Origin of the sequence: Flavobacterium sp., from assembly GCF_044361015.1 — a bacterium.
In the GTDB taxonomy this organism is placed as follows: Bacteria; Bacteroidota; Bacteroidia; order Flavobacteriales; family Flavobacteriaceae; genus Flavobacterium.
On sequence record NZ_JBIKJL010000007.1, the window covers coordinates 1 to 57,671 of the forward strand.

Consider the following 57,671-nt stretch of genomic DNA (forward strand, 5'->3'; position numbering starts at 1 on the left):
TTTTTTCCATTTTTGTTTTGGGAGGAATTCTGATTGGAGGTTTCACCTTTGGTTCTACAACTTTTGTTGACATGCCTTGGCAAAGTTATTATGATGCTGTCATTGTGAGCGAATTCCCTATTTGGTTAGTAGTCCTTTTAAGCATTTTAGCAATAGGCATTCCGTTTTTCTTCCTTTTAATATTAGGATTGAAATTATTGATAACAAACATGAGATCTATTGGCAATGTTGCAAAATACACTTTGTTAGCTTTGTGGTTAATTGCCGTTGGGATTTTAATTTCTTTTGGGATAAAACAAGCAACTGAAGTAGCTTATAGTGGCAAAGTTGTTCAAAAAGAAGTGTTAGCATTCAATCCATCTGATACTTTAGACATCCAATTTAAATATAATGATTACTATGCTAAAGAATTCAGAAACAATGATTTTGAAGTCACACAAGATGAAAATGGTAACGAAATCATTTATTCCAACGATATCAGCATAGAATTTATGCACACTGATGAAGCTCAGCCTTATTTACAAATAGAGCGACGTTCTGAAGGAAACTCAATGAGTGAAGCTAAAAAAAGAGCGGAAAAAATCAATTACGGATTTAAATTTGAGGGAAATAAATTAATTCTGGACAATTATTTTGTTACTGATTTTAAAAGTAAATACCGAAACCAAGAAGTAGAATTGTTTTTATATTTACCAAAAGGTACAATAGTAAGACCAGACGCTAGTTTGCAAGATTATGATGAATCCAACAATACCTTTTTCAATTTACATTATAGTGACGAAAATTATATCTATAAGGTTGAACAACAAAAAATATTTTGTTTAAATTGTCCTATTGAGGAAAATGAATATAATGATATCTCGAATGATACAATTCCAAATACTTCTTCTACTTCTGTAACAATTGACAAAAACGGAATACAAATTAAGGAAGAAGATAAAGCGGAAGAAAAGCGAGATTTCAAAGGCTTAAAAATTAATGAAGACGGAATAATCATAAAAACTAATTAATCATGATTAAATTAATCGTATACATTACAAAAATTATTGTTGCAATTTTAGTAGCATTAGTAGTAGCCTCTTGCCAATTTTCTTTCGATTTAGGCGATAGCATCAAAGGAAGCGGAAATGTAATTTCAGAAAACCGACCTGTAAATGCTGACTTTACAAGTATTGAAGTGAGTAGAGGAATCGATGTCATCGTAGCTCAAAGCAACATAAAATCAATTGAAGTTAAAGCAGATGATAATATAATTGAACACATCTCAACTGATATTAATAATTCCGTTTTAACTATTACGTTAGACAAAAGTGTAAAAAATTTAAGTTCAAAAAAAGTTTATGTTTCATTACCTAACATCGAATCCCTCAGATCAACGAGCGGTAGTTCGATAAGCAGTAAAAACATATTAGTAGTAAAATCGATAGATGTGAAATCAAGTAGTGGCAGTGAAATCAATATTGATGTTGAAGCGGAAAAAATCATCTGCGAAAGCAGTAGTGGCAGTGAAATTAGTGTAGAAGGTAAAGCTATAAAATTAGAAGCATCTTCTTCAAGCGGAAGTGAAATTGAAGCTCAAAATTTATTAGTAAATGATATTATCGCTAATTCGTCCAGTGGAAGTTCAATAGAATTACATCCAATAATAAGTTTGAGTGCTAAAGCTTCAAGTGGCAGTGATATTGTTTATTTTAACAATCCAAAGTCATTAATAAAAAAATCTTCTTCAGCTGGCTCAATAAAATCAAATTGATCCATAACAACTTTAATTTGATAGGTAAATACATATCTTAACAAACATCCCACCTTAAAATCGGGATGTTTTTTTTACATTTGTTCCATAAACAATTTCGAAAATGAAAAATACCATTATCCTACTCACTGTTATTTTATTTTCCACTGTTGCATGGAGTCAGAAAAAAGAAAAAATAAAAGCCTCTAAAATTGTCACTGTTTCACAAAAGGAAATTGGCAATTTTGACAGTTTAGAAATTCTTGACAATATTGATGTTTTTTTAGTAAAAGGAAATTCATGTGCAATTGAAATTGAAGCCGACGACAATACACATGAAATTATTGATTTCAAATTAAGTGGCAGTACTTTAAGAATTGGGCTGACTCATGATATAACAGGAGCAAAAAAAACAAGTGTCCGAGTAACGTATACTGATAGTTTTAAAATGTTAGTTGCCAAAGGCGAAGCTGACGTAACAGCACTTGCAGAAGTAAAACTAGATGATATAACTTTTAAATGTTATGATGAATCGCGTTTGTTTTTAAATGCAAACTGTAAAAATTTCACTTTAATTGCTAACGACAAATCTAAAGTTGAAATTAATTTAAAATCTGAAGATACCGTTTTAGAATTAAGTAAAAACGCCTATGTTAAGGGACTAATAAGCACGCTTAAACTAAAATGTGATATGTATCAGAAATCAATCGCAATAATTGAAGGCGATGTAGATGATTTTAAATTAAGAATGGATAACTATTCCAATTTTACAGGTAAAAATCTAACTTCTAAAACGGCTTCTTTAATTGTTGAAGCTAATTCTAAAAACAGTATTCTAGTAACAACTAAACTTGTTTTAGAAGCCTCCGGCAAATCAGAAACTCATTTTTATGGCGAAGGAAAAGTTGAATTGAAAAAATTTGATGAAGAAGCTACTTTATTCAAAAAACTATTGAAATAAGGCCAATAATTTTTTGGTTAAACAAATTAAAAAAACCACTTAAATAACAAAAAAAATCCTTTTCAATTGGAAAGGATTTTTTTTTAGTCGGGGTGGCAGGATTCGAACCTGCGGCCTCCTGCTCCCAAAGCAGGCGCGATAACCGGGCTACGCTACACCCCGAAAAGCAAATTTCAAAATCGGGATAATTTAAAATCATATTCCTTATTTGAGGTTGCAAATATAAAACAAATAAAATGTTTTACAAATCAAAACTCAAAAGAAAATTTCAATTTTTTTATTTATTAAAACTAATCAACAATTAAGAATTATTTTTCTATTAAAACTTACCTTTGTACTTCTAAATTGAAAAAAATTAAGTCATGTCAAATACGATAGAAAAAGTAAAATGTTTAATTATAGGATCTGGCCCTGCAGGATATACTGCTGCTATTTATGCCGCCAGAGCAAGTATGCAACCCGTATTATATCAAGGAACTCAACCTGGTGGTCAATTAACAACCACTAATGAAGTTGAAAATTTTCCAGGTTATCCTAATGGAGTTACCGGTCCGGAAATGATGATTCAACTTCAGGCTCAAGCCAAAAGATTCAATACCGACATTAGAGATGGTTGGGCGACAAAAATTGATTTTACTGGACCTATTCATAAAGTTTGGATAAATGACACCATAGAATTACATTGTGAAACGGTCATTATTTCGACAGGTGCATCAGCAAAATATTTAGGTTTGCCTTCAGAACAACATTATTTGAAATTAGGGGGCGGTGTTTCCGCTTGTGCCGTTTGTGATGGTTTTTTCTACCGAAATCAAGAAGTTGTGATTGTAGGTGCCGGTGATTCAGCTTGTGAAGAGGCACATTACCTTTCTAAAATGTGTAAAAAAGTAACCATGTTAGTGCGAAGTGAAAAGTTCAGAGCTTCTAAAATCATGGAAGCCAGAGTTAGAAAAACTGAAAATATAGAAATTTTATTAAATACTGAAACCATAGAAGTTAAGGGAGACGGACAAGTGGTTAGTTCAGTCTTAGTAAAAGAAAGAACAAGTGGCGTTGAAACTGAAATTCCGGCTACCGGATTCTTTGTTGCCATTGGACATGAACCTAATACCGCAATCTTTAAAGATTTTATTGCATTAGATGAAACAGGATATATCAAAAATATTCCCGGCACATCTAAAACTAATGTCCCCGGAGTTTTTGTGGCCGGTGATGCCGCTGATCATGTTTACCGACAAGCAATAACTGCAGCCGGTACAGGTTGTATGGCAGCTTTGGATGCAGAAAGATATTTAGCATCAAAAGAATAATCATAACAAATGAATAAAATTATCCCGACTTGTTCGGGATTTTTTATTTGTAAATTTTCCTTAAAGAAATAATTTATATCCTTCCATTTCACATTTCTTTAAAATCAATTCTGTTTTTTAAATATTCTGTTTTTTTAAAACGTTTTCGTTAGTAACTCCTTAAAAAAAGATTTGCATTACTAATTCTAAGTAGTTAAATTTTCCTAAATTTGTAGGGAATAAAATAATAAATAAATTATGCTGATTATTGGAATTGCAGGAGGTACCGGGAGTGGAAAAACAACTGTTGTTCATCAAATCATGAATGAACTTCCTGACACCGAGGTTGGAGTAATTTCTCAAGACTCCTATTATAAAGAAACACATAATTTAAGCTACGAAGAACGAACAAAAATTAATTTTGATCATCCCAGAGCCATCGATTTCGAATTATTGGTTAACCATTTAAAAGAACTTAAAGCGGGTAATATAATTGAACAACCAGTTTATTCTTTTGTCACGCATAATCGAACAGATGACACTATTATTACTCATCCCAGAAAAGTAATTATTGTTGAAGGTATTTTAATTCTGTCTTATCCGGAACTTCGTGATATGTTCGACATTAAAATATATGTTCATGCTGATTCTGATGAACGATTAATTCGAAGATTAAAACGTGATATTGCAGAACGAGGACGTGACATGAATGAGGTTATAAATCGCTATCAAACCACGTTAAAACCAATGCACGAACAGTTCATTGAACCAACCAAAGCCTTTGCAGATATTATAATTCCGAACGACAAATACAATACAGTTGCCATCGATGTGGTTCGAGCCGTAATTAACCAACGAATATTATAAATATGAACTTTATCCAACGCTATAAGGAAAAACACCAATGGTTCAAATATGTCGGAAACCGATATGTTTTAGTGCTGGTTTTTTTCGCTTTTTGGATGCTTTTCCTTGATAACTATTCTTATATTGAACATCGCGTTTTAAATAAAGAATTGGATGAACTTGAAACCAATAAAAAATACTACCAAGACGAAATTAAAAAAGACTGTCTTGATATAAAACGATTAAACAATCCTGATCAAATTGAAAAATATGCTCGCGAAAAGTATTACATGAAACGCGACAGCGAAGATATTTATATCATCGAATTTGAAGAGGATTTGTTAGAAGAAGAAAAAAATAAATCTCTATAAACGATGTCTAAGCATCTATTCAACGAATTTGAACCTGTTTCATCCAAACAATGGAAACAGCAAATTCAGTATGAACTCAAAGGGGCTGATTATAACGAAACTTTAGCTTGGGAAAGTCCGGAAGGTATTAAAGTAAAACCTTTTTACCACGCCGATGAAAATCAGTTAAAATTCGAATCACCAATTTCAAACGGATTTAAAATTATTCAAAACATTTATGTTTATGATATTTCAAAGTCTAATGAAAGAGCAGTAGAAACGATTAATAGAGGAGCAGAATCAATTCGGTTTACGCTTGAATCTGACACTGCTTCTTTAGAAAAACTGATGGAAAATCTTCCGAAGGAAAACATCATCTATTATTTTAATGTGTTATTTCTGTCGGCTGATTTTATCAACAAAGCCGCCTCTTTTGCCTCTCAAAACAACTACAAAATCATTGTTTTACAAGATGCTATAGGACAATTATCAAAGGACGGAAATTGGTTTGAATCTTTAGAAAAAGATTTTAACCAACTGCAATCTGCAGCAGCGTTAAATTTTCCGTTCCTGAGTTGTAAAATTGATTTATATCAAAATGCAGGAGCAAATATCATTCAACAATTGGGTTATGCCATGGCTCATGTGAATGAATATTTCAATCGAATTGAGGGAATTTCAACACCAATAACTTTTGAAGTTTCTGTTGGAACCAATTATTTTTTCGAAATAGCAAAATTACGTGCCTTGCGATTACTTTTTGATTCGTTAGCAAAAGAATATCAGTATACCTTTGATTGTCATATCATTGTCACTCCTACCAAACGCAACAAAACTTTATTCGATTATAATGTGAATATGCTTCGTACTACTACAGAATGTATGAGTGCTATTTTGGGAGGTGCCGATGGGATTTCTAATTTGGCTTATGATGCTCTTTATCACAAAGACAATGAATTCGGGGATAGAATTTCCAGAAACCAATTATTGGTTCTAAAGCATGAAAGTTATTTTAATCAAGTGCACAACCCCGCAGACGGAGCTTATTATATTGAATCTTTAACCGAGCAATTAGCTGAAAAAGCTTTGGATTTATTTAAAGATATTGAAGCAAACGGCGGTTTAATTACACAATTAATAGTAGGAACAATTCAACGGAAAATCAACGAAAGTGCTCAAAAAGAACAAGACTTATTTGATTCCGGAAAAGAAGTTTTGTTGGGAACCAATAAATATCCGAACAAAAATGATAAAATGGCAAAAGAATTAGAACTTTTTCCTTTTGTAAAAACGAACGCCCGAAAAACGTTGATAACGCCGATTATTGAAAAACGTTTAGCCGAAAAAACAGAACAAGAAAGATTATCCTTAGAAGCATAATTAGATAAATTAACATAACGGTTTCAATAGAATTTATAAAATGAAACGAAAAAATATACAACAGTTAACCTTGAAAAGTGCAGTAAAAAAAGCTTATACTAGTTCTGTTGCTCCTTTCAGCACAGCTGAACACATTGAATTAAAACCATCTTATCATAAATCTGACGTTGAAAAATTAGAACATTTAGGTTTTGCTGCCGGATTTGCTCCTAACCTAAGAGGTCCTTATGCAACGATGTATGTTCGCAGACCGTGGACCATTCGTCAATATGCCGGATTTTCTACCGCCGAAGAAAGTAATGCTTTTTACAGAAGAAATTTAGCAGCCGGTCAAAAAGGACTTTCAGTAGCGTTTGATTTAGCCACACACCGAGGATATGATTCCGATCATGAACGTGTGGTTGGTGATGTTGGAAAAGCCGGTGTCGCCATTGATTCAGTGGAAGATATGAAGATTTTGTTTGACCAAATTCCGTTAAACGAAATGTCGGTTTCCATGACAATGAACGGAGCGGTTTTACCAATTATGGCTTTTTATATTGTTGCTGCCGAAGAACAAGGTGTGGCTCCAAATTTACTTTCGGGAACGATTCAGAATGATATTTTGAAAGAGTTTATGGTGCGAAATACGTACATCTACCCACCTACTCCTTCGATGAAAATTATTGCCGATATTTTTGAATATACGAGCAAAAACATGCCAAAATTCAATTCGATTTCGATTTCCGGTTATCACATGCAGGAAGCCGGAGCCACCGCAGATATTGAATTAGCATACACATTAGCAGATGGTTTGGAATACATCAGAACTGGATTGGCAGCCGGCATGGATATTGACACTTTCGCTCCTCGCCTTTCGTTTTTCTGGGCAATTGGCATGAATCATTTTATGGAAATTGCCAAAATGCGTGCAGGTCGAATGTTATGGGCAAAATTACTCAAACAATTCAATCCGATAGATGAAAAATCATTGGCTTTGCGAACCCATTGTCAAACATCAGGTTGGAGCTTAACGGAGCAAGATCCATTTAATAATGTGGCCAGAACTTGTATTGAAGCAGCCGCAGCCGCCTTTGGAGGAACACAATCTTTACACACCAATGCATTGGATGAAGCCATTGCTTTACCAACAGATTTTTCAGCTCGAATTGCTCGAAATACACAAATCTTTTTGCAAGAAGAAACTAAAATTTGTAAAACGGTTGATCCTTGGGCAGGAAGTTATTATGTAGAAAGTTTAACTAACGAAATTGCTGAAAAAGCGTGGTCTTTAATTGAAGAAGTAGAAGAATTAGGTGGTATGACAAAAGCCATTGAAGCCGGAATTCCGAAATTGCGAATTGAAGAAGCCTCTGCCAGAAAACAAGCCAGAATTGACAGTGGTCAGGATATTATTGTGGGTGTTAATAAATATCGTTTAGAAAAAGAAGACCCATTGATGATTTTAGATGTTGATAACCAAATGGTTCGCAAGCAGCAATTGGAACGATTGGCTCAAATAAAAGCGTCTCGTGATACGGAAAAAGTAAAAGCCAGTTTGGCAAAATTGACGAAAGCTGCAAAAGCTGGAATGGAAAATTCAAAAGATTCTGATAGCCATCAGAATAAAAATTTATTATCTTTAGCCGTTGAAGCAGCTAGAAACAGAGCTACTTTAGGCGAAATCAGCGATGCTTTAGAAGAAGTTTTCAGCAGATATAAAGCACAAATCAGAACATTTAGTGGCGTGTATAGTAAAGAAATTAAAAATGATGTAAGTTTCGAAAAAGCGAAACAATTAGCCGATGCCTTTGCTAAGAAAGAAGGTCGTCGTCCCCGCATTATGATTGCGAAAATGGGGCAAGACGGTCATGATCGCGGAGCAAAAGTTGTTGCAACGGGTTACGCCGATGTTGGATTTGATGTGGATATTGGTCCGTTATTCCAAACACCTGCCGAAGCGGCCAAACAAGCCGTTGAAAACGACGTGCACATTTTAGGTGTTTCCTCTCTGGCTGCCGGACACAAAACATTGGTTCCACAAGTAATTGAAGAACTTAAAAAATACGGTCGTGAAGACATTATGGTCATAGTAGGTGGTGTGATACCTCATCAAGATTACCAATTTTTGTTTGATGCCGGAGCGGTTGCCGTTTTTGGCCCCGGAACTAAGATTAGTGAAGCGGCGATTAGTATTTTGAAGGTTTTATTGGAAGATTAATAGTTGAAATTACATAATTCAAAAACACTGACTTAGAGGTTGGTGTTTTTTTGTTTAAAAATTTCGCATTCCAAACCAATCAAAAAATTCCCTAACTTTGTAACACAACTCAAAAGCGATGACAACAATCACCATCAAAATAAACGAGCGTACAAAAGCGGGCAAAACGTTAAAGAATTTGATTGAGTTATTTTCGAAAGAAAATAAGGATATTGAAATCATTTCTGATAATGCAAGTCCGTATGATTCAGAATTTGTAAAAAAAATCAAAAAAGCTGAAACGCAAAAAGGTGTAGAAATAGATCCTAAAAATGTATGGGAAAGTTTAGGATTGAAATAAAACCGGAAGCTCAAAAGGATTTAGAAAAACACTTCAAGTCCGGTGATAAGGCTAGTATTAAAAAAATTGAAAGAATCTTAGTGGAACTTTCCGAAAATCCGTTTGAAGGAATTGGTCAACCGGAACCTTTAAAACATGAGCTCAGCGGTTATTGGTCTAGAAGAATAAATCAAAAAGACAGAATTATATATCGAGTTGATGAAGAAATTGTTACTGTAATAATTCTTTCTGCATTGGGTCATTATGGAAAAAAGTAGCGGCTTAAAAACTTAATAATTTTAAGTTTATTTCACTATTTTTATCAAAAAAACAAAATGCTCACCCTTTCCTTCACCCCATTCCCAGTTCTCGAATCCAATCGTTTGCTGTTACGAGCAGTTAAACCTGAAGATGTGAACGAAGTTTTTGAATTGAGAAGCGATCCGGAAACGATGAAATTCATTCCACGTCCGCTGCTCACTTCAACGGAAGAAGCTATGACACATATTGAAATGATTACCAAAAAAATTGCGGAAAATGAAGGAATCAATTGGGCAATCACTTTAAAAGGAAATCCAAAATTACTCGGTGTTATTGGTCATTATCGCATTCAACCTGAAAATTATCGCTCAGAAATTGGATATATGTTGTTGCCCGAATACCAAGGTCAAGGAATTGTAAGTGAAGCTATTAATATGGCTTTAGAGTATGGTTTCAATGTGCTAAATTTTCATTCAGTAGAAGCGGTAGTGGACCCGGAAAATCATGTTTCTGCAAAAGTCTTAGAGAAAAATGGATTTGTAAAAGAAGCCCATTTTTTAGAAAACGAATATTGGGACGGCAAGTTTTGGGATTCAGCGGTCTATTCGCTTTTAAAACGAGATTTTGTTAAGAAATAAGCTTTTTAACTCAATTAGTTTTAAAACATTTCTATTTTTACAGTATGTCTAAACTTCCACATTTGCAAACTACCATTTTCACTGTCATGTCTAAAATGGCGGCTGATTATCAAGCCATCAATCTCTCGCAAGGTTTTCCGAATTTCCCGATTGATGTGCGAATGACGGAAATTGTAGCTCGATTGGCCAAAACCGACATTCATCAATATGCACCGATGACTGGTTATCCGCCGTTGTTGGAAAAAATTGCTCAACTGACTTTGGATCATTATCAACGAAAAGTGAATCCGTCAACCGAAATTTTAGTCACCGCCGGAGCAACCGAAGCGATTTTTGCCTCTATTCAAGCTTTTGTGCAGCAGCAAGACGAAGTCATCATTCTGGATCCGAGTTATGATTGTTATGAAATGCCAATCATTTTGAGTAATGCAAAACCCATTCGGATTGCGTTAAAAGAAGATTATTCACCCGATTTTGAATCAATTAAGAATCATTTATCGACGAAAACTAGAATGCTGATTTTAAATAATCCACACAATCCATCGGGAAAAATTTGGACAGAAAATGATTTCATTCAGCTCGAAAAAATTATTGAAAATTATCCTGATTTATTGATTTTATCGGATGAAGTGTATGAATTTATTACGTTTGAAAACAAACACATTTCCATCAACACCAGAGAAAAACTAAAAGACCGAAGTTTGATTGTTTCCTCCTTCGGAAAAACACTTCACTTAACCGGATGGAAAATTGGCTATTTGATTGCTCCTGAAAATCTTTTGAAAGAAGTCAAAAAAGTGCATCAATATTTGGTTTTTAGCGTCAACAGTTTGGCACAAGCTTCCATCAACGAATACCTTGCGATTTTTGATGTTTCAGAAGTAGCGTCATTGTACCGACAAAAAAGAGATTTCTTTCAAAACATTTTAAAAGAAACCACTTTTGAATTATTACCCTGTGAAGGAACTTATTTTCAAGTTGCTTCTTACAAAGGCATTTCAACTGAATCTGATTTGGATTTCACTAAACGATTAGTAACTGAATTTGGTGTTTCAACCATTCCACTATCCATTTTTTATGGTGATAATACCGATTTAAAACGCATTCGCTTTTGTTTTGCCAAAGATGATGAAACACTCACAAAAGCAGCAGAACGATTGCATAAATTAAAATAAAAACGTTACATAAACTATAAATTACTTTCAGAATTATAGCTATTTTATATCTTTACAAAAACCAACTATTTATGAATTTTTCAGCAAAAATGTTACGTGATAATGCCCTTGAAGGCAAAGTAATTGTCGTAACCGGTGGCGGTAGCGGACTCGGAAAAGCGATGACCAAATATTTTTTGGAATTGGGAGCAAAAGTAGCGATCACCTCTAGAGATTTAGAAAAACTAAAAACCACAGCCGCCGAACTAGAAAAAGAAACCGGAAGTGTTTGTTTGCCTTTACAATGCGACGTTCGTCATTATGACCAGGTCGAAGCAATGCTGGCAGACGTTTTAAAAAATTTCGGTAAAGTTGATGTACTGCTAAACAACGCCGCAGGTAACTTCATCTCACCTACCGAAAGACTATCTGCCAATGCATTTGATACGATTATAGACATTGTACTAAAAGGTTCCAAAAATTGCACATTAGCTTTTGGTAAGCATTGGATTGACCGCAAACAAGAAAGTTCTGTTATCTTAAATATTGTTACAACGTATGCTTGGACCGGTTCTGCTTATGTAGTGCCAAGTGCCACAGCAAAAGCAGGTGTTTTAGCAATGACTAGAAGTCTAGCGGTTGAATGGGCAAAATACGGCATTCGAAGTAACGCAATTGCACCCGGACCTTTTCCAACCAAAGGGGCATGGGATAGATTATTGCCGGGTGATCTAGCCGAGAAATTTGATATGGCCAAAAAAGTGCCTTTGAAAAGAGTGGGGGATCACCAGGAATTAGCCAATTTAGCTGCTTATTTAGTATCTGATTTTTCTGCTTATGTAAATGGTGAAGTTATTACCATTGACGGTGGTGAATGGTTAAAAGGTGCAGGTCAATTTAATCTATTGGAAGCTATTCCTGAAGAAATGTGGGATATGTTAGAGGCTATGATTAAAGCCAAGAAAAAAGATTAATTCAACAAAAATTTATTTCTCTTTTTTCGATTTAGAAGCTAATCATTTGAAGGACAAAACAATTAACATTTGTTAACAACTTGAACTTGAAAAACCCGTAAATAATCGTAATTTTACGGCTCAAAATTTTATAAAATCAATGGGTAAAATAATTGCAATTGCTAACCAAAAAGGAGGTGTTGGAAAAACTACAACTACCGTAAACTTAGCGGCTTCTTTAGGTGTTTTAGAAAAAAAAGTATTACTGATTGATGCTGACCCTCAAGCAAACGCAAGTTCAGGATTGGGGATTGATGTTGATTCTGTTGCCATTGGTTCCTATCAAGTTTTGGAACACAGTAATACTGCTGCTGAAGCAATAATGAAATGTTCAGCACCGAATGTAGATATTATTCCGGCACACATTGATTTAGTTGCCATCGAAATAGAATTGGTTGACAAAGAAAATCGTGAGTATATGCTGAAAGAAGCATTAGCGTCTATAAAAGACCAATATGATTACATTTTAATTGACTGTGCTCCATCGTTAGGATTATTAACCCTGAACGCATTAACTGCTGCTGATAGTGTAATTATTCCTATTCAATGTGAATATTTTGCATTAGAAGGTTTAGGTAAATTATTAAATACAATCAAAAGCATTCAACGATTACACAATCCCGATTTAGATATTGAAGGATTATTATTAACTATGTTTGATTCCCGCTTGCGTTTATCAAATCAAGTGGTAGAAGAAGTACAAAAACATTTCAATGACATGGTATTTAAAACCATTATACAACGAAATGTAAAATTGAGTGAAGCTCCAAGTTTTGGGGAAAGCATCATTAATTTTGATGCAACCAGCAAGGGAGCAAACAATTATTTAAGTTTGGCAGAAGAGATTATCAAAAAAAATAGCTAGTATTTTATGACACAAGCCATCAAAAAGCAAGCATTAGGAAGAGGATTATCCGCTTTATTAAAAGATCCTGAAAACGATATTAAATCAGTTAATGATAAAAATGCCGACAAAGTTGTTGGTAATATCATCGAACTTGAATTAGAGGCAATTGAAATTAATCCGTTTCAACCACGAAGTAATTTTAATGAAGAAACACTTCAGGAACTGGCTTCCTCCATTAAAGAATTAGGCGTAATTCAACCTATTACTGTAAGAAAACTAGAATTTAATAAGTATCAATTAATTTCAGGAGAACGAAGACTTCGGGCTGCAAAAATAGCTGGTTTAAAGGTCATCCCCTCCTATATTCGAATTGCCGATGATAATGAATCATTGGTGATGGCTTTAGTTGAAAATATTCAACGTCATGATTTAGACCCTATTGAAATTGCTTTATCTTACCAGCGGTTGATTGATGAAATTCAATTAACACAAGAGCAAATGAGCGATAAAGTTGGAAAAAAACGTTCGACAATTGCAAATTATTTGCGATTATTGAAATTAGACCCAATTATCCAAACCGGAATTAGAGATGGTTTTATTTCCATGGGACATGGTCGAGCTTTGATTACAATTGAAAATGAGGATATACAATCAGATATCTATCATAAAATTATCAGTCAAAATCTTACTGTGCGTGAAACTGAAAATGTCGTAAAAAGTTATCAAGAAAGTTTAAAACCAAAATCAGGAAAGACATTAAAAGCTATTCCACTTTTTTCTGTTTCAGAATTGGATAAAAAGGAAATCGGTACCACGTTAGGCACAAAGGTTGATATAAAAATTGATGCGAAAGGAAAAGGAAAAATCACCATTCCATTCAAATCTGAAGCTGATTTTCAACGCATTATAGCTTTAATAAAAGGATAGTGCATAGCTTAAGAATCATATTTTTTGCTTTTTCCCTTTTGGGGATAACTTTTGCTAATGCTCAAGTTCAAATTGAAGAATTTGGTCAAACTCAAGACACGGTAAAATACAAACCAATTGACCCTTTGGCACCTTCAAAAGCTGCCTTTTATTCTGCTATACTACCGGGTTTAGGACAAGCATACAATAAAAAATACTGGAAAATCCCCATTGTTTATGGTGGATTAGCTGTTGGTTATTATTTTTATAATGATAATAATAACTTTTATAATGAATTCAGAGATATTTATAAAAGACGTTTAGAAGGTTACACAGACGATAAATATTACGGCATTTACTCTGATAATGTATTGATTAATGCTCAGCGTACCTATCAAAGAAATCGTGATATTTCACTTATGGTTATGATTGGTATTTATGTATTAAACATTATAGATGCAAATGTTGATGCTCATTTAATCCAATTTAATGTCAACGAGAATCTATCCTTAAGACCTGAAATTAATATAAATGACATCACTAGTAAACAAAATTTAGGGTTAGTATTAAACTATAAATTCTAATGAAAATAGCACTGTTAGGTTATGGAAAAATGGGAAAAGTTATTGAACGAATAGCTTTAGAACGCGGACATGAAATTGTATTGCGAAAATCGAGTTCCGATTCGTTTGAAGGATTAGAATTGGCAGATGTCGCAATTGATTTCAGTATTCCAAATGCAGCCGTTTCAAATATTTCCTATTGCATCGAACAAGGAATTCCTGTAGTTTCAGGCACTACGGGTTGGTTAGAAAATTATCATACGATGGTTCAGCTTTGTCATTCGAAAAAAGCAGCATTTATTTATGGTTCTAATTTTAGTTTAGGAGTTAACTTGTTTTTCGAATTAAATGATTATTTGGCTAAAATGATGGCTAAATTCAATCAATATAATGTTTCGATGGAAGAAATTCACCATACTCAAAAACTTGACAAACCAAGTGGAACTGCCATTTCGTTAGCTAATTCAATTATAAATCATACCGATAAAAATAGTTGGAGTATTGAAAACCCATTAAAAGATGATTTATTTATTGATGTTAAAAGAGTGGATAATGTTCCGGGAACTCACACTATTTTTTATACCTCAGCAGTAGATACTATCGAGATTAAACATACTGCTCACAATCGGGATGGTTTTGCCTTTGGTGCAATTATTGCCGCGGAATGGATTGTTGGTAAAACCGGTGTTTTTACAATGAAAGATGTTTTAGGATTAAAATAATAATTAAAAGTTAAATTGGTAACAATTTAACCTCAGATACAACTAATAGAATTCAGGCAGTTTATTAAAACAAACTTAAATTTTTATAAAATGACATTATATCAGTGGTTTTTATTTTTCTTAGTGATTCAACTAGTGCATTATATCTGCACTTGGAAATTATATCAAAGAGCAGGTCGTCAATCTTGGGAAGCTGCCATTCCGGTTTATAATGCCGTTATATTGATGAAAATAATTAATCGCCCGTGGTGGTGGACTTTTTTATTATTTATCCCTATTGTCAATTTGATCATGTTTCCCGTGATTTGGGTAGAAACCTTAAGAAGTTTTGGTAAACATTCTTCATTAGATACCTTTTTAGCGGTAATAACATTTGGCTTGTATATTGGTTATGTCAATTATACCCAAGAAGTTACCCACATAAAAGAACGTTCATTACACCCTAAGAATCCAACAGCAGATTTTGTAAGCTCTATTCTATTTGCCATAGTTGTAGCAACGACAGTGCATACGTATGTCATGCAACCCTTTACTATCCCTACTGCATCTTTAGAAAAATCGTTATTGATTGGAGACTTTCTTTTTGTAAGTAAATTTCATTATGGGGCACGAACTCCAACAACGGCAGTTGCTCTACCAATGGTTCACGATAGCATACCATTTGTAAAAACAAAATCCTATTTTAGCTGGCCACAACTACCCTATTTTAGATTTCCGGGTATACAAAGTGTTGAACGAAATGACATCGTGGTTTTTAACTGGCCAAAAGATACCGTTTATAAATTTTTCGACAGATCAGGAAAAAGAGCAGACAAACCACTTGATAAAAAATCAAATTACGTTAAACGCTGTACTGCCATTGCAGGAGATAGTCTTCAAATTATAAAAGGAGATGTTTTTGTTAATGGAAAATTACTCCCGCTTCACGACCGTCAAAGAGTACAATTTTCTTATAATGTTGAAACGGATGGCTCACAATTTAACGAAGAATATATATTTAAAGAATTACAAATCACCGATGGTATTTATGTTAATTCACAAAATTCATATACTTTTTCAGCATTAACAGACGAAAATGTAAACCGTTTGAGAAATAATCCAATGGTTAAATCAGTGACCAAAAACATTGATACTATTGGTAATACAAAAGTTTTTCCCCATACAAAAAGTTGGAATGCAGATAATTTTGGGCCAATTTACATTCCTCAAGCCGGAAAGACGGTGGTTTTAAACAAAGAAACGTTACCATTTTACAAAGAAATAATCACCGATTATGAAAAAAATGAGTTGCAAGTAAACGGAGATGAAATTAAAATCAATGGAAAAGTAGTAAGTTCTTATACCTTTCAAATGGATTACTACTGGATGATGGGAGATAACCGTCATAATTCTGAAGACAGCCGTTATTGGGGCTATGTTCCGGCTGATCATATTGTTGGAAAACCGGTGTTTATTTGGATGAGTTTAGACCAAAATGAACCCTGGGGGAAATTATTTGACAAAGTTCGTTGGGAAAGAATGTTTACTACCGTTGGTGGTAGCGGAAAACCTGTATCCTATTTTATCTATTTTGTAATTGCCTTGGTAGCTTGGTTTGGTTTTGATTATTTCAGAAAAAAAAGGAAAAAATCTGCTGAATAAATTTCTATATGAAGGCTTTATTATATCCAACCTACTTTCCGTCAGTTAGCCATTATGCAGCGATGGTTCAGGCTGATTCGATAACCTTTGAAACGGAAGATAATTTCCAAAAACAAACTAATAGGAATCGAATGTATATTTATAGTCCGAATGGAATTCAATTGCTCAATATACCTATAAAACATTCTAAAGAAGCTCACCAAAAAACGAAAGAAGTAAAAATAGAGCAAGATTTTAATTGGCAAAAACAACATTTCAAATCACTAGAAGCTGCCTATCGAACATCCCCTTTTTTTGAATATTTTGAAGATGATATTCTTCCGATATTTAAAAAAAAGCAAACTTTTCTATTAGACTTAAACCTAGAAGTTTTTGAGGTAGTTAACCAGTGTTTAGGGATAACTTTACCATTCGAAAAAACTGCAGAGTACTTTCAAAACAGTCCTGATTATATTGATTATCGAACTATAGCTAACGGTAAAAAAGACCAAACCAGTTTTGAACCTTACACACAGGTTTTTGAAAACAAACATGGTTTTTTAAGCAACCTAAGTATTTTAGATTTACTTTTTAACGAGGGTCGATATTCCTTAGATTATTTAAAAAATCAGAAGTTATAATTATTCAATTTTCTTAAATGCTAAACGCGTTACAATTGGAAAATGATCTGAATTAACAAATTCAGAATGAGTAGTAAATTGTTTAACCAAAAACAGTTTGTCAGTAAAAACATAGTCTATTCGACCCGGATAATATTTAAAATTATATGATTTTCCAAAGCCTGAACCTGCTTCTTCAAAAGTATCATTTAAGTCACCTTTAATACTTCGATATACAAAAGAATAAGCACTATTATTTAAATCCCCACAGATAATAACAGGATGCTTACAATCTAATTTATGCTTTTTAATTATCTCAGCTTGTTGTTGTTGCGTTTTAAAAGAGCCACTCATTCGTCTGAAAATACGTTTGGATTGATCTTGAGAAACACCTTGAATATTTTCATCAATTTCATGCACATCAGGTGTTATTTTAATTGATTGTAAATGTATGCTGTAAACCCTTATCGTATCTTTCCCTCTTTTAATATCAGCATAAACAGCATTATTTGTTGAATTTGGAAACTCAATAATTCCCTCTTCAATGATGGGATATTTTGAAAAAATTGCCTGACCTAATTTGGTGTTTTTTCCTTCAACAAAAATATATTTATGTTTATAAATTCTAAAATCAACATCATTATTTCTAGAATATTCCTGCAGACATAAAATATCCGGATTTTGTTCTTTAATAAAGGAAGAAACTTGACTACTCACATCTTCACGTTCAATCCATTTATATAAATTGAATAAACGAACGTTATAACTCATTAGCACAAAATCTTCATCTTCAACTGGTAAATTAGTTTCCGAAAATTTATAAAATTTAGTCACAAATGTAATTCCTAATAACAAAACAATCCCGGAAAGCAACATTTGTTTTTTGAATTGTAGTAACCAATACACAAAAAACAATAAATTAAAAATCAACATCAATGGTAAAACTAAAGTCAGCACAGAAAGTATCGGAAACAATTTAGGAGCCAAAAAAGGAAAAACATAAGCAATGAAGGTCATTATAGTTAATACTATATTGAAAAAAAGCATCACTTTATTAAACCAATTTAGGTTTTTCATTTTTTATTTTTTCCTTACCAAATTAAATACTAAAATCAACTTTTTCCAGCTTTAAACAAAAATTCTTTTTCGTCTTTTGTTAAACTATCATAACCTGATTTACTGATTTTATCTAAAATTTCATCAATCTGCTGTTGTGATTTATCTTTTGAACTAGGTTTAGGTTTTGTATATGTTGTGTTTTTATGTACTTTTTTAAACGGTGTATTCTTTTTAGCTTTAAACAAATTTATAATACTATCCATTAAGGAAGTGAATCCTTTTGTAATATCTGTTCCTTTTTTAAGTTGACTAGCGTATAAATAGCCAAATAAAGCTCCTCCTAAATGAGCAATATGACCGCCCGCATTTGAACCGGAAAGTCTAATTAAATCCAGAAAAAAAAGAACAATTGCAATATGCCATAATTTTACATTTCCAATTAAAAGTAATCTTACTTGCAATTGAGGTGCATAGGTTGTAACACCAAATAAAACAGCCATAACAGCTCCGGATGAACCTATTAATGGTACGGTAATATCCGCAAAACGCGGAAAAATTAAAAATCCAATAATAAAAATTAAACCTGAGAATATTCCGCCCATTAAATAAAGACTAAGTAACTGCTTTTGTTTGAAAAAAGTAAGAAATAATCTGGCACAAAAGTTTAAAATCAATAAATTAAAGAGAATATGAAAAAAATCTTCATGAAAAAAAGAATAAGTCAAAATTGACCACGGCTTCCAAATTAATTCACCTGGATGAGAGGATAAATTTACATAGTGTAAAAAATTAAATGAGATTGTAAACAATGAAAGTATTCCTTGTAGTGCAAATGGAATAGCAAACAAAGCCACATTCCAGTAGATTAACTTTTCAGTTACGCCACCCATTATATATTGTTGCTTTATTTCTTTTAAAATACTCATCTTTATTTCCTTTTATCAATTACCATCCACCTATATAAATTACCTTTATCAATCCCACCGCTTTTCATTAAACTGATTTTTCTTCCAAAACCACATCATTAAAAATCCGGTTAAAGCGCCACCTACGTGAGCAAAATGGGCAATTCCACCACCTCCGAAAATAGATTCTCCTTTTAATCCCATTAATAAATCACCTAAAACTAATAACGGAACAAAATATTTCGCTTTGATGGGTATGGGTAAAAACAACAACATCAATTCTGCATTTGGAAACATAAAAGCAAAGGCAACAATTACACCATACAATGCTCCTGATGCTCCAACAGCTGCGGTTTGATATTTGATTGCTGCACGAACAATAATATTATATTGCTCTTGATTAGCATTTACTTTTTCAAGAATATTATTTAAACTTCCTTCAATAATTTTATTATTAACATCAAATTGATTAGTATGATCAATATTCATTAATATGTGCATATCAGAATCTGAAATATTTAATTCAGAAACTTGTTGTAACAATGAATTAATCTCATAATAGTTCATTCCGGTGTGTAGTAAAGCTGCCCCCAATCCACAAGAAATATAAAAAAACAAAAACTTTTTCCATCCCCAAAAATGCTCCAAAGCCGAGCCAAACATGATTAATCCGAACATATTAAAGAAAATATGCATCAAATTAGGCAATTTAGCATGCATAAACATATGTGTAATGGGTTGCCACCAATGAAAATTATCATTTAAAGGATAATAAAGTGCCAAAAGATCATTAGCAGCTGTCGCAATTGTATTAGAAGCAATAAAAAAAATCACATTGATAATTACCAATTGCTTTACGGTTTCAGTCATTCGCATCATATCGCAAATTTTTTATCTAAATCATCCACACTAATAGTGATGAATGTGGGTTTGTTAAATGGAGAAACATCCGGCTCTTTGCATGCAAAAAGACCGTTTACTATGTTTTCCTGCTCTTTTTCTGTTAAATATGTTCCTGTTTTCACGGCTAAACTTCGTGCCATTGATTTGGCAATAGAATCATTTTGACTAAAACTACTTTCAGGAATTCCATCTTGTAAATCATTTACTAACTCATCTAAAACAATAGAAACTTCACTTTCTGTTACTTGAATTGGAATTCCTGAAATGATAATTTTATCACTTTCAATTACATCAAAAATAAATCCTGTATTTTCTAAAGCTGCTTTTAACTCTTTCATCAAATGAATTTCATTAGTAGAAAAATAAATTTCTAAAGGAAATAACAAATGCTGACTGGAGGCTTGTTGAACTGTCATGTTCTTCAAATATTGCTCATACAAAATTCGTTGATGAGCTCTTTTTTGGTCAATCACCATCATGCCGGATTTAATGGAACTCAAAATGTATTTTTTCTGAATTTGATAAGTTCTGTTTTTAGATTCCTCTATTTCTGTAACGTTAAAAAGGGAGCTTGATACTGCTTCCTGTTCAAATGGAAATGATTCTATTTCCTTTGTGTCGTTTTTTAAACCAATATACAAACTTTCCCAATGAGCATTTTCCGTTTTTCTTTCTCTGTAAATTGAACCACCAAAATTCATTGTTGCTTTATCCTCCGCAAACGGATTAAAATTTGAATTAACCTGAATTAATGGCGTCGAAGCATCTTTATTTTGGTAATGATAAGGTGTGTCTAAATTGGGGTCACGTTCAAAATCCAATACAGGAGCCACATTAAATTGACCTAAACTATGTTTTGCAGTAGAACGTAAAATTGCATATAATGCGTGTTCATCATCAAACTTGATTTCGGTTTTGGTAGGATGAATATTGATATCAATCGTATTTGGTGGCACTTCTAAATAAATAAAATAACCTGGTTGCATACCATCTTTGAGTAAACCTTCGTAAGCAGCCATCAATGCATGATGCAAATAACCGCTTTTAATGTATCTATTGTTAACAAAAAAGAATTGCTCACTTCTGTTCTTTTTTGAAAATTCCGGTTTTGAAATAAAACCATTTACTTGAACAATTTCAGTCTCTTCAAAAACAGGGACTAATTTTTCATTGGTTTTCCCTGAAAAAATAGCGACTATTCGTTGTCTTAAATTTGAAGAGGGTAAATTAAACAACTCACTTCCATTATGAATAAACGTAAAATGAATGGAAGGATGAGCTAAAGCAACTCTCTGAAATTCATCAACAATATGGCGATGTTCTACAGTTTCAGACTTAAGAAAATTACGTCGTGCCGGAATATTAAAAAACAAATTCTTTACGGCAAAAGATGTTCCCTTTGGCAAAACAGAAGGATCTTGCGTTATAAATTTACTTCCTTCAATTATAATATGCGTTCCTAATTCATCAAACTCTTGTTTTGTTTTTAGTTCCACATGAGCAATTGCGGCAATTGATGCTAAAGCTTCTCCTCTAAATCCTTTGGTATGAATTGTAAACAAATCTTCCGCATGACGAATTTTAGATGTTGCATGGCGTTCAAAACACATTCTGGCATCGGTAACGCTCATTCCATTGCCGTTATCAATTACTTGAACCAATGATTTTCCTGCGTCTTTTACTATCAATTTAATATCTGTAGCTTTCGCATCAACTGCATTTTCTAACAATTCTTTTACCACAGATGCCGGTCGTTGAACGACCTCACCGGCAGCAATTTGATTAGCCACATGATCGGGAAGTAATTGTATGATACTAGACATTATCTTTTGCTAAATATGGAAAGATCGAAATCGATAATGAATAAAAAAATGAATAGTAATACTAGGATTATAGCGATTAATCTGAAATTTATTTCTCTATTACCACGGTGTCTACTGTTATTTCGGGCATCACTCCAATGAGCTCTAAAATCATTATAATTAACCGTATCTCGGTTTTTATAAAACTTAGACTCAAAATCATACAAGTTTCCCCGCTCCTTTCCTTCATAGTATCTTGGAGTATAATTGAAACTTTTATTTTTGGGTAATTTGAATAACGATTTTTTAATCATTGTTTTTAGTATTAACCTTCAAAGTTAAGTAATTCTCAATAGACTTGAAAATTTGAATATGTGAAAGTTTTGTTACTTTTCAAAAAAAAAGCCAAATTCAATCGATTTTGGCTATAAAATAAAAACATAAGTTAAGTTATCTAAAAGATGTCATTTTAATAGCTGCCACAGCAGCCTCAACTCCTTTATTGCCGTGTTTTCCTCCACTTCTATCAATTGACTGTTGAAGGTTATTGTCTGTTAAAACACAAAATATAACAGGTGTTTTTCCAAGTAAATTTAAGTCTTTAATACCCTGGGTAACACCCTCACAAACAAAATCAAAATGTTTAGTTTCTCCTTGAATGACACTACCAATGGCAATAATGCCAGCTAAATTAGGATATTTTTCTAACATTTTTCTGCAACCATAGATAAGTTCAAAACTCCCGGGAACATTCCAACGAATAATATTTTCCGGTTTCACCTTGCAATCCAATAAAGTCACTAAAGCTCCTTGAAAAAGACCTTCTGTGATTGTTTCATTCCACTCAGAAACAACAATCCCAAACGAAAGCTGACTAACGTTTGGGAGTGAATTTTTATCGTACTGCGATAAATTTTTATTTTCGGTAGCCATAATTTATTGTGTCATTCCAATTAAGCCATCAATATTACGAGCTTCCGGTGCCGATTCATATTTATCTTTGATTTCTGTAAAATATTTTAATGCTTCTGCCTTTTGTCCTAACGTTAAAGCAGTTTGACCGGCTTTAAGCAAAAAGATAGGCGTTGTCATTTCGTTAGCATTCATTTCGGCTGCTTTTATGTAATATTCTAAAGCTTCTTTTAACTGATTTTTTTGAGCAAAAGCATCACCAATTAATCCAACAGCTTGTGTACTTAAAATCAAATCATCCGATTTAAACTTATCCAAACTTGTTATAGCTTCTGTATTTTTTCCAAGGTTCAAATAAGAAACACCTGCGTAAAAATTAGCTAAATTTCCTGCATCTGTTCCTGAATATTCATTAGCGATTTTAATAAAACCATATTTTCCGTCTACTCCATTCAAAGCAGCATTAAACAAACTGTCTTGACCGGTTGTTCCATCAATTGCTTTTTGAAAATTTTGTTGAGCTGTAAACATTTCTTCCGCAGCATCTGTTTCTTTTGGCTCAACAATAAACTTTTGATACATTAAATATCCAATAGTAATTAAAGCGATAGCACCAACGATCCCAAAAATATATTTTTGATTTTTAACAACCCACTCTTCAGTTTTAGAAGCTCCTTCATCTAACTTATTAAAAACACCGGCTGTGGTACTGTCTTTTGCATCGATATCAACATTTTGTTCAATATCTTCTACTTCCTTTGGTTTTGGAGATTTAAATCCTCTTTTATTGTAAGTTGCCATTTATATTTAATTTAATGAGCCGCAAAAATAAAATTTTTATTCCTATTTGAAAGTAATTTTTTAGATATTTTTGAATATTTTGTATGGCTTTGATTTTGTATTGCAATTATTCCTTTAAATCAGATTACTTTTGCAGGGTATATTACAAAACAAACTGAACATTTTAATACGTCTTATTGTGTTTTTAAAACGAATTTCACTTTTCAATTATAAAAATTTTTCTGAAACTCAATTTGAGTTTGACAGCAAAATAAATTGTTTTGTTGGAAAAAACGGAGTAGGAAAGACCAATGTTCTTGATGCAATTTATCATTTAGCTTATGGCAAAAGCTATTTTAATCCGTTGGCTATACAAAATATTAAGCATGGAGAAGAATTTTTTGTTGTTGAAGGTGATTTTGATAAAAACGGTCGTAACGAACAAATTGTCTGTAGTTTAAAAAAAGGACTCAAAAAAATATTAAAACGCAATGGGAAAGTTTATGAAAAATTCTCTGAACATTTAGGTTTAATTCCCTTAGTCATCATTTCTCCTACTGACAGCGATTTAATCACAGAAGGAAGTGAAACCCGAAGAAAATTCATGGACAGTGTGATTTCACAACTCGATTTATCCTATTTAAATCAACTCATCCAATACCAAAAAGTTATTGTACAACGCAATGCCTTATTGAAATATTTTGCTTTAAATCAGACATTTGATAAAGATACTTTGCAGATTTACAATGAACAATTACAAGCTTTAGGGCAAACTATTTTTGATAAAAGAAAAGAGTTTATCGAGAATTTTCTACCTATCTTTAACAAGCATCATCATGCTATAACTGATTCTGCTGAACTAGTCAACTTGATCTATGAAAGCCATTTGTTTGTAAATAATTTGGAAAAATTATTAGAAGTTAACTTAGCAAAAGATAAAGCGCTACAATATAGTTCTGTTGGCGTTCACAAAGATGATTTGTTCTTTGAAATCGATGGCTATCCAATTAAAAAATTTGGCTCACAAGGACAACAAAAATCTTTTTTAATTGCTTTAAAACTAGCTCAATTTGAGTTTTTAAAGAAAAATAGTGGTCAAAAACCTATATTGCTATTTGATGATATTTTTGATAAATTAGACGAATTTAGAGTAAGTAAAATTGTCGAAATGGTTAACCATGACGAATTTGGTCAGCTTTTCATTTCTGATACTCATCCTGAACGAACAGAAAATATTGTAAAATCGACACATCAGAGTTATAAAATTTTTAAATTATAAAATCATGATTCAAGCTAGTACACTCCAATTTATTGACGATTTAAAAAACAACAATAACAAAGAATGGTTTCATGAAAATAAAAAACGGTATGAACTTTTTAAAAAAGAATACCAAACTTTGATTGCTGACTTATTACAAGAAATGAAACCCCTAGATGCTAGTCTGGAATTACTGGAAGTGAAACATTGTACTTTCAGAATCAATCGTGACATTCGCTTTTCAAAAGACAAATCACCCTATAAAAGTAACATGGGAATTTGGATGACAACCGATAGAAATCGAAAAAATGCACCCGGATATTATATCCATTATGAAAAAGGAAGCAGTTTTATTGCCGCTGGAATTCATTGCCCTGAACCTGATGATTTGAAAAAAATTCGAAAAGAAATTGCTTTTTTTCAGGAGGATTTAGAAGAAATCTTAGCTAATCCAGGCTTTAAAAAAGAATATGGAAGTTTTGATAGAGACGAATCCAATGTGCTTAAAAAAGCTCCAAAAGATTATGACCCTAATCATCCCGCCATTGAATTTTTAAAATTAAAAAGTTTCACTGCCACTCAAAAAATAAATGATTCGCTCTTTACAGATAACGATTTTGCGAAAAAAATGGCTGAAAAACTTATAATTTTAAAACCTTTGACCGTATTTTTGAACCGTGCTTTAGAAACTATTGAATAAGAGAATAAAATGCAAATTCATACAAATTTTTCATTAAAAAAGTATAACACCTTTGGTATTGAAGCCAAAGCCAGCCAATTCGTTTCAGTTCAATCTGTTGATGAATTGATTACCGTCTTAAATGAAAATCCAACAACTAAAAAGTTTATACTTGGGGGCGGCAGTAATATGTTGCTAACACAAGATATTGATGCTTTAGTGATTCATTTAGACCTAAAAGGAAAAAAAATCATTGATGAAAATAACGATTTTGTTTGGGTTGAAAGTCAAGCCGGTGAAAACTGGCATGAGTTTGTGATTTGGACAATTGGTCAAAATTTTGGTGGTTTAGAAAACTTATCTTTAATTCCGGGAAATGTAGGAACTACTCCCATTCAAAATATCGGAGCCTATGGTGTTGAAATCAAAGATACCTTTGTGTTGTGTGAAGCTATTCATATTGAAACGCAAGAGTTGATGATTTTTACTAATGAAAAATGTAAATTTGGGTATCGCGAAAGTATTTTTAAAAACGAAGTAAAAGATGAATTTATTATAACTTCACTAGTTTTTAAATTAACCAAAAAAAATCATAAACTCAATACTTCTTATGGGGCGATTGAAACTGAATTGGAAAAACAACACATTACTAATCCAACGTTAAAAGACGTTAGTAATGCTGTTATTTCTATCCGTCAAAGTAAATTACCGGACCCGAAAGAGTTAGGTAACAGTGGAAGTTTCTTCAAAAATCCGATTGTATTGAAAAGTGATTTTGAGTTAATTCAACAAAAATTTCCAACGATGCCTTTTTATGAGGTTTCAGAAACAGAAGTGAAAGTTCCGGCAGGATGGCTTATAGAACAAGCCGGATTTAAAGGAAAACGTTTTGGTGATGCCGGTATACATAAAAATCAAGCCTTAGTTTTAGTAAACTACGGAAACGCAACCGGTCAGGAAATATTGGCAGTAGCAAAAGACATTCAAGCAACAATTGAAACTGCTTTTTCTATTTCCATTGAGACAGAAGTCAATATTATTTGATGTTTAAATAGGGCTTATTTCTTAAATTAACTTTAAACAACAAACAATTAAGTGAACACTTTTTTGTATCTTTACCACGTAAAAAAAACACTTGAAAAATGAAATTGGTCTTACTTACAATTGGTCTTCTTGCACTAGCTTTTGCTGGAATTGCTATAAAAATATGGGCAAAAAAAGACGGAAAATTTTCCGGTACTTGTGCCAGTCAAAGTCCGTTTTTAAATAAAGATGGCGAAAATTGTAGCTTTTGCGGAAAAACTCCCGAACAAATGAAAAATTGTTCTGAACCTTCACATTCTTAATCCAGAACCAGACAATGCTCGACATTTTATTTTATAGTTTAATTGGAGTCGTAATCATTCAATTATTCTATTATATTTTTGTATTTGGTAATTTTTCGTTTACTAAAAGCCAGAAAAACAATCCAAAACGCATTCCTATATCCGTTATAGTTTGTGCTAAAAATGAAGCAGAAAATAGTAGAAAATTTGTACCCCTTTTATTAGAGCAAAATTATCCCGATTTTGAATTAGTTCTAATTGACGATTCGTCTAAAGATGAAACGTTAGAATTATTTGAACAATTTGAAAAACAGGATTCCCGCGTAAAATTGGTTAAAGTCAAAAACAACGAAGCCTTTTGGGGAAATAAAAAGTTTGCCTTAACCCTCGGAATTAAAGCCGCTAAAAACGAATATCTTTTGTTTACAGATGCTGATTGTTATCCAACTTCAAAAGAATGGATTAAGGAAATGAGCTCAAATTTCACCTTAAAGAAAACAATTGTTTTAGGATACGGAGCCTATGAAAAAATACCTGATTCGTTTTTAAATAAACTGATTCGTTTTGAAACAATGTTAACGGCTACTCAATTTTTTGGGTGGGCAAAAATGGGTAAACCCTACATGGGTGTTGGACGAAATTTAGCCTACAAACGAGAAGAATTTTTTAGAGTAAACGGGTTTATTGACCATATGAAATTGCGTTCCGGTGATGACGATTTATTTATCAATCAAGCTGCTGAAAAAGAAAATACAACAGTTTGCTTTTCAAAAGAAAGTTTCACTTATTCCATGCCAAAAACGACTTATAAAGAGTGGTTTATACAAAAACGCAGACATGTTTCAACGGCTACTTATTACAAAATGTTTGATAGGTTTCAATTAGGGCTATTTTTTCTGACACAATTATTATTTTTAGTGTTGGCCATTCTTTTATTGTCCATTAATTTTCAATGGATGTTTGTATTGCCAGTTGTGTTAATTCGATACACTTTTGCTTGGACATCAATGGGTTTTGCTGCTTCTAAACTAAACGAAAAAGACGTTATCTATTGGTTTCCGGTCATGGAAATTGCTCTTATTTTCACTCAATTAAATGTGTTTTTTACTAATATTTTTTCAAAACCTGTTCATTGGAAATAAAAAAAATCATAGAAAAAGCCATTAATGGCGACCAAGTTGCCTTTACTTCATTATTAGACATGTATTGGAACGAAGTCTATGGTTTTATGCTCAAGCGAACAGAAAACGAAACCGATTCTGAAGATATAACCATAGAAACTTTCTCCAAAGCATTTGATAAAATTGCCAGTTATAATTCAGAATTTCAATTTAACACTTGGTTAATTGCAATTGCCAAAAATGTCCACATTGACATGCTTAGAAAAAAGAAATCTACGCTTTTTGTGGATATGAATTACGAAAAAGACTTTCAGGCTTATAATGTTGCCGATACTACACCATCTGCTGAAGACAAGTTGATTACAGAACAAAATTTATCTCGTTTATTAGCCTACATAAAAGAATTAAAACCTCATTATCAGGAAGTTATTCAACTTCGGTACTTTCAGGAATTAAGTTATCAGGAAATAGCTGAACATTTGAATGAACCTCTAAACAATGTGAAAATAAAATTGCTTCGGGCAAAAAAATTGTTGGCAGAAATTATTTTAAAAAGATAATTCAACAAAGCCTAAAAAACATTAAACTGCTAAAATCCCTAATCTTTTTCTATCTTTGCTTTTCTAAATATTGCACTATGAATACTGTTTTAGAAAACATTCAACCACCAATTGGCAAGCCAAAATGGTTACGTGTTAAACTACCTACCGGAAAAAAATATACTGAACTACGCGGTTTAGTGGATAAATATAGCCTAAATACTATTTGTACTTCTGGCAGCTGCCCAAATATGGGTGAATGTTGGGGAGAAGGCACTGCTACTTTCATGATTTTAGGAAATATCTGTACGCGTTCTTGTGGTTTTTGTGGTGTAAAAACTGGTCGTCCGGAAACAGTAGATTGGGATGAGCCTGAAAAAGTGGCCCGTTCTATTAAAATTATGAATATCAAACATGCTGTTATTACCAGTGTAGACAGAGATGATTTGAAAGACATGGGTTCCATCATTTGGTTCGAAACGATTCAAGCCATTCGACGCATGAATCCTGAAACAACGTTGGAAACCTTAATTCCTGATTTTCAAGGGAACGAACGCAACATTGACAGAATTATTGAAGCCAATCCGGAAGTTGTTTCTCATAATATAGAAACCGTACGACGTTTAACTCGCGAAGTTCGTATTCAAGCTAAGTTTGATAGAAGTTTAGAAGTGTTGCGGTATTTAAAAGCTCAAGGAATTAAGCGTACAAAATCAGGCATCATGCTTGGTTTGGGAGAAACAGAAGAAGAAGTAATGGAAACAATGCGTGAACTTCGGGCAGTAAATGTTGATATTATAACCATTGGTCAATACCTGCAACCGAGTAAAAAACATTTGCCTGTGAAAGAATTTATCACTCCGGAACAATTTAAAAAATACGAAGACTACGGAAAAGAATTAGGTTTCCGCCATGTGGAAAGTGGAGCTTTAGTTCGTTCATCCTATCATGCTCAGAAACATATTTTGTAGTTTTTATTCCAACTGTAAAAATTCATTTTTAGGATACCTAACTTGATATTTGATTTGCAATTTCTTTTCTGTTTTAGAAGGCAAGTTGAATATCCATTTGACAATATTAGTATTTTTATCAACAGATGCTTCTGCATAATATTCTTCTTCTACTGTAATTTCTTTATCATTACTGATTGGTAATTGATCTAAAACAGTAATTTCCACAGGATATGGTTTATTGTTTTTAACAATAATATCATATGCTCGATTTTCTTTTTTATAGTTACTTAATAATTGTTTAGAACTGAATTCTTTTAATTTTTTACGATTAATAACAATTCCTTTATCTTTTCCTAAAGAAATATCTAGTGTATCAGATGCTGATTGTAAATCTAAAAGTGATTTTCCCAAATAAGCTCCTTCGAAAAATAAATTCAATTCACCATCAAACAAGTTCAATTCTTGCCAATTTGTTACTTTTGCAGTTAAATAAACACTTTCGTCTAGTTTTGGGACAGCATAATAATGATATTGAGCCGGTAACTCAAATCGTTTAATTTCTGCAATGTACTTTTTACCATCGCTTAAAACAGAATATGGTTCTTTTATTTCATAAATTATTGTGGTGGGTTGATAGTTTACCGCAGTTTGTAATGCTATAGATTCCTCTTCATAAACAACTTCTCTTTTCTTCGATTTTTTGATACCGCCGGCTACTACTACTACCTCATCCAATTGGACATCTCCCTCTAAATCAACATTTATTATTTTTGAATTAGCATTAACTAATTGAGACTTCATTCCAACAAAAGAAAACTCTAATACACTATTTACATTTGGTACTTTTATACTGTATTTACCGTCAAAATCTGTTGAAGTACCAATTGAAGTACCTTTAACAATTACATTAGCTCCCGGTAATGGAATACCGTCTTCAGAAACAACTCCGGTAATTGTATTTCCAATTAATTGACCATATGCTTGAACTGAACCTGATGGTTTTTGACGTTGATTTAAATTTAAATACCAAGGTTGTAATGTCGGTGCTAACCCACTTTCCGTTGGATTTCCATTTGAAATTGTTAATGATACATCATTCCAATCTTCGCCTGAACTTTGAAAAATATTTGCTTTAAATAATAATTCAATTGGACTATTGATATCTTCAACTCTTAAATCGTAATTGGAATACCATCCTGCATTCATCACATAATAAGTTATTTCAAAAGATGCATTAGAAATTTCTCCTTTTGATGAAACAGTTACAACTATATCACTTGTAGCTGTTTCATTTGATTCGTTTAACGACTTTAATTGTTTATCCAACTTAGTTATTGTACTATCAATCGTGGACATTGTAGATTCAACATCTGATTTTTGTTTTAACAATTCAATCAAACGCTGACGTTGAAAGTCTACAGCTTCTTTCAAATCAGTCATTTTCAAACCTGCATTAGTTCCGCCAATAACCTGGTTTTTAGCTAAAATAGACTCTTCATTTTTTAAAATCGTTAATATATTATTTTCAAATATTCTTTTTTTATTTAAAAGTAATTTAGCCGATTGCAATTTTTCAATTTCCACCCTGTTTTTTTGTACTGCTAAATGATTATTTTGGTGAACAACAGATTGAATTGTAAATGCCCCTTTTCCTTTTACTTGAATACTTTCTTTATCTACTTTTGGTGAAATTCCGGAAAAAACCAATTCAGACTTACCACTTGAAAAAGATGCTTTTGCAGTTCTTAAAACTTGAGCTCCTTCTGTAAATACAATTACTTTTTCAATTTTTGAAGTAACCATTTTACTTTTACTTTGACCTAATAATGAATTAGTTGAAATTATCAAAAGAACAATTAAGGTTAAAAAAGCTTTCATAAATAAATGTTTTACTACAAATATAAATACAATTAAGGTTGAAATCTATTGAAAAATGAAGAAATAGTTTTTTAAAAACAGTACTTTTATGCTCGAATTTTGAATTTTATGATAAAACAAAAAATTGCCATCAACGGTTTTGGTCGTATCGGAAGAAATGTTTTCCGTTTATTATTAAATCATCCAACCATAGAAGTGGTAGCAATCAACGATTTAGCCGATACTAAAACGATGGCTCATTTGTTGAAATACGATAGTATTCACGGTATTTTAAATGCTACTGTTTCGTTTGATCATGAAAATATCATTATAGATGAAAAGAAAATTCGCTTTTACAGACAAAAAGATATTCAAAACCTACATTGGGAAGCTATAGACTTTGTTATTGAAGCAACCGGAAAGTTTAAAACGTTTGATGAAGCCTATTTACATATTAAGGCAGGTGCAAAAAAAGTAATTCTTTCCGCACCACCGGAAGATGATCTAATAAAAACGGTTGTTTTAGGTGTAAATGAATCCATTTTAGACGGTTCAGAACTTATTGTTTCAAATGCCAGTTGTACTACAAACAACGCTGCTCCTATGATTAAAATCATAGACGAGTTATGTGGTATCGAACAAGCTTATATTACTACTGTCCATTCCTACACCACCGATCAAAGTTTACATGATCAACCACATAAAGACTTGAGAAGAGCTCGTGGTGCCTCACAATCAATTGTGCCCACAACAACTGGAGCTGCAAAAGCTTTAACTAAAATTTTTCCAAACTTAGTGAATAAATTAGGAGGAAGTGGGATTCGAGTTCCAGTTCCGGATGGTTCTTTGACTGACATTACTTGTTATGTTTCCAAAGCGATAACTATTGAAGAAATTAACACAGCTTTTTTAATGGCTTCTCAAAATAACTTGAAAGGAATACTTGCTTACACTGAAGACCCAATTGTTTCCGTGGACATCTTAGGAAACCAAAATTCTTGTTTATTTGATGCTCAATTAACTTCTGTTATTGACAAAATGGTAAAAGTAGTAGGCTGGTATGACAATGAAATTGGATATTCATCGAGAATTATTGACTTAATTGGTTACATTTCAAATAAATAGTTAATTTTATGCCATCAAATTTTTCGATTTTTTGGTATGAAGTATTTTATTTTAACCATCCTTTTCTTTACTACAGCAATAAATGCTCAAAAAAAAACTAACCCTAAAGTAGCATTAGACAGCACTAATTATTATATAGAGTTAGCCAATTTTCATAAAAAAAATAATAATTTCAGAAGTTCACAAGAATATATTCAAAAAGCCATTGAATTTGCTGAAATTAAAAAAGACATTCAAGCCCAAGCAGATGCTTATTCTTTTCTAGGCAGTGTTTATTTTGAATTAAAAAAAATCGAAGATGCCATTCAAACTTTTGACAAAAGCATCAAACTCTATAGCACACAAAAACCCTCCTCTAATCAAGCCTATGCGTTATATAATTTAGGTGTTTGTTATGTTGAAATGAAAGATTGTTCTAAAGCAGAATTTTATTTTAAAGGAGCAGAAAATATTTATGAAATTATTGAAATTCCGGAAGCAAAGGAAATGGTCAACCTTCAAAAGGGAATTGTTTATAGAGCAAAAGGTGAAAATTAATTGGCTTTATCTATTTTAAACACCTTTATCGTTAAACCGGATGAAGAAGACCATTTTAAAACCAAAGCGGAAGCACTTTACCAAATTGGACTAATTGAGGCTGAAAATAACCGAAACAATCTAGCCATAAATTACTTAACCAAAGCGATGGAATTAAGTACAAAAAATAAAAATTTTGAACTTAAGGCTAAAGTGGCTAAATCATTAAGTGGAGTTTATGAAAAAATGATTGATATAAATAATTCGTTCAAGTTTTTAAAACAACACATTCGAATTAGAGATAGTATCAAAGAAATCATGAGCAAACGTGTTGGTACTGAAGATTTCTTGAGCTTTAAACAAGCGGAACAATTAAAATCTATCGACCAACTGAATCGCGAAAATAAAGAGCAACAAAGAGCAAATAAATTTTCTAAATTAATAAGCATCTTAAGCATCGCATTAATCTCAATTTTATCTTTATTAAGTTTGTCTTTGTATAAAAATAATATCATCCGAAGTCAATCTAATAAACAATTACAAGCCAAAAACCAAGAATTACAAATTGCTAAAGACAAAGCTGAAAAAGCATCAAAAGCAAGAGCAGAATTTTTATCAACCGTGAGTCACGAGTTACGAACACCATTGAATGCCATCAATGGAATTACCCATTTATTAATTGAAGAAAATCCAAAAAAATCACAATTACAATACCTAACATCTCTTAAATTTTCCGGTGATTATTTACTCACTTTTATCAATGATATTTTAGAAATAAACCGTGTTGAAAGTGAAAATATTGAAATTGAAAGTATCAATGTTAATGTCAAACAACTTTTAAGTGATTTACACAATTCATTTAAAGATTTAGCCAGTAAAAATAACAATGGATTTATTTTAGAAATTGACGAAAAAATTCCTGACCATTTAATTGGAGATCCAACAAAGCTTTCACAAATTTTCATTAACCTCATCAATAATGCTTTAAAATTTACTAAAAACGGAAAAGTTAGTATTAGAGCAGCTGTTGTAAAAACTGTGAATGATATTTCAACCGTACATTTTGAAATTGCTGATACCGGTATTGGAATTTCAATTGAAAAACAAAGTTCTATTTTTGAAAGTTTTTCACAAGGTTCTATTGAAATAAACCGAATATATGGTGGAACCGGTTTAGGTTTAGCCATTGTAAAAAGATTAGTTAGTTTACTTGGCGGCGAAATTCAATTAATTAGCAGTCAAGGTATAGGATCCACTTTCTCTTTTGACATTGATTTTAAATTAGGCCAACAAACATTTGTAGAAGTTAAAAAACAGTATGACGAGAGCATTTTTGTACACAAAAAAGTTTTGGTAGTAGAAGACAATAAAATCAACCAAATGATTACCAAAAAAATGTTGGAAAATAAGGAAATCATTTGTGAGTTAGTTGACAACGGTGAAGAAGCAATCGAGTTGGTTAGAAACAACCAATATGACTTAATACTCATGGATGTTCACTTGCCTGGCATTAATGGAACGATAGCCACTGAAAAGATTCGTATATTCAACAAAACGATTCCGGTAATTGCTTTAACCGCTATTTCCTTATATGAAAATAGAGAAATGTTACTTTCGTTTGGGATGAATGATGTTGTAACTAAACCATTCAATCCTGATAATTTTTACAAAGTTATTGCCAATCAGCTTAGTTCGATTTAAAAATAAAGCCATCTTTCATTACGAAAATTACATTTTCCAATGTTTTAATATTTAGCAATGGGTTTTCATCTACTGCAATAATATCCGCTAAGAAGCTTTCTTTGAGTTGCCCCAAACTATTTTCCATTCCCAATAATTTAGCGTTAGTTATAGTTGCAGCTTGAATAGCTTCCTTTGCATGCATCCCTGCTTCAACCATATAGCCAAATTCTTTGGCATTTAAACCATGAGGAAAAACACCTGCATCTGTTCCAAAAGCAATTTTTACTCCTCTATTATATGCTTTTGCAAATGTATTTTGAATTTGAGGTCCGACTTCTAAAGCTTTTGGCCGAACAATTTCCGGATAAAACCCGGTTATTTTGGCTTTTTCAGCTACCTCTTTTCCGGCAGTAATAGTAGGCACTAAATATGCATCATACTTTTTCATCATTTCCATTGTTTCCTCACTCATAAACGTACCGTGTTCAATAGTTTTAATTCCTCCTAAAATTGCCCTTTGCATTCCTTCATCTCCATGTGCGTGAGCAGCCGTTAACATATTATAATCTTTGGCAGTAGCCGTAATAGCTTTAATTTCATCGAGGGTGAACTGGGGATTTTTTCCGTTTTTTGCTACACTCAGAACACCTCCCGTTGCTGTAATCTTAATTACATCAGCCCCTTCTTTGTAACGTTGTCTTACAGCTTTTACAGCGTCTTCCGGTGAATTAATTACTCCTTCAACCGGACCCGGGTCTCCCATTAGCTTTCGAGAACTTCCATTAGTTGGGTCAGCATGACCTCCTGTTGTAGCAATGGATTTTCCCGCAGCAAATATGCGTGGACCAACTACAATACCTTTATCAACAGCTTTGCGAAGAGAAATATTTACTCCTGAACCACCTAAATCACGTACAGTAGTAAATCCAGCCATTAATGTTATTCGAGCATAACGGGTTGAAGCAAAAGCAACATCAGCCTCATTATCAGTATATTTAGCATCATAGTTAGTAGAATTAAACTCATTTTCAAGATGCACATGCATATCTATAAGTCCGGGTAGCACAAATTTATTCTTTAAATCAACTTCTATATCATTCGGATTAATTGGAGCAACATACCCATTTACGACTTTAATAATCTTATTGCCCGAAACCACAATTGTCATATTAGTGAGTATTTTTCCTGTTTGTGCGTCAACTATTTTTCCACAATGAAGGTATGTATCTTGCGCAAATAAAATGCAAGAGAATAGGAATGTAAAAAGAAAAGCGAAGTTGTTTTTCATACTATTATTTTTAGAAGGCCTTTCAAAAATACAAATCTTATCGATTGAAAGACAATTGTTTTAAATAATAATTGAATTATATTAATAGCCCTGATTGTAACGAAAATCCTCGCAGAATAGAAAACTATTTTTTGCTTAGAAGAGATTGCAATGAAAAGCAGGAGTAACTCCTAAAAACTTAAAATAAATTCTTTGATAAACTTTCGAACATGAGGTTCTGCTTTTCGGGCAGCTTCAAGCACTTCATTGTGATTAACTTCATTAATATTTTCTTCGTCACCCATATCAGTAATGACAGAAATACCCAAACAATCCAATTCCATGTGTCGAGCCACAATAACTTCAGGAACAGTTGACATTCCGACGCAATCTGCTCCAACATTTTTTACCATTTTATATTCTGCCAGAGTTTCAAAAGTTGGCCCTTGAAGTCCTAAATAAATACCCTCTTTAAGATCAATTTCGTTTTGTAACGCGATTTCTTTGGCTCTTTTCATCAAACTTCTCGAATATGGTTCGCTCATATTAACAAACCTCGGGCCAAATCGATCATCATTTGTTCCACGTAATGGATGATCAGGAAAAAAATTAATATGATCTTTAATAAGCACCACATCTCCTACTTTATAATTAGGATTTACACCACCGGAAGCGTTTGAAACTAGAAGTTTGTTAACGCCTAAATATTTCATTACTCTTACTGGAAAAGTAACTGTTTTCATATCATAACCTTCATAAAAGTGAAACCGGCCTTGCATGGCTACAACACTTTTTGAACCAATTTTTCCAAAAACCAAAGCTCCTTTATGACCTTTAACGGTGGAAACTGGAAAATTTGGAATTTCAGCATAGGGAATCGTAAATTCAATTTCCATATCATGGGTAAAAGAACCAAGTCCTGAACCAAGTATAACTCCAAATTCAGGAGTATAATTAGTTTTATTCTTTAAATAGTTAACGGTTTCTTGAACTTTGTCCCACATAATCGATTATTTTTTTATTGAAATCATCACTATTAGATAAAAAAGAACTTTGAATAGGCAAAAAAAATAACTGGTTTTTAGGCAATTTCCCCTTTAAACGCACATAGTCTTTTTCAGTTGTAATGATAGGTTTCTTTTTAGCTTTATTTATAATTGTTTGAATATCTGTCTCTGAAAAATCATGGTGATCAGGATAATCGAGCACCTCGTCATTTAGACTTTGCAAATATGCAAAAAAGGGTTTGGGTTTCGCAATTCCTGCAACAAGTAATTTATCAACAGTTCGAAAAGAAGCGACAGAACGAGAACCTATTTCTGAGCTTAAGCTTTCATCATAAGCAATTGTAGAAAAATAAACTACCTGATTTTCAGAAACTTTTAATTTATTCAAACATTTATTTTGTTCAAATTCAGATAAATTTGTTGGACATTTTGTCACCACAATTATATTGGCTCTTTTTGCTCCATTTCTACTTTCTCTAAGATTTCCTGTTGGTAAAATAAAATCTTCAGAATACAAATCTGAATAAGCAGTCAATAAAATATAAAAACCGGCTTTTACTTTACGGTGTTGAAAAGCATCATCTAATAAAATTAACTCTGGTTTCTTTTTTAAAGAAAGTAATTTTTCAATTCCGTTTTTTCGATTAGCATCAACCGCCACTTGAATAGCTGGAAACTTTTGATGCATTTGAAAAGGTTCATCCCCCAAACTTTCAGGCGTTGATGCTGCATCTGCCAACAAAAAACCTTTCGACTTTCGTTTATATCCACGACTTAAAACTGCAATTTGATAGTTTGAAGAAAGCAAACGAATTAAATATTCAATTTGTGGTGTTTTACCGGTTCCTCCAACGCTTAGATTTCCAACAGCAATGATAGGGATATCAAAGGAATAAGATTTTAAAATTCCGATATCGTAGCACCAATTACGAATAGAAGTAATGAATCCATATAAAATGGCAAAAGGAAAGAGTATTTTTCGCAACAAAATCATGTTACGAAAGTAGGGATTTTTTATCTTTGAGAGAAATAATCTCAATTTGGATTTTTAGCCATCTCAATTATGAAACTCAACACTATTATAGAACAGTTAGAAATGCTTGCACCGCTTTCTTATGCTGAAGATTTTGACAATGTAGGTTTGCTTACCGGAAATAGTGAACAGGAAATTAACGGAATCCTGGTTTGTCACGACGTCTTAGAAAATGTTCTAAACGAGGCTATAGAAAAAAAATGCAACCTTATTGTATGCTTCCATCCAATTATTTTTTCGGGTTTGAAAAAAATTACCGGAAAAAACTATGTTGAACGAGTAGTTATTAAAGCGATTAAAAATGATATTGCTATTTATGCCTTGCATACCGCTTTAGACAATCATCAAAATGGCGTGAATAAAATTTTTTGTAACCAATTAGGATTAAAAAATACCAAAATATTGATTCCAAAAGAGAAATTCATTCGAAAATTAGTCACTTATACTATTTTGGAAAATCATGAAGAACTCCGAAATGCACTTTTTGATGCCGGTGCCGGAAATATAGGAAATTATGAAGATTGCAGTTTTAATTCGAAAGGAATTGGAACGTATTTAGGAAACGAGAACAGTAATCCTGAAATTGGAGAACGATTTGAATTTGTAGAAAATGAAGAAATAAAATTAGAAGTCACTTTTGAAAAAGAGTTAGAATCGAAAATTTTAAAAGCGTTGTTCAAAACACATTGTTATGAAGAAGTGGCTTATGAAATTTATGAATTACAAAATCAGCATCAAAATATTGGTTTAGGAATGATTGGTGAATTAGAAACCGAACTTTCAGAATTGGATTTTCTTCAATTTGTAAAAGATAAAATGCTATGTGGAAGTATCCGACACAGTGAATTTTTACATAAAAATATTAAAAAAGTAGCAGTTTTAGGCGGTTCAGGTAGTTTTGCCATAAGTAAGGCAAAAAAAATGGGAGCTGATGCTTTTTTAACAGCTGATTTGAAATATCACCAGTTCTATGAAGCTGAAAATCAATTACTTTTAGCTGATATTGGACATTATGAAAGCGAACGATACACAAAAAATTATATTGTTGATTTTCTTATCAAAAAAATCCCTAATTTTGCCATCATTTTATCAGAACAAAATACAAATCCAGTTAAGTACTTTTAGATTATGACAAACGTAAAAGAAATGAGTGTAGAAGAAAAGTTAAGAGCACTCTATGACTTGCAGTTAATCGACTCAAGAATTGATGAAATCCGAAACGTAAGAGGAGAATTACCGCTTGAAGTGCAAGATTTAGAAGATGAAGTAGCGGGTTTGAAAGCACGTAACGAAAAGTTAAAAGCCGATTTAGAGCAAATTGATGATCAAATCAAAGGCAAAAAGAATGCTATTGAAGCTCACAAAGAAGGAATTAAGAAATATACTGAACAACAAAAAAATGTTCGCAATAATAGAGAATTCAATTCTTTAACAAAAGAAATCGAGTTTCAGGAACTAGAAATTCAATTGAGCGAGAAGCACATTAAAGAAATGAAAGCTTCTGTTGAATACAAAAAACAACAAGTAGCTGATTCTCAAGAACGTTTAAATGCAAAACAATCGCATTTAGAACACAAAAAAGCGGAATTGGGTGATATCATGGCCGAAACGCAAAAAGAAGAGGAATACTTAACCAAGTTATCAAATGAATATGCTTCAAATATTGAGCCTCGTTTGATTGCTGCTTATAACCGAATCAGAAATAGTGTTAGAAACGGATTAGCGGTAGTTTCCATCGAAAGAGGAGCATCTGCCGGATCATTTTTCACCATTCCACCACAAACGCAAGTTGAAATTGCCGCCCGCAAAAAAATCTTAACCGATGAACACAGTGGACGAATTTTAGTTGACAACGTTTTAGCTACAGAAGAGAAAGAAAAAATGGAAAGCATTTTTGCTAAGATATAAGCATACAAACCCCGGATTCGGGGTTTTTTTATGAATAAAACGCTCAAAAATAGTATAACAAAATCCATTGGTGCCTACATCAATCTGTTGAGCCATACCTTTCCGAAAAGTGCCACGAAATTAGCCTATAAATTTTTTAGTGAGCCTCGAGTTGGAAAATTAAATGCCGATTCACTTCCTCCCATTTTACAACAAGCGGAACGAGAAATAATACAATTAGAAAATTATCAATTTCCTGTCTATATTTGGAAAGGTAATGAAACAAAAATCCTTCTCGTTCATGGTTGGGAGAGCAATGCTGCCCGTTGGAAACCTATCTTTCCTTTTCTTCAAAAATCAGGAAGTACCATTATTGCTTTGGATGGACCCGCACATGGATTAGCCAGTGGTGTAGAATTCAGTGTACCAAAATATGCTGATTTTATTCATGAAGTAGTTTTAAAACATAAACCTCAAATCATTATTGGTCACTCCATTGGTGGTTCAGCTTGTTTGTATTTTCAGCATCATTATACTTCACTTTCACTAGAAAAAATGGTTTTGATGGGAGCACCTTCCGATTTAGAAGTATTATTGGAGAATTATGCCAAATTACTTGGGCTAAATACTAAAGTAATCCAACTTTTGGATGCCTATTTCTTAAAACGATTTAATATTAAGACGAAAGAATTTCTGGGGGAAAAACTAGCCTCCTCCCTATCCTTGAACGGAATTATTTCGCATGATCGTGAGGATGATGTTGTGCTATTTTCAGAAAGCAAAAAAATTGCGGAAGGTTGGAAGCAAGCCAAGTTTATTGAAACAAAAGGATTAGGTCACAGTATGCATGATGAAAAATTGTATGAATCAATTTATTCATTTCTATTTCAAAAGCTTTAGAGTATCTTTGCCCTATGGAAGAAACCGGAAAACGCATCAACAAATTTTTATCTGAATCAGGCTATTGTTCTCGAAGAGAAGCAGATCGATTAATTGGTGAAAGTCGAGTTACCATCAATGGTGTCGTTCCGGAAATGGGAACCAAAGTTTTTGATACAGATGAAATTCGCGTAGATGGCAAACTTATTCGAGAAAACAGAGAAAAACCTATTTATTTAGCCTTTAATAAACCTGCCGGAATTGAATGTACAACCAATCAAAGCGTTCGAAATAATATTGTCGATTATATTAATTATCCAGAACGAATTTTTCCAATTGGTCGATTAGATAAAGCCAGTGAAGGTTTGATTTTTATGACAAATGATGGTGATATTGTCAATAAAATTCTTCGAGCCAGGAATAATCACGAAAAAGAATATATTGTTACTGTTGACAAGGCCATTACTGACAATTTTATAAAAAAAATGAGTAATGGTGTGCCCATTTTAGACACAGTTACAAGAAAATGTAGTGTTGAACAAATCAATACTACCGTTTTTAAAATTGTTTTGACGCAAGGTTTAAACCGACAAATTCGTAGGATGTGTGAATATTTAGGATATGAAGTAATTGCACTAAAACGCATACGAATTATCAATATTTCATTGGATGTTCAGTTAGGTCGATACCGAGATTTAACTGAGGTAGAAATTCAAGAATTAAATCAATTGATTGAACCTTCCAGCAAAACAGAAGAAGCAAGTTTGCCAAAAGTAGAACCTCGAAAAATTCAACCTAAACGTAAATTTTAAATCCAAATTTTACTATTTTAAAAATAATTTCTATTTTTGATAAAACATTAAATTTAAAATTATGAAAAAACTAGTATTTTTATTGGTTTGTATTTCTGCTTTCCTTTTCAACAGTTGTAGTGATAGCGATAGTGATTCTCCTCAAAATTCAACTTCTTTTGTGGTGGATGGAATTACTTATGACTTACCAGCAACACAAGGAATTGTCAATGTCGTTTCACCAGATGCAATCGAAGTAAATGGTAGCATGTATAACCGTAACACTTTTATCATTAATGGTATTAAAGGAATGACGGATGTAGCAACAGTTACATTTGATTTATTTTTAAAATCAGGACAATCTTTAGCCGGTGATTATCAAATTTCTACTGATCAAGATGAAGATAACCCAATTGATTTAGAAAATATATTAGCCAGTCAAAACAGAGCCTGTTTAGGTTGGACTTCCTTAGTTGCAAAAACAAACATTATTTCTCAGTCGTCCGTTAGTGGAAATGCTCCAACCGGAACTGTAAAAATCATTTCAAACGGAGGAAATAATTATACAATTCAATATACCGGTAACTTTAAGAATATTGATCAAGTAGAAAATATTCAAGTGACTATGAATATAACCGGAGCAGTTTCAAATGGTAGTTAATTATCAAAAATAGTATGAAATAAAACCCAAGCCATCACTTGGGTTTTTGTTTTTATTTACTTTTTATTTTTCATTCTTTTTTTGATCTCTTGCTAATAAAGTATTTTTCAATAACATTGCAATAGTCATAGGACCAACTCCCCCGGGAACAGGCGTAATAAAGGAAGCCTTTTTACTCACATTTTCAAAATCTACATCACCTGTAATTCTGTACCCTTTTTCATTAGTTTCATCCAAAACTCTGGTAATTCCCACATCGATTACAACGGCATCATCTTTAATCATTTCCGCTTTTAAATAATTTGGCACACCCAAAGCCGTGATAATAATGTCCGCTTGAGTGGTTATTTGAGCAATATTTTTAGTGTAACTATGTGTCAATGTAACTGTTGAATTTCCCGGAAAACCTTTTCTTCCCATCAAAATACTCATTGGCCTTCCGACAATATGACTTCTACCAATCACTACAGTATGTTTTCCTTGTGTTTCAACTCCGTAACGTTCTAATAACTCTAGTATTCCAAAAGGAGTTGCCGGAATAAATGTACTCATATCTAACGCCATTTTTCCAAAATTCTCCGGATGAAAACCGTCTACATCTTTACTAGGATCGATAGACATAATTACATGCTGCGTATCTATTTGTTTTGGCAAAGGCAATTGCACAATAAAACCGTCAATATTATCGTCCTCGTTAAGTTCTTTAATTTTTTTAAGCAGTTCAGTTTCAGAGGTGGTACTAGGCATTTTAATCAAAGTACTTTCAAATCCAACCCGCTCACACGATTTTACTTTACTTCCAACATAGGTTAAACTTGCTCCGTCATTACCAACAATTATGGCTGCTAAGTGAGGAACTTTTTCACCATTAGCTTTCATTTTTAGAACTTCCGCAGCAATTTCATTTTTAATGTCTTCTGCTATTTTTTTTCCATCCAGTAGTTCCATTTTATTTAGTTTAGTAGTTATGCATTTACTTTTGCATTATAAAAAGTTAGTTGTGTTTTTATAAAAAAATAAGACGCGAAAAATCGCGTCTCAGTAGTATTATTTCATTCCTTTCATTCCGCCCATCATTTTGGCGAGATTTTTACCGCCTCCGCCTTGCATCATTTTCATCATTTTACTCATTTGATCAAATTGTTTCATGAGTTGGTTTACTTGCTCAACTTTAGTTCCTGAACCTTTTGCTATTCTAATTTTTCTTTTACCGTCAATCACTACGGGTTTCGTTCTTTCTAAAGGAGTCATTGAATGGATAATCGCTTCAATGTGTTTGAAGGCATCATCTTCAATTTCTACATCTTTCAACGCTTTACCGGCTCCGGGAATCATACCAACCAAATCTTTCATGTTTCCCATTTTCTTAATTTGTTGAATTTGAGCTAAGAAATCATCAAAACCAAATTCATTTTTGGCTATTTTCTTTTGTAATTTTCGGGCTTCTTCTTCGTCATATTGTTCTTGAGCACGTTCAACTAATGAAATTACGTCGCCCATTCCCAAAATTCTGTCAGCCATACGAGAAGGATAGAAAACGTCAATCGCTTCCATTTTTTCTCCCGTTCCAATAAATTTAATTGGTTTATCTACAACTGATTTAATTGAAATTGCAGCTCCACCACGGGTATCCCCATCTAATTTGGTTAAAATAACACCATCAAAATTCAGTCTGTCATTAAATGCTTTTGCGGTATTCACAGCATCTTGACCTGTCATGGCATCGACTACAAATAAAGTTTCTTGTGGTTGAATTGCTTTATGAACATTAGCAATTTCGTTCATCATTTGCTCATCGATGGCTAAACGTCCTGCAGTGTCGACAATGACAACATTAAATCCGTTTGATTTGGCATACTTAATTGCATTTTGAGCTATCTCAACAGCATTTTTATTTTCAGATTCTGAATAAACTTCCACCCCAATTTGGTCACCAACAACATGCAACTGATTAATTGCCGCCGGACGGTAAATATCACAAGCTACTAAAAGTGGTTTTTTGCCTTTTTTAGTTTTTAAAAAGTTGGCCAACTTTCCTGAGAATGTCGTTTTACCCGAACCTTGTAATCCCGACATTAAAATAACGGATGGATTTCCGGAAAGGTTTATACCAACTTCAGAGCCACCCATTAATTCCGTTAGTTCATCTTTCACTAACTTCACCATTAATTGACCCGGTTGCAAAGACGTTAAAACGTTTTGACCAATGGCTTTTTCTTTGACAGCTGTCGTAAAATCTTTAGCAATTTTAAAATTCACGTCGGCATCAAGTAAGGCACGACGCACTTCCTTTAAGGTTTCTGCAACGTTTACTTCGGTAATTTTACCGTGACCTTTTAAAATATGGAAAGCTTTGTCGAGTTTATCGCTTAAATTACTGAACATAAAATGGATTTTCTAATGATGAAGTGCAAAGATAACACAATCCAAATAAGCATCAAAAAATGATTTTAGCAAATTTTTAAATTTTATGGTAGGGTTTCTTCAACATAAACTGTTTTAGTACTATAATTTAAAACGTAATAAACATGAAAACCCAAAAAATGTTACTTAGTCTACTAATACTTTTAGTATTGACAATCTCGTGCAGCAAAGATGATAGTGCTTCTAGTACAGATTCTAAAATTGACAATTTAAAAATTGTTGCCAAAGCGACCTATTCCGGAGGTGGTTCAAGAGGAGCCAGACAAAATAGCGTCGTTACAATTTCGGAATTTAAAATTAATTTGAAAGAAATTGAATTTAAATTGGATGATAATTATTACGGAAATGATGACAATGGAAATGATGACAACGGAAATGATGACAACGGAAATCATCATAGTGATGACCATGATAGTAATCATGACGGTTATTATGGTGATGAAGAAGAAATTGAATTAAGAGGTCCGTTTGAAATTGATTTATTAAGTGGTCAAACGACTATTACTTCATTAAATCTGCCTAACGGCTCCTATGAAGAAGTAGAATTCAAAATGAACCGAAACCGTGACTCATCAAGCACAATGTATAATAAATCAATTCAGATTCAAGGAACAATAGATGGAGTCCCTTTCCTGTTTTGGCACAATGTTGAAGAAAAATTCGAAATTGATTACCACGATTTAGGTCAAAGTTTAGTAATTGCTGAAAATACTGCTACTATCGTTTTCGATTTTAATTTAGATGCTATTTTAGCTAGTGTTGATTTATCTGTTGCAGTTGATGGAAATGGAGATGGTGTTATTGAAATTAGCCCAAATGATCCGGATGGAAATCAAAATTTGGCACACCTTATTAAAAATAAAATTAAAGAATTTACAGATTTATTAGATGATTAAAGTTAGTTAGTTAAAATAATGCCACTTGTCCTACTATGCGTAAAAAAAGCTGCAGAAAAAAATGCAGCTTTTTTTTATTCAATTTGAATAGTAATTAATTTTTAATCAACTTTTGACGAAAAACTTTTCCGTTTTTATCTTCAATATTTATAAAATAAATTCCATTAGAAATAGTAGATAAAAATATATCGGTATTTAATCCTGAAAAATTGTCTTTGTAAATTAATTTACCGGTAAAATCATAAATAAACACTTTTTTTGAGTCACCAATATTATTCGATAGGATAGTGAATTTTGATTCAAAGGGATTTGGAAAAATTAAAAAATCTGACTGAGTAAACGAATTAATATTTAGTGGGGTTTGTCCAAGTTTAGCTGTTGTTCCTCCAACAACGTAAACTGAATTATCAGTATCAATAACAAATGAACTAGCCGAACTGCTTCCAGAAACTAAACCAACCCAGCCATTTGTTCCGTCAGAATTGATTTTACAAACTGCCATATTAAACAAATTCCCTGCAGATAGATAGGCATTGTTTGCTACATCTAATTTCAATTGACCATGAAGAAGCAATATTTCCGGCCCATCAGCATTTAAATTTTGCCAAAGTACAGATCCATCTGAATTATATTTCATAAAAGCTGCTCCTCCTGTTCCCGAGTTAGGAAAACCACTGATGATTGGATTATTATCAGAACCAACTTCAACTTTGCTTCCTGCCATGGAATTAGTATGAGACCAAATCGAAGCACCATTTCCATCCAATTTTTCAAGTATACTTCCGGCGTTTGAAACAACATTTTCCCCATTTATGATATAAGAATTCCCAAAAGAATCCCCGACAATATCTCCAATTGTTGAACTTGTTATCCCTGCTTTACTCCAAATTAAATTACCCTCTATACTAAGTTTTAAATAACCATTGATTATACCGGTTATTCCTCTTCCTGAAACTACCAAAGCATTGTCCGTTGTAAATTTGATATTGATGGGTGCACCAATTCCGTTACTATCATAATAGGTCCATACTGTTTCACCATTCGAATTAAACTTTTTAACTCTTGTAACTAAGCCATTAGAGCCCATCCCTAATCCCAAAACATAAATATTATCCGAAGAATCAACTACTATTTTCTTTGTATATGAACCTTCAAAGGAGGCCTCAAATACAACTCTCCAAAGTAATTCTCCTTGCGGATTATATTTCATTAATAAACTCGCTGCGTTAACAGGGTTTGAATATCCTGATCGAATTGTTCCTGAAACCAGACAATTATTTTGACTGTCAGTTTCAAGCCAAGTGACCACTTCGTGCCTTGTGTTGTCGACATTGTCAAATGTTGAATTCCACAAAATGCTACCGGACGAATTTCGTTTGGTTAAAGTGATATCACCGGCTGGATTATAATCCCAATTTGCCGAATACACTTCATGCAATTGGTTTACGGCAACAGAAACACCGCCTGGATAATTTGACCACTCTACATTGACTTGAGCATAAGTTAGAAATGAAAAAAAAAATAGTAAATGTGAAATTCTTTTCATGATTTAGTTTTTTTAGGACATGTATTTATTCCAAGTAAGGGATATATTGGACAAAAACTAATTAAACTGGTCGCAATAAGAATTATTCCAAAAATTAAAAGAGCCATCCCTAAAATTCCGGTAACTGTATTCGTAAAAAAAAATGTACCAAATACGATTGCTAATACGATTCTAATCAATTTGTCTGTGTTTCCAACATTTGCTTTCATACGATTTTGATTTTAATTTGTTTACATCCGTAAAGGTAAATCAACTAAAATCAAAAAAAAGTGACTAAAGTCACCTCTACAAAATTTCTATTCCTTTTGAGGTTTGAATTACTTTTGACTCAGCTTCCAGTTTTTTTAAAACTCTGGTAATTACCTCTCGGGAAGTTCCCATTTCGTAAGCAATATCTTTGTGCGAAATAGAAATAACGGAAGAATTTAATAACTCTTTTTTCTCTTTTAAATAAGCATATAATCGAGCATCTAACCGATCAAACAAAACATGATTGAGTGTGTTGATTAAATCAAAATAACGTTCGTTAAACAAATTGAAGTACATGGCATTAAAAGAAGGATATTTTTTAATCCATTCTTGCACTTTATTTGCGGGTAATAACAATATTTCACTGTCTTCCTCTGTTTTGGCAAAAAAAGTACTTGGCTCATTTTTTTTACTGACTATAAAAGACATGACACAACTCTCTGAAGGTTGAATATAATAAAGCAGAAATTCTTTTTCATTATATTTTGTAAATACCTTTACAAGACCATCTATTACGATGGGAATAGAATTTATATATTGACCATCGCGAATGAGCTCTATATCCTTAGGCACTTTTTTAACAATACCCTCTTTTTCAAATGATTTAATTAATTCATTATCAAAATAAGCCAAGATACTTTTCATAAAATCTAATTAACTTTTCTCAAAAGTAAGCAAATCGATGCTTCCATCTCCACCACTAATGTGTTTCAATTCAATTTTTGAACTTGAATTAGAAAGAATTCTCCAATCTTCACTAATTTCTTCAAATGATCCGTTGGAAACATTGAAAATAATGTACATTTTAGGTGTACTATCGTCAGTTCCGGTGCTCCAAGTTCCGGTCATAGTTGTATTTCCATTAACTGCTGTTAAAGTTCCATTAGTTGCAAAATTAAAGTTATAACCAGAGAAGTTTGACGTTTGAGTGCTTCCACTTTCTGAAAACAAAGTCACTTGCCAAGTACCATTTACAACATTGTTGTTCACATCTGTAATTGAAGGATTGTTAGACGAACTGCTATCGTCGTCATTGCTACAAGTTGAAGCAACATTCAGCATAAAAACACCGAATAATAAAGGAATTAAAATTAACTTTTTCATTTGTATCATTTATTTTAAATTAACAATATAAAAACATCTATTATATAAAATAAACGGTATCAATAATCAAATATTGTTATAATTTACTATTTATTAATTAAATAGCAATTGGTAGTTTTTAAAACTGGAAATAAATAAAGGGTTGTGGTCCTGCAGAAGCGGTAGCATATACTATCCAATAGACAAAAGCCAAAAGAATTGCCTTTCCAAATAGAGGAGTGGTATAAAAACTTTTTTGTAATAATTTAATAACGCTATTTGGCAGAAAATGCCAAACAAATCCTATTAAAAGTAATAAAAATACATTTTGATATCCCTGAGCAATTATCAACCATTGATTTGGATTAAATGTCAGTTTACCAATATTATCAATTATTAAAAAAGCTGTTTGAAAATCTTTCGCTCGGAAGAATAACCAACAAAAAGCAACAAAATGGAATGTCAATAAAATTTGTAAGGTTTTGATTAAATGGTTTTTAGGTAATTTGATCAAATTACCAAAGAAACGTTCAAAAGCTAGTGCCAAACCGTGAAGAGTTCCCCAAAAAACAAATTTCCAAGAAGCACCGTGCCATAGTCCACCTAATAACATCGTTAGAAATAAATTAATATAGGTTCTGAATTTTCCATTTCGATTTCCACCTAAGGAAATGTATAAATAATCCCGTAACCAAGTGGATAATGAAATATGCCAACGACGCCAAAACTCTGTAATTGAAGCGGATTGATATGGTGTTCTGAAATTAGGCGGAAGCCAAAATCCCATCAATAAAGCTAAGCCAATTGCCATGTCAGAATAGCCAGAAAAATCACAATAAATCTGAATGGCATATCCATAAGAAGCCATCAGATTTTCAAATGAAGTATAACTACTTGGAGCATCAAACACTCTATCTACAAAATTGATAGAAATATAATCGGAGATGACCGCTTTTTTCAATAACCCTCCAACAATCAAAAACAAAGCAGCATTAAATTCTTCTTTTGTCAGATTTAGTCGCTTGTATATTTGTGGAATAAAATCACTGGCACGAACAATTGGACCGGCTACTAATTGAGGAAAGAATGAAACAAAAAACAAAAAGTCTATGAAACTTTTGGTAGGTTCAAGTTGTTTTCTGTAAACATCAATCGTATAACTTAGGGTTTGAAAGGTGTAGAACGAAATTCCTACAGGCAGAATAATTTCTTGAAGCTCAAAATTTCTATCAAAAATTAAGTTCGTATTATCAATAAAAAAATTAGTGTATTTAAAATATCCAAGTAATACAAGGTTAACCAATAAACTGACAATCAGATAAAATTTTCTATAAAAATTACTTTTTTCATCATAAATTAATTTGGCAATAACATAATCTAAAATAGAAGAAAAAATAATCAGTAAAAAGAAAATTCCACTAGATTTATAATAGAAAAAAAGCGAAAAAGCAACAACATAAGCAATGCGTAATCGATGTGTTTTCTGTGTTAAAATATAAAAGAAATAAAACACCAAAAACAAACCTAAAAACAAAGCACTATTGAATAAAAGTGGTTTTTGGGAATCAAAAACAAACCAACTTTGCACTTGTTCCCAAGTGAGATGTCTAAAATTCTCTACCACCCAACGGTTTATATTAAAAAGCGGTATCACTTATTTATTTCTAATTTATAATTTTCAAATGAATTCAAAAAAGCTTCGGTTAAAAGTTGTCCCTGACGTTCATAACCAACTTTGGTGTAGTGTACTTTATCTGCTCCAATTATTCCTTCTGTTACCAATTGATTTGCTCCGAAAAGCCCACCTAAATTGGAAAACATATCCCAAACAGCATAGTTTTTCAACTCGGCTTGAACTAGAATTTCTTTTGTATAATCTGCCACAAAAGTATTAGGAAATTTTCGTTTAAATTGTGAAGGTGGCGGAGTTGTAATTAAAAAAGCTGTGGTTGGATTTTTAGCTAAAATAAGTTCCATCATCAAATTCAGCTGAACTATAAATTCGGAGGTTATCATTTTATCAAAACTCTCATTAGTTCCTAAAGAAATGATTACTAAATCCGGTTGTAAAACAGCTAATTGTTCAAAGAACAAAGGAAATTTAGTAAAATCAGAGCATTTTGCACCGTTTACGCCTATTGTATGGTATATAATTCCCGGATTATTATTTTCTAAAACTAATCCGTTTAAAGCATAATCCGATTGGTTCAAGGCAGGAATTAAGTATATTTTATTTAATAATGTATCTGTTTTAAACGAATGAAAACCCTCTTCTGAACGGGTTTCTAAAGGAATGAATTCTGAATGTTCAACTACTTTTTTTGCTTTTTCTTTAGACGGTATTTTCAATGTTTTTCCGGCTCGAATATTATTATTTTTAAGTCCGTTTTCTTTTTTGACTTGAGCAATTGAAACATCATACTTTTCAGAAATGACCGATAAACTTTCTCCATTTTTAATTTTGTGCAAAATATTTTTAGGTATTTCTGACTCAATTTTAATTGTTTTTGAGGTCAAAGCCACCTCAAACATTTTTATATTTTGTGGAGTAATAATTTTTAGTTTATTAAAAACATATTCTTGATTTTTTACTGTCATTTCAAGAGTAAAATCGTTGGATTTAGTAAACAGGGCTATTCCACTTAAACCAACCGGATTTCCCGTATTTGGATAAATATTGCGTTGGCTTTCCCATGTTTGGTTGGAAGAAAAACGAACATCAACCGTTCCATTTGTTTTAACCAAACTATGAGGAAAAACAAGACCTCGTCCGGCATTTCCAAATTGTTGCTGCAAATTTTTACGCATTAATCCTGAAAACAAATCGGCTTGAATGTGTGAATCGCCTATATGAACAACATTTAACTTTCCAACTTTTGATTTTTTGAGATTGGTCAATTTATCAAAAATTGGGTTTAAAGCTTTACTGTTGTTTATTTCATTAATTGCCGTGATAACTTCAGTTGTATCAATTTCAACGAACAAAGAATCAGATTGAGCAGAAAGGCTAAAACTAAATAAAATAAAAAAAAGAAAAGATAAAAATTTATTGTGCATTTACGGTGTTGTTTTTAGAAGAAACGGAATCAACCGTGGGTTTAGTTGGAAGTACTTTTTTATTTTTTCGCATTAGTTTATATTGAGCATATCCGGTTTGAATTTGGTCATATAATAAACCTGCAACTTTTTGAGCTCCTTTATAATTAAAGTGTGTATAATCTTTATTGGCCATTGGCGGAACTTCTTCTGCCCATTTAGCCATTGAACCTTCACCTCCCATCGCTTCATATAAGTTAAAATAACCGGCTTTTGATTGCACAGCATATTTTCGTTGAGCCAAAGTTAAAGGAACAACGGCCGAATCAGTTTTCATTTCCAATTCATATTTGGTTGCTTTATCGGCAGTTGAAATCACTAAAATTGTGACGCCCGGAAAACATTCTTTAATATGATTGACTACTCGAGTCATTCCTTTTTCGTACCAATTATAATTATATGTACCATAATTTAAAACATTTGTTCCATAGTGCAAGATGATTAAATCATAATCCAATCGCTCTTGAAATTGTTTCATTAAATTGGTATTAAAAGTTGAAATCGGTAATCCTGAATTTCCCCGATTTGAGAAATTATCGACATGAACACCTTTTCCGTCATCAAAATTAAATCCGTAAATTGGAATAGAATCAGCTTGTTTAAAAACTGCTTTAAAACTTTTCAAATTAGTCGTTGAAATAGCTAAAGCATTTAGTTGTTTCTCGGTATTTAGCTTTTTAATCAAAGTGTCTTTTCCAATTTTAATTAACATTTCTCCCGTTTTATTTGATGAATTTCCATAAAACAAGGTTGGATTATTAAGTTGGGATGTATGCATTCCAAATCCGGCTTTGTACCTTACCCAAGTATCAGAAAGTGTATCATTAGCAAAAAAAACATGACCATTAACTCCAAAAGGTTTTATAGGCCGCTTCACATTCAGATACGATTGTATTTTCCAATTTCCGGAATATTGATGTGAAATAGAGCTTCTGGAACTAGCTGATTCAGAAGTGATTGAAACGAATCCAACTCCTTCACCTCCAAACTGTGTTTGCATTGCCTTTCGAAAATCCTGTACAATTAAATCGCCATCTGTCATAGAATCACCAAAATAAGCAATTCTGATATCTCCTTCTTGTTTAGTTTCTAATTGGTATAGTTTTTCAAAAAAAGGAATTAGATATTGAAAACCTTTATATTGTCCATATTCCTCCGGAGGATAGATTATTCCATCTATTTGTTCAAAAACTATTTTTTTTCTGTAAAAAGTGTCACTAGTTTTTTCATCTGTATATATTTCTTCCTCTAACGCAATTGTTTCTAATAGTAAACTGTCAACAGCTACATTTTTTAAAGAAATCGTTGGTTCTAAAAAAATTCGCTTAGGCAACACTTCTTTAAAAAACAAAAAACAAAGGGCAGAAATAAAAATTACTGCCAAAGTTTGAAAAAAATAAGACGTTTTTGTACTCACAACATTAAAATTACATTCTTTCCGGAACTTCAATTCCCAATAGGGAGAATGCCGATTTAATAGTTTCGCCTACTTTTTGAGATAATTGTACTCTGAATTTTTTTAGTGTTAAATCCGTTTCCGGTAAAATTGGAACCGTTTGATAAAATGAATTATATTCTTTAACTAAGTCGTAGGTATAATTGGCAATTAAAGCAGGGCTGAGTTGATTTGCTGCGTTTTGAATAATGCGAGGATACATTTCCAACATTTTCAGTAATTCTTTCTCTTTTGGATGTAAAATTAATGTAGTAATAGTTTCCGAATAGTCAAAATTAGCTTTTCTCAAAATAGATTGAATTCGAGCATAAGTGTACTGAATAAAAGGTCCCGTATTTCCGGCAAAATCCACCGATTCTTCCGGATTGAAAAGCATTGATTTTTTTGGATCAACTTTCAGCATAAAATATTTCAAAGCACCAAGACCAATAATTTTGTAAAGCTTTTGTTTTTCATCTTCTGAATAACCCTCAAGTTTTCCTAATTCCTTTGAAATTATCGCAGCAGTTTCAGTCATTTCATCCATCAAATCATCAGCATCAACAACCGTTCCTTCACGGGATTTCATTTTACCTGATGGTAATTCTACCATTCCATAGGATAAATGGAAAAGGTGTTTAGCCCAATCAAATCCTAGTTTTTTTAAGATTAAAAAAAGCACTTTAAAGTGATAATCTTGTTCATTACCAACTGTATAAACCATTCCGCCAACATCAGGAAAATCTTTAACCCGTTGGATAGCTGTGCCAATATCTTGTGTCATATAGACAGCTGTTCCGTCTGAACGTAGCACAATTTTTCTATCTAATCCTTCCTCTGTCAAATCAATCCAAACTGAACCATCAGGGTCTTTTTCAAAAATTCCTTTTTCTAATCCAAATTGGACTACTTCTTTTCCGAGCAAATAGGTGTTACTTTCATAATAATAACTATCAAAATTGACACCTAAATTTTTATATGTTATTTCAAAACCATCATAAACCCACTGGTTCATGGTTTTCCAAAGTTCGATTACCTCTGGTTTACCAGATTCCCAATCGAGGAGCATTTGTTGAGCTTCAATGATAGAAGGAGCATTTTTCTTGGCTTCCTCTTCCTTTTGACCTTGGGCAATTAAATCATTTATTTCGGCTTTATATTGTTTATCAAAAGCTACATAAAAATTACCAACTAACTTATCCCCTTTCAATCCGGTTGATTCAGGTGTTTGTCCGTTTCCGAATTTTTGCCAAGCCAACATGGACTTACAAATATGAATTCCGCGGTCATTAATGATTTGAGTTTTATAAACTTTTTTACCCGAAGCTTTAATGATTTCTGCCACGGAAAAACCCAATAGATTATTTCTTATATGACCTAAATGCAAAGGCTTATTGGTATTTGGAGAAGAATATTCCACCATCATTGCCTTCTCCTTTTCATTTTGAGAAACAAATCCAAAGGTTGGATTGTTTTTAATTTCAGAGAAAAATTTAATGTAATATGAACCAGAAATAACAATATTTAAAAACCCTGAAACCACATTGAATTTTTCAACCTCAACAACATTTTCAACTAAAAAAGTTCCAATTCTATTTCCAATTTCAATCGGGTTTCCTTTAATTAATTTTAATAATGGAAAAACAACCAAGGTAATATCACCCTCAAAATCCTTTCTAGTTAATTGAAATTCAATTTTTTCTGGAGAAATATCAAATATAGTTTGTACCGCTTTTTGGACAGGTTGATTTAAAAATTCTTCTAAATTCATTATTATTCTTTATTTCGACAAAGATAATTTTAAATTCTAAAAACTTTAGATGCATTCTTATTATTTATGAATAGGTTTTTTGTCGAAAAAATTGTTTTAAATGATAAAAAATCTAATTATTTTTTTATTTTTTGTAAGTATTTTATGTTATTAATAACCATTTAACTGCATTTCATCGATTTTATTTGCTTTTAATCGTTATTTATTTATTAATTTGTTGTGTCAAAATTCAATAAAAGTTTTAATACCCAAATTAGTAAGCATGAAAACAAAATTACTCTTCTTATTGCTTTTAATTCCAATACTTGGAATTTCACAAGCTATCACGGTGAACACTACCACCTATACTGTCCCTGAATTGGTTTCAAATGTGTTAGTGAATTCACCATGCTTAACAGTTAACAATATTAATTGGAGCACAGGTACCAACTTTGGTTCAACAAATGGAATTGGGTATTTTCAAAATACCAATCCCAATTTTCCAATGCAAAGTGGTGTTATACTGAGTACCGGGAATGTAATGAATTCCGTGGGGCCAAACAACTCCATGCTAAATGATGGATTAAATACATGGCCCGGTGACAGTGATTTGGAAAATATTCTAGCCAATGCCGGAATTGCTATGACTTCAACTAATGCAACCGTTTTAGAGTTCAATTTCACAGCAATGTCTCCGTATTTTGATTTTGACTTTTTATTTGCTTCTGAAGAATATGGGAATTTTCAATGTCAATTTTCTGATGCTTTTGCCTTTTTATTGACAAATTTAAACACGGGAGTAACTACTAACCTAGCTGTTGTACCGGGAACTAATACCCCAATATCTGTAGTTACAGTTAGAGATTTTCTATACAATTCTGCTTGTCCTTCTGTTAATCCACAATTTTTTGGTTCTTTTAATGGAGGTGCTAATGCCTCTTTATCTCCAACCAATTTTAATGGTCAAACAGTTGTGATGAATGCCTCAGCTGTTTTAATTCCTAATACACCCTATAAAATTAAATTAGTTGTTGCAGATAGAATAGACCCACAATCGGATTCAGCTATCTTTTTATCTGCCAATAGTTTTAATATTGGACAAAATGTGTTAGGTGATGATTTACTAATTGCTTCTAATTCTGCATTGTGTAGTGGAGAATCACATATAATCAACAGCAATTTAAGTGCAACCCAGTTCTCTTTTGTTTGGAAAAAAGATGGTGTAGTTTTGGTCGGTGAAAACGGACCCACTTTGACCATTACAGAACCCGGAAGTTATGAATTGACTTATACGAATATTGCTTTCCCATGTCAAGTGGTAAGTGATATTGTACAAATAGAATACAACTCTGTTTTTAATGCTCCAGATCCTATTGACATTTTAAAATGTGATTCAGGTGCTTCAACATATCAATTTAATTTAGCATTGAACAATCCGGTTGTAACAGCAGGAATTTCAGGAGGAACAACAGTAACTTATCATGCAACATTAGCACAAGCAACTAATTCAACTAGTGCATTACCCTTACTATACACAAGTGCTGGGAATCAAACTATTTATGTACGAGTTCAAAAAAATAATACTTCGTGTTACTCTATAAAGTCATTTCAATTATTAGTGACTCCGGCTCCCGTAGCTCATCAACCATCTGATTTATTGGGATGTGCAAGAATAACAGATCCTACAAGGGGTAATTTTATTTTGTCAACATTGAATAGTCAAATTCTAAATGGTCAATCCCCAGAATTTAATGTTGTTTCCTATCATGGAAATTTAGCAAATGCAAACAATGGCTTAAATCCTATTGGTCAAAATCTCTATGTAAGTATTTCAAGAACACTTTTTGCTAGAGTACAAAATGCAACTGATTCAACATGTTTTAGTGTTATATCATTCAATTTAATTGTTTCACCGCTTCCTTTAGTTGATACAAAAGATGACGTAATCGTATGTGAATATTATATTTTACCTCCATTAAATAATGGTAATTATTTCACCGGTCCAAATGGAACTGGTACAGCAAAATTTGCAGGTGATATTATAGATGAAACGCAAAGAATTTACATTTATAATCTTGGATTAATAGAACCATATTGTCCAAATCAGTCTAGTTTTTTGGTAACTATCATAAAACCGGAAGATATCAATACCACAAATAATCAATTTTGTAATTCATATAATGTACCTAATTCAGCAATTGGTGGATATTATACCGGTCCGGGAGGTACAGGGACACAATTAAACGGTGCAACATTAACGTCATCTCAAACCATCTATTTTTACTTTGTTTCACCAGAGCCACCTTATTGTGTTTTAGATTTACCAATTAATTTAACCATATTACCCGCACCAAGCACAGAGACATTTCCAAATGTATTTGATTGTACCTCTTATACTTTACCATCCATTTCAAATGGGCAATATTATGATGCACCAAATGGATCAGGTAACCAATTGGCTCCCGGAACTGTAATTACAGAAACTACTACAATATATATTTATGCTGCGAATAGTTTTTGTGAAAGTCAATCAAGTTTTATAGTATATATTGGCATTGATGCCCCAACATCTACTAGTGAATGTGTTAATTTCATATTACCTTCTTTACCTTTTGGCGGTTATTTTACAGGGCCAAATGGAACTGGACAACAAATACAAGCAGGAACAGTAATAAGCAGTACACAAACAATATTTGTGTATGCCCCTAGCCAATCTCAACCTAACTGTACAGATAATTTAAATTTTACAGTAACAATTGCTTTACCAGTGATTGAAACACCAGTAGTAACAACAAGTTGTGAAAGTTATTTTTTGCCTAGTATTCCATT

55 protein-coding genes, 1 tRNA gene and 1 pseudogene (1 of these 57 running past the window's edge) are annotated in these 57,671 nt (G+C 32.5%); 36 read left to right on the top strand and 21 right to left on the bottom strand.

The features are described from left to right. The 3 genes and pseudogenes from ACIQ2Z_RS03600 to ACIQ2Z_RS03610 form a co-directional block, all read left to right on the top strand. Positions 1-1,010, top strand: a pseudogene (locus tag ACIQ2Z_RS03600) (hypothetical protein); the annotation flags it as partial. Between the two features lie 2 nt (positions 1,011-1,012). Next, complete coding sequence (locus ACIQ2Z_RS03605; RefSeq protein WP_396182795.1) at positions 1,013-1,753, top strand: head GIN domain-containing protein; 741 nt, start codon at positions 1,013-1,015, stop codon at positions 1,751-1,753. Positions 1,754-1,856: 103 nt separating this feature from the next. Next, positions 1,857-2,693, top strand: coding sequence for a GIN domain-containing protein (locus ACIQ2Z_RS03610; protein WP_396182796.1), 837 nt, complete (start codon positions 1,857-1,859; stop codon positions 2,691-2,693). 87 nt (positions 2,694-2,780) lie between these two features. On the opposite strand, the gene ACIQ2Z_RS03615 is transcribed toward ACIQ2Z_RS03610, so the two are convergent. Further along, positions 2,781-2,855, bottom strand: a tRNA-Pro gene (locus tag ACIQ2Z_RS03615). Between the two features lie 200 nt (positions 2,856-3,055). Here ACIQ2Z_RS03615 and trxB point away from each other — a divergent pair. From trxB to ACIQ2Z_RS03695, 16 genes are all read left to right on the top strand, one after another. After that, positions 3,056-4,003 carry a thioredoxin-disulfide reductase gene (gene trxB, locus ACIQ2Z_RS03620; RefSeq protein WP_396182797.1) on the top strand — a complete coding sequence of 316 codons (948 nt, stop codon included), beginning with the start codon at positions 3,056-3,058 and terminating at the stop codon, positions 4,001-4,003. Between the two features lie 237 nt (positions 4,004-4,240). Next, entirely contained in the window at positions 4,241-4,849 is a 609-nt protein-coding gene (udk, locus tag ACIQ2Z_RS03625) for a uridine kinase (protein ID WP_396182798.1), read from the top strand. 2 nt (positions 4,850-4,851) lie between these two features. Further along, positions 4,852-5,199, top strand: coding sequence for a septum formation initiator family protein (locus ACIQ2Z_RS03630; RefSeq protein WP_396182799.1), 348 nt, complete (start codon positions 4,852-4,854; stop codon positions 5,197-5,199). A 3-nt stretch (positions 5,200-5,202) separates the two neighbouring features. Then, positions 5,203-6,558, top strand: a complete 1,356-nt coding sequence (locus tag ACIQ2Z_RS03635; RefSeq protein WP_396182800.1) for a methylmalonyl-CoA mutase subunit beta — start codon at positions 5,203-5,205, stop codon at positions 6,556-6,558. A 40-nt stretch (positions 6,559-6,598) separates the two neighbouring features. Continuing rightward, positions 6,599-8,758 (top strand): methylmalonyl-CoA mutase, encoded by a 2,160-nt coding sequence (gene scpA / locus ACIQ2Z_RS03640; RefSeq protein ID WP_396182801.1) that lies wholly within the window; start codon positions 6,599-6,601, stop codon positions 8,756-8,758. A 118-nt stretch (positions 8,759-8,876) separates the two neighbouring features. Then, a complete protein-coding gene (locus tag ACIQ2Z_RS03645) occupies positions 8,877-9,098 on the top strand; it encodes a DUF2683 family protein (RefSeq protein ID WP_396182802.1) in 222 nt (73 codons plus the stop codon). After that, positions 9,074-9,355, top strand: coding sequence for a Txe/YoeB family addiction module toxin (locus tag ACIQ2Z_RS03650; protein WP_396182803.1), 282 nt, complete (start codon positions 9,074-9,076; stop codon positions 9,353-9,355). The genes ACIQ2Z_RS03645 and ACIQ2Z_RS03650 overlap by 25 nt, the downstream gene beginning before the upstream one ends. Before the next feature lie 57 nt (positions 9,356-9,412). Continuing rightward, the gene (locus ACIQ2Z_RS03655) at positions 9,413-9,976 is read left to right on the top strand and encodes a GNAT family N-acetyltransferase (RefSeq protein ID WP_396182804.1); all 564 of its coding nucleotides are present in this window, start codon (positions 9,413-9,415) and stop codon (positions 9,974-9,976) included. A gap of 44 nt (positions 9,977-10,020) precedes the next feature. Next, positions 10,021-11,151, top strand: coding sequence for a methionine aminotransferase (locus tag ACIQ2Z_RS03660; RefSeq protein WP_396182805.1), 1,131 nt, complete (start codon positions 10,021-10,023; stop codon positions 11,149-11,151). A gap of 71 nt (positions 11,152-11,222) precedes the next feature. Beyond that, positions 11,223-12,104 carry an SDR family oxidoreductase gene (locus ACIQ2Z_RS03665; protein WP_396182806.1) on the top strand — a complete coding sequence of 294 codons (882 nt, stop codon included), beginning with the start codon at positions 11,223-11,225 and terminating at the stop codon, positions 12,102-12,104. Positions 12,105-12,243: 139 nt separating this feature from the next. Beyond that, a complete protein-coding gene (locus tag ACIQ2Z_RS03670) occupies positions 12,244-13,008 on the top strand; it encodes a ParA family protein (RefSeq protein ID WP_290859006.1) in 765 nt (254 codons plus the stop codon). A gap of 6 nt (positions 13,009-13,014) precedes the next feature. Further along, complete coding sequence (locus ACIQ2Z_RS03675; RefSeq protein WP_396182807.1) at positions 13,015-13,917, top strand: ParB/RepB/Spo0J family partition protein; 903 nt, start codon at positions 13,015-13,017, stop codon at positions 13,915-13,917. Beyond that, positions 13,917-14,480 carry a DUF5683 domain-containing protein gene (locus ACIQ2Z_RS03680; protein ID WP_396182808.1) on the top strand — a complete coding sequence of 188 codons (564 nt, stop codon included), beginning with the start codon at positions 13,917-13,919 and terminating at the stop codon, positions 14,478-14,480. The genes ACIQ2Z_RS03675 and ACIQ2Z_RS03680 overlap by 1 nt, the downstream gene beginning before the upstream one ends. Continuing rightward, complete coding sequence (gene dapB / locus ACIQ2Z_RS03685; protein ID WP_396182809.1) at positions 14,480-15,181, top strand: 4-hydroxy-tetrahydrodipicolinate reductase; 702 nt, start codon at positions 14,480-14,482, stop codon at positions 15,179-15,181. Before ACIQ2Z_RS03680 ends, dapB begins: the two co-directional genes overlap by 1 nt. Positions 15,182-15,271: 90 nt before the next feature. Then, a complete protein-coding gene (gene lepB / locus ACIQ2Z_RS03690) occupies positions 15,272-16,822 on the top strand; it encodes a signal peptidase I (protein ID WP_396182810.1) in 1,551 nt (516 codons plus the stop codon). An 8-nt stretch (positions 16,823-16,830) separates the two neighbouring features. After that, positions 16,831-17,442, top strand: a complete 612-nt coding sequence (locus tag ACIQ2Z_RS03695; RefSeq protein WP_396182811.1) for a WbqC family protein — start codon at positions 16,831-16,833, stop codon at positions 17,440-17,442. Here ACIQ2Z_RS03695 and ACIQ2Z_RS03700 read toward each other — a convergent pair whose 3' ends face one another. From ACIQ2Z_RS03700 to ACIQ2Z_RS03725, 6 genes are all read right to left on the bottom strand, one after another. After that, entirely contained in the window at positions 17,443-18,498 is a 1,056-nt protein-coding gene (locus ACIQ2Z_RS03700) for an endonuclease/exonuclease/phosphatase family protein (RefSeq protein ID WP_396182812.1), read from the bottom strand. 35 nt (positions 18,499-18,533) lie between these two features. Next, positions 18,534-19,406, bottom strand: coding sequence for a rhomboid family intramembrane serine protease (locus ACIQ2Z_RS03705; protein WP_396182813.1), 873 nt, complete (start codon positions 19,404-19,406; stop codon positions 18,534-18,536). A 48-nt stretch (positions 19,407-19,454) separates the two neighbouring features. Then, positions 19,455-20,264 (bottom strand): rhomboid family intramembrane serine protease, encoded by an 810-nt coding sequence (locus ACIQ2Z_RS03710; RefSeq protein ID WP_396182814.1) that lies wholly within the window; start codon positions 20,262-20,264, stop codon positions 19,455-19,457. Then, on the bottom strand, positions 20,261-22,111 hold the full coding sequence (mutL, locus tag ACIQ2Z_RS03715) for a DNA mismatch repair endonuclease MutL (RefSeq protein ID WP_396182815.1): 1,851 nt from the start codon (positions 22,109-22,111) through the stop codon (positions 20,261-20,263). The genes ACIQ2Z_RS03710 and mutL overlap by 4 nt, the downstream gene beginning before the upstream one ends. Positions 22,112-22,540: 429 nt before the next feature. After that, positions 22,541-23,023 (bottom strand): 6,7-dimethyl-8-ribityllumazine synthase, encoded by a 483-nt coding sequence (ribH, locus tag ACIQ2Z_RS03720; protein ID WP_396182816.1) that lies wholly within the window; start codon positions 23,021-23,023, stop codon positions 22,541-22,543. A gap of 3 nt (positions 23,024-23,026) precedes the next feature. Beyond that, positions 23,027-23,803 carry a tol-pal system YbgF family protein gene (locus ACIQ2Z_RS03725; RefSeq protein ID WP_396182817.1) on the bottom strand — a complete coding sequence of 259 codons (777 nt, stop codon included), beginning with the start codon at positions 23,801-23,803 and terminating at the stop codon, positions 23,027-23,029. Between the two features lie 178 nt (positions 23,804-23,981). Here ACIQ2Z_RS03725 and recF point away from each other — a divergent pair, with 178 nt between their 5' ends. The 7 genes from recF (at position 23,982) to lipA (ending at position 29,675) form a co-directional block, all read left to right on the top strand. Continuing rightward, the gene (gene recF / locus ACIQ2Z_RS03730) at positions 23,982-25,061 is read left to right on the top strand and encodes a DNA replication/repair protein RecF (RefSeq protein WP_396182818.1); all 1,080 of its coding nucleotides are present in this window, start codon (positions 23,982-23,984) and stop codon (positions 25,059-25,061) included. A gap of 4 nt (positions 25,062-25,065) precedes the next feature. Beyond that, on the top strand, positions 25,066-25,740 hold the full coding sequence (locus tag ACIQ2Z_RS03735; protein WP_396182819.1) for a DUF2461 domain-containing protein: 675 nt from the start codon (positions 25,066-25,068) through the stop codon (positions 25,738-25,740). A 9-nt stretch (positions 25,741-25,749) separates the two neighbouring features. Beyond that, positions 25,750-26,763: a UDP-N-acetylmuramate dehydrogenase gene (gene murB, locus ACIQ2Z_RS03740; RefSeq protein WP_396182820.1), complete on the top strand. Its 1,014-nt coding sequence runs from the start codon at positions 25,750-25,752 to the stop codon at positions 26,761-26,763. 98 nt (positions 26,764-26,861) lie between these two features. Continuing rightward, positions 26,862-27,065, top strand: coding sequence for a membrane or secreted protein (locus ACIQ2Z_RS03745; RefSeq protein ID WP_396182821.1), 204 nt, complete (start codon positions 26,862-26,864; stop codon positions 27,063-27,065). A 14-nt stretch (positions 27,066-27,079) separates the two neighbouring features. Next, on the top strand, positions 27,080-28,186 hold the full coding sequence (locus ACIQ2Z_RS03750; protein ID WP_396182822.1) for a glycosyltransferase: 1,107 nt from the start codon (positions 27,080-27,082) through the stop codon (positions 28,184-28,186). Further along, on the top strand, positions 28,177-28,725 hold the full coding sequence (locus tag ACIQ2Z_RS03755) for an RNA polymerase sigma factor (RefSeq protein WP_396182823.1): 549 nt from the start codon (positions 28,177-28,179) through the stop codon (positions 28,723-28,725). The genes ACIQ2Z_RS03750 and ACIQ2Z_RS03755 overlap by 10 nt, the downstream gene beginning before the upstream one ends. Before the next feature lie 77 nt (positions 28,726-28,802). Beyond that, the gene (gene lipA, locus ACIQ2Z_RS03760; protein WP_396182824.1) at positions 28,803-29,675 is read left to right on the top strand and encodes a lipoyl synthase; all 873 of its coding nucleotides are present in this window, start codon (positions 28,803-28,805) and stop codon (positions 29,673-29,675) included. Positions 29,676-29,678: 3 nt separating this feature from the next. Here the strand turns inward: lipA and ACIQ2Z_RS03765 are convergent, their stop codons facing one another. After that, positions 29,679-31,535 carry a DUF4139 domain-containing protein gene (locus ACIQ2Z_RS03765; protein WP_396182825.1) on the bottom strand — a complete coding sequence of 619 codons (1,857 nt, stop codon included), beginning with the start codon at positions 31,533-31,535 and terminating at the stop codon, positions 29,679-29,681. Between the two features lie 108 nt (positions 31,536-31,643). Between ACIQ2Z_RS03765 and gap the strand changes: the two genes are divergently transcribed. Genes gap through ACIQ2Z_RS03780 form a run of 3 tightly spaced genes read left to right on the top strand, consistent with a single transcriptional unit; the run spans position 31,644 to position 34,856 of the window. After that, entirely contained in the window at positions 31,644-32,639 is a 996-nt protein-coding gene (gene gap, locus ACIQ2Z_RS03770; RefSeq protein WP_396182826.1) for a type I glyceraldehyde-3-phosphate dehydrogenase, read from the top strand. A gap of 36 nt (positions 32,640-32,675) precedes the next feature. Continuing rightward, positions 32,676-33,176, top strand: a complete 501-nt coding sequence (locus tag ACIQ2Z_RS03775) for a tetratricopeptide repeat protein (RefSeq protein WP_396182827.1) — start codon at positions 32,676-32,678, stop codon at positions 33,174-33,176. After that, the gene (locus tag ACIQ2Z_RS03780; protein ID WP_396182828.1) at positions 33,177-34,856 is read left to right on the top strand and encodes a response regulator; all 1,680 of its coding nucleotides are present in this window, start codon (positions 33,177-33,179) and stop codon (positions 34,854-34,856) included. It abuts the gene before it with no gap. Here the strand turns inward: ACIQ2Z_RS03780 and ACIQ2Z_RS03785 are convergent. From ACIQ2Z_RS03785 to lpxK, 3 genes are all read right to left on the bottom strand, one after another. Further along, a complete protein-coding gene (locus ACIQ2Z_RS03785; RefSeq protein WP_396182829.1) occupies positions 34,843-36,126 on the bottom strand; it encodes an amidohydrolase family protein in 1,284 nt (427 codons plus the stop codon). The genes ACIQ2Z_RS03780 and ACIQ2Z_RS03785 overlap by 14 nt on opposite strands. A gap of 170 nt (positions 36,127-36,296) precedes the next feature. Beyond that, positions 36,297-37,109 (bottom strand): purine-nucleoside phosphorylase, encoded by an 813-nt coding sequence (locus ACIQ2Z_RS03790; protein WP_396182830.1) that lies wholly within the window; start codon positions 37,107-37,109, stop codon positions 36,297-36,299. Next, positions 37,081-38,106 (bottom strand): tetraacyldisaccharide 4'-kinase, encoded by a 1,026-nt coding sequence (lpxK, locus tag ACIQ2Z_RS03795; RefSeq protein WP_396182854.1) that lies wholly within the window; start codon positions 38,104-38,106, stop codon positions 37,081-37,083. The genes ACIQ2Z_RS03790 and lpxK overlap by 29 nt, the downstream gene beginning before the upstream one ends. Before the next feature lie 69 nt (positions 38,107-38,175). Here lpxK and ACIQ2Z_RS03800 point away from each other — a divergent pair, with 69 nt between their 5' ends. The 5 genes from ACIQ2Z_RS03800 (at position 38,176) to ACIQ2Z_RS03820 (ending at position 42,363) form a co-directional block, all read left to right on the top strand. Beyond that, complete coding sequence (locus ACIQ2Z_RS03800; RefSeq protein ID WP_396182831.1) at positions 38,176-39,270, top strand: Nif3-like dinuclear metal center hexameric protein; 1,095 nt, start codon at positions 38,176-38,178, stop codon at positions 39,268-39,270. Between the two features lie 3 nt (positions 39,271-39,273). After that, complete coding sequence (locus ACIQ2Z_RS03805) at positions 39,274-40,053, top strand: zinc ribbon domain-containing protein (protein ID WP_396182832.1); 780 nt, start codon at positions 39,274-39,276, stop codon at positions 40,051-40,053. A gap of 30 nt (positions 40,054-40,083) precedes the next feature. Then, positions 40,084-40,932 carry an alpha/beta fold hydrolase gene (locus tag ACIQ2Z_RS03810; RefSeq protein ID WP_396182833.1) on the top strand — a complete coding sequence of 283 codons (849 nt, stop codon included), beginning with the start codon at positions 40,084-40,086 and terminating at the stop codon, positions 40,930-40,932. Positions 40,933-40,946: 14 nt separating this feature from the next. Then, complete coding sequence (gene rluF, locus ACIQ2Z_RS03815) at positions 40,947-41,723, top strand: 23S rRNA pseudouridine(2604) synthase RluF (RefSeq protein WP_396182834.1); 777 nt, start codon at positions 40,947-40,949, stop codon at positions 41,721-41,723. Between the two features lie 61 nt (positions 41,724-41,784). Beyond that, positions 41,785-42,363: a hypothetical protein gene (locus ACIQ2Z_RS03820; protein WP_396182835.1), complete on the top strand. Its 579-nt coding sequence runs from the start codon at positions 41,785-41,787 to the stop codon at positions 42,361-42,363. Between the two features lie 63 nt (positions 42,364-42,426). On the opposite strand, the gene ACIQ2Z_RS03825 is transcribed toward ACIQ2Z_RS03820, so the two are convergent. Both ACIQ2Z_RS03825 and ffh read right to left on the bottom strand, forming a co-directional pair. Next, the gene (locus tag ACIQ2Z_RS03825; protein WP_396182836.1) at positions 42,427-43,311 is read right to left on the bottom strand and encodes a bifunctional 5,10-methylenetetrahydrofolate dehydrogenase/5,10-methenyltetrahydrofolate cyclohydrolase; all 885 of its coding nucleotides are present in this window, start codon (positions 43,309-43,311) and stop codon (positions 42,427-42,429) included. Positions 43,312-43,410: 99 nt separating this feature from the next. Continuing rightward, positions 43,411-44,748, bottom strand: coding sequence for a signal recognition particle protein (gene ffh, locus ACIQ2Z_RS03830; protein ID WP_396182837.1), 1,338 nt, complete (start codon positions 44,746-44,748; stop codon positions 43,411-43,413). Positions 44,749-44,891: 143 nt separating this feature from the next. Between ffh and ACIQ2Z_RS03835 the strand changes: the two genes are divergently transcribed. Beyond that, complete coding sequence (locus ACIQ2Z_RS03835; protein ID WP_396182838.1) at positions 44,892-45,683, top strand: hypothetical protein; 792 nt, start codon at positions 44,892-44,894, stop codon at positions 45,681-45,683. Between the two features lie 94 nt (positions 45,684-45,777). Here ACIQ2Z_RS03835 and ACIQ2Z_RS03840 read toward each other — a convergent pair whose 3' ends face one another. The 8 genes from ACIQ2Z_RS03840 to argS form a co-directional block, all read right to left on the bottom strand. Beyond that, positions 45,778-47,229, bottom strand: coding sequence for a T9SS type A sorting domain-containing protein (locus ACIQ2Z_RS03840; RefSeq protein ID WP_396182839.1), 1,452 nt, complete (start codon positions 47,227-47,229; stop codon positions 45,778-45,780). Next, positions 47,226-47,438: a DUF2892 domain-containing protein gene (locus tag ACIQ2Z_RS03845; protein WP_396182840.1), complete on the bottom strand. Its 213-nt coding sequence runs from the start codon at positions 47,436-47,438 to the stop codon at positions 47,226-47,228. Before ACIQ2Z_RS03845 ends, ACIQ2Z_RS03840 begins: the two co-directional genes overlap by 4 nt. 76 nt (positions 47,439-47,514) lie before the next feature. Then, positions 47,515-48,123, bottom strand: a complete 609-nt coding sequence (locus ACIQ2Z_RS03850) for a Crp/Fnr family transcriptional regulator (protein ID WP_396182841.1) — start codon at positions 48,121-48,123, stop codon at positions 47,515-47,517. A 9-nt stretch (positions 48,124-48,132) separates the two neighbouring features. After that, a complete protein-coding gene (locus ACIQ2Z_RS03855) occupies positions 48,133-48,582 on the bottom strand; it encodes a hypothetical protein (RefSeq protein ID WP_396182842.1) in 450 nt (149 codons plus the stop codon). A 118-nt stretch (positions 48,583-48,700) separates the two neighbouring features. Beyond that, entirely contained in the window at positions 48,701-50,215 is a 1,515-nt protein-coding gene (locus ACIQ2Z_RS03860; RefSeq protein WP_396182843.1) for an MBOAT family O-acyltransferase, read from the bottom strand. Next, the gene (locus ACIQ2Z_RS03865) at positions 50,212-51,618 is read right to left on the bottom strand and encodes a LysM peptidoglycan-binding domain-containing protein (protein WP_396182844.1); all 1,407 of its coding nucleotides are present in this window, start codon (positions 51,616-51,618) and stop codon (positions 50,212-50,214) included. Before ACIQ2Z_RS03865 ends, ACIQ2Z_RS03860 begins: the two co-directional genes overlap by 4 nt. Next, positions 51,608-53,041: a GDSL-type esterase/lipase family protein gene (locus tag ACIQ2Z_RS03870; RefSeq protein WP_396182845.1), complete on the bottom strand. Its 1,434-nt coding sequence runs from the start codon at positions 53,039-53,041 to the stop codon at positions 51,608-51,610. Before ACIQ2Z_RS03870 ends, ACIQ2Z_RS03865 begins: the two co-directional genes overlap by 11 nt. A 43-nt stretch (positions 53,042-53,084) precedes the next feature. Next, positions 53,085-54,863 carry an arginine--tRNA ligase gene (gene argS / locus ACIQ2Z_RS03875; protein ID WP_396182846.1) on the bottom strand — a complete coding sequence of 593 codons (1,779 nt, stop codon included), beginning with the start codon at positions 54,861-54,863 and terminating at the stop codon, positions 53,085-53,087. A gap of 262 nt (positions 54,864-55,125) precedes the next feature. On the opposite strand from argS, the gene ACIQ2Z_RS03880 reads away from it, so the two are divergent. After that, a protein-coding gene (locus tag ACIQ2Z_RS03880; RefSeq protein ID WP_396182847.1) for a choice-of-anchor L domain-containing protein crosses the window boundary here: on the top strand, positions 55,126-57,671 show its 5' portion. Its footprint extends 2,041 nt past the window's final position; only the first 2,546 of its 4,587 coding nucleotides appear in the window; the start codon lies at positions 55,126-55,128; the stop codon falls past the right edge of the window.

What these genes read in the sequence shown, in the direction of transcription:
- trxB (WP_396182797.1), top strand. Translation starts at nt 3,056, where the DNA reads ATGTCAAATACGATAGAAAAAGTAAAATGTTTAATTATAGGATCTGGC.
- ACIQ2Z_RS03820 (WP_396182835.1), top strand. Translation starts at nt 41,785, where the DNA reads ATGAAAAAACTAGTATTTTTATTGGTTTGTATTTCTGCTTTCCTTTTC.
- dapB (WP_396182809.1), top strand. Translation starts at nt 14,480, where the DNA reads ATGAAAATAGCACTGTTAGGTTATGGAAAAATGGGAAAAGTTATTGAA.
- ACIQ2Z_RS03845 (WP_396182840.1), bottom strand. Translation starts at nt 47,438, where the DNA reads ATGAAAGCAAATGTTGGAAACACAGACAAATTGATTAGAATCGTATTA.
- ACIQ2Z_RS03805 (WP_396182832.1), top strand. Translation starts at nt 39,274, where the DNA reads ATGACAAACGTAAAAGAAATGAGTGTAGAAGAAAAGTTAAGAGCACTC.
- rluF (WP_396182834.1), top strand. Translation starts at nt 40,947, where the DNA reads ATGGAAGAAACCGGAAAACGCATCAACAAATTTTTATCTGAATCAGGC.
- ACIQ2Z_RS03630 (WP_396182799.1), top strand. Translation starts at nt 4,852, where the DNA reads ATGAACTTTATCCAACGCTATAAGGAAAAACACCAATGGTTCAAATAT.
- scpA (WP_396182801.1), top strand. Translation starts at nt 6,599, where the DNA reads ATGAAACGAAAAAATATACAACAGTTAACCTTGAAAAGTGCAGTAAAA.
- ACIQ2Z_RS03670 (WP_290859006.1), top strand. Translation starts at nt 12,244, where the DNA reads ATGGGTAAAATAATTGCAATTGCTAACCAAAAAGGAGGTGTTGGAAAA.
- ACIQ2Z_RS03675 (WP_396182807.1), top strand. Translation starts at nt 13,015, where the DNA reads ATGACACAAGCCATCAAAAAGCAAGCATTAGGAAGAGGATTATCCGCT.
- argS (WP_396182846.1), bottom strand. Translation starts at nt 54,863, where the DNA reads ATGAATTTAGAAGAATTTTTAAATCAACCTGTCCAAAAAGCGGTACAA.
- ACIQ2Z_RS03700 (WP_396182812.1), bottom strand. Translation starts at nt 18,498, where the DNA reads ATGAAAAACCTAAATTGGTTTAATAAAGTGATGCTTTTTTTCAATATA.
- ACIQ2Z_RS03660 (WP_396182805.1), top strand. Translation starts at nt 10,021, where the DNA reads ATGTCTAAACTTCCACATTTGCAAACTACCATTTTCACTGTCATGTCT.
- gap (WP_396182826.1), top strand. Translation starts at nt 31,644, where the DNA reads ATGATAAAACAAAAAATTGCCATCAACGGTTTTGGTCGTATCGGAAGA.
- ACIQ2Z_RS03610 (WP_396182796.1), top strand. Translation starts at nt 1,857, where the DNA reads ATGAAAAATACCATTATCCTACTCACTGTTATTTTATTTTCCACTGTT.
- ACIQ2Z_RS03725 (WP_396182817.1), bottom strand. Translation starts at nt 23,803, where the DNA reads ATGGCAACTTACAATAAAAGAGGATTTAAATCTCCAAAACCAAAGGAA.
- ACIQ2Z_RS03825 (WP_396182836.1), bottom strand. Translation starts at nt 43,311, where the DNA reads ATGGAACTACTGGATGGAAAAAAAATAGCAGAAGACATTAAAAATGAA.
- murB (WP_396182820.1), top strand. Translation starts at nt 25,750, where the DNA reads ATGCAAATTCATACAAATTTTTCATTAAAAAAGTATAACACCTTTGGT.
- ACIQ2Z_RS03855 (WP_396182842.1), bottom strand. Translation starts at nt 48,582, where the DNA reads ATGAAAAAGTTAATTTTAATTCCTTTATTATTCGGTGTTTTTATGCTG.
- lepB (WP_396182810.1), top strand. Translation starts at nt 15,272, where the DNA reads ATGACATTATATCAGTGGTTTTTATTTTTCTTAGTGATTCAACTAGTG.
- ACIQ2Z_RS03850 (WP_396182841.1), bottom strand. Translation starts at nt 48,123, where the DNA reads ATGAAAAGTATCTTGGCTTATTTTGATAATGAATTAATTAAATCATTT.
- mutL (WP_396182815.1), bottom strand. Translation starts at nt 22,111, where the DNA reads ATGTCTAGTATCATACAATTACTTCCCGATCATGTGGCTAATCAAATT.
- ACIQ2Z_RS03790 (WP_396182830.1), bottom strand. Translation starts at nt 37,109, where the DNA reads ATGTGGGACAAAGTTCAAGAAACCGTTAACTATTTAAAGAATAAAACT.
- ACIQ2Z_RS03745 (WP_396182821.1), top strand. Translation starts at nt 26,862, where the DNA reads ATGAAATTGGTCTTACTTACAATTGGTCTTCTTGCACTAGCTTTTGCT.
- ACIQ2Z_RS03635 (WP_396182800.1), top strand. Translation starts at nt 5,203, where the DNA reads ATGTCTAAGCATCTATTCAACGAATTTGAACCTGTTTCATCCAAACAA.
- ACIQ2Z_RS03785 (WP_396182829.1), bottom strand. Translation starts at nt 36,126, where the DNA reads ATGAAAAACAACTTCGCTTTTCTTTTTACATTCCTATTCTCTTGCATT.
- ACIQ2Z_RS03835 (WP_396182838.1), top strand. Translation starts at nt 44,892, where the DNA reads ATGAAAACCCAAAAAATGTTACTTAGTCTACTAATACTTTTAGTATTG.
- ACIQ2Z_RS03655 (WP_396182804.1), top strand. Translation starts at nt 9,413, where the DNA reads ATGCTCACCCTTTCCTTCACCCCATTCCCAGTTCTCGAATCCAATCGT.
- ACIQ2Z_RS03735 (WP_396182819.1), top strand. Translation starts at nt 25,066, where the DNA reads ATGATTCAAGCTAGTACACTCCAATTTATTGACGATTTAAAAAACAAC.
- ribH (WP_396182816.1), bottom strand. Translation starts at nt 23,023, where the DNA reads ATGGCTACCGAAAATAAAAATTTATCGCAGTACGATAAAAATTCACTC.
- ACIQ2Z_RS03800 (WP_396182831.1), top strand. Translation starts at nt 38,176, where the DNA reads ATGAAACTCAACACTATTATAGAACAGTTAGAAATGCTTGCACCGCTT.
- ACIQ2Z_RS03810 (WP_396182833.1), top strand. Translation starts at nt 40,084, where the DNA reads ATGAATAAAACGCTCAAAAATAGTATAACAAAATCCATTGGTGCCTAC.
- ACIQ2Z_RS03710 (WP_396182814.1), bottom strand. Translation starts at nt 20,264, where the DNA reads ATGATGCGAATGACTGAAACCGTAAAGCAATTGGTAATTATCAATGTG.
- ffh (WP_396182837.1), bottom strand. Translation starts at nt 44,748, where the DNA reads ATGTTCAGTAATTTAAGCGATAAACTCGACAAAGCTTTCCATATTTTA.
- ACIQ2Z_RS03665 (WP_396182806.1), top strand. Translation starts at nt 11,223, where the DNA reads ATGAATTTTTCAGCAAAAATGTTACGTGATAATGCCCTTGAAGGCAAA.
- ACIQ2Z_RS03750 (WP_396182822.1), top strand. Translation starts at nt 27,080, where the DNA reads ATGCTCGACATTTTATTTTATAGTTTAATTGGAGTCGTAATCATTCAA.
- ACIQ2Z_RS03645 (WP_396182802.1), top strand. Translation starts at nt 8,877, where the DNA reads ATGACAACAATCACCATCAAAATAAACGAGCGTACAAAAGCGGGCAAA.
- ACIQ2Z_RS03840 (WP_396182839.1), bottom strand. Translation starts at nt 47,229, where the DNA reads ATGAAAAGAATTTCACATTTACTATTTTTTTTTTCATTTCTAACTTAT.
- lipA (WP_396182824.1), top strand. Translation starts at nt 28,803, where the DNA reads ATGAATACTGTTTTAGAAAACATTCAACCACCAATTGGCAAGCCAAAA.
- ACIQ2Z_RS03765 (WP_396182825.1), bottom strand. Translation starts at nt 31,535, where the DNA reads ATGAAAGCTTTTTTAACCTTAATTGTTCTTTTGATAATTTCAACTAAT.
- lpxK (WP_396182854.1), bottom strand. Translation starts at nt 38,106, where the DNA reads ATGATTTTGTTGCGAAAAATACTCTTTCCTTTTGCCATTTTATATGGA.
- ACIQ2Z_RS03605 (WP_396182795.1), top strand. Translation starts at nt 1,013, where the DNA reads ATGATTAAATTAATCGTATACATTACAAAAATTATTGTTGCAATTTTA.
- ACIQ2Z_RS03865 (WP_396182844.1), bottom strand. Translation starts at nt 51,618, where the DNA reads ATGCACAATAAATTTTTATCTTTTCTTTTTTTTATTTTATTTAGTTTT.
- ACIQ2Z_RS03705 (WP_396182813.1), bottom strand. Translation starts at nt 19,406, where the DNA reads ATGAGTATTTTAAAAGAAATAAAGCAACAATATATAATGGGTGGCGTA.
- ACIQ2Z_RS03775 (WP_396182827.1), top strand. Translation starts at nt 32,676, where the DNA reads ATGAAGTATTTTATTTTAACCATCCTTTTCTTTACTACAGCAATAAAT.
- ACIQ2Z_RS03695 (WP_396182811.1), top strand. Translation starts at nt 16,831, where the DNA reads ATGAAGGCTTTATTATATCCAACCTACTTTCCGTCAGTTAGCCATTAT.
- udk (WP_396182798.1), top strand. Translation starts at nt 4,241, where the DNA reads ATGCTGATTATTGGAATTGCAGGAGGTACCGGGAGTGGAAAAACAACT.
- ACIQ2Z_RS03650 (WP_396182803.1), top strand. Translation starts at nt 9,074, where the DNA reads ATGGGAAAGTTTAGGATTGAAATAAAACCGGAAGCTCAAAAGGATTTA.